The following is a 57671-nucleotide window of genomic DNA, read 5'->3' on the forward strand; positions in this document are numbered from 1 at the left end:
CCTTTACCAAGTAATTTATCTGCACCGCCACTATCAATAATTGTTCTGGAATCCGTTTGAGAACTTACAGCAAATGCGATTCTCGATGGTATGTTATTTTTGATCAGACCGGTAATCACATCTACCGACGGGCGTTGTGTTGCAATAATCAAATGTATTCCTGCAGCACGTGCCATTTGAGTAATACGTTGTATTGCATTTTCCACTTCTTTACCTGCAACCATCATCAAATCAGCTAATTCATCTACTATGACTACAATATAAGGTAGTTTAGATTGTTTTTCGTCTAATTCTTCATTTTGTTTTCTAATCGCTTCGTTATAACCTTCAATATTTCTTGTAGAAGAATGCTGAAATAAATCATACCGTCTTTCCATTTCTGCTACTATTTTTTCTAAAGCTTGTGAAGCTTTATGAGGGTTAGTCACAACCGGTATGAGTAAGTGAGGAATGCCATTATATATGTTTAATTCCACCATTTTTGGATCAATTAACATCAGTTTAACCTCGTGTGGTTTAGCATTCAACAGAATGCTTGTGATGATACCATTAATACAAACGGATTTCCCGCTTCCTGTAGAACCTGCTACAAGTAAATGGGGCATTTTATTTAGCTCAACTGTAATAGGATCTCCTGAAATATCTCTACCTAACCCCACCTCTAATTTATTAGAAGCAGGGAATTTTTCATCTAAAACTTCTTTAAGTGAGACAAGCGATATCTTATCATTTGGAACTTCAATCCCTACCGCAGAACGACCTGGAATTGGAGCTTCTATACGTATATCTTTGGCAGCTAAAGCCAAAGCAATATCGCTGTGCAAATTGACAATTTTACTCACTTTAACCCCCTGTGCAGGTTGTATTTCGTATTGCGTAACTGCAGGACCTATTTTGATTTGTGTGACTTTAGCATCTACACCAAAGTTTTTCAAAGTATTCTCTAGCAGTTGACCTTTCTTTTGTACTTCTGCTTTAGATGTTGTTTTTTGTTTAGCTGGTTGTTTTAACAAAGTTAATGGTGGAATCTTATAGGCTTCATTTTCAACTTCCCCTGCTTCAGATATAGAGTTTGAAGCGTCTTCGTCAAGCTGTGATTCTTCTTGATCTGATTCAATTGATGATGGCTTGGTTACGCTTTGACTTTGATGATCAATAGGCTTTTGAGCCACGTGATTATCTTGGTCGTACACACGCTTTATGCTCTTATTTTTTTGTGCTTGGTCTTGTTGTGTAGACTTATTTTCATTATCACTATGCCCATATATCGGAATGACTTGTTGTTCAGACGTAGCATTACTGATTTCAGGTAAATCACTCACATCTTTCACAGTATTTTGTGCTTGCATCTGTTTTTCTTGCTCAGCTTGTTTTTCTGCTTTTTTCTCAGCTTTAATACGTGCTTTAGCATCTTTTTTAATTTTATTTTCTTTACGGCGCTCTTTAAGCTGTTCAGAAGCATCTTGACTTTTAACTTTCATTTTTTCAAATGCCACTTTAGATACGTCCCTATGTCTATTTTTTGTTAATAAAATAAAACTAGAAACCATTAATAATAAAGTAACTATCATAACTCCAACAATAGAAATCAATGGTACAAGCAACGTTAATAAATAATGTCCTAGTAAGCCCCCGCCAAAATTAGGAAATATAGTTTGTTTATAAGCATTATAAACATAAGACAAAACTGGCTCTCTAAGTGATTGCGCTTTATGGCTAAAATAATACACTACTTGCGTAACAAGTAATAAGGCTATTTGCAAAACAAATGCACCTGTTGTCCGACGCGTTTTGGGCAACGCCTTGTAGTAAGTGATAAATACTGTAGCAATTAATATTAATATATATGTCAGATATCTACTTGTACCAAACAAATAATTAAAGAAACTATCTATCATTGTACCTATAATACCTAATTGGAAAATACCAAGAATGATAGCGATAAAAACTACAATTGCTATAATATATCTTAAAGGACTTTCGCCCTGTTTCTTTTTATTGTTTGTTGATTTTTTTCTAGTATTCGATGTTTTTTTCTTTGCTGTTGATCTCTTTTTGGTTTGTGCCAACATTCACACCTTCTTTTCAAATCTAATTTATATTTGTTTATAATTAAATCATTTTATGTATTGTAATCATAGAAACCAGACAGCAAACTCATTTTCAATAAAATTGATTTGTCCCTCTGGTAGTAATATCCAAGGAAAGCGCACACAAAATCGGGAACTTTTGCATAAAAACTATTAAACTTCATAGACAGATTAATAAACTAAAATACATGTATCCTGGGATTTTAAAGTATTTAACGCCCCTACATTTTCGCTTTAGCTATTTTTATTGGAACGAAATCACGCAGTCATTTTTAGAAACATATGATTACTGTTCTCTCATTTCATTACATACTTATAATAACATAAAAGAGGTAAGACATTATTCGCTCTAAGTCTATTTAAAGGTTGTATGTACATTATATCTAGATATAACATACATATAATCTACTTTTAAATATTTTTCCTTAAGCGTTTGTCTAAACCTCTTTGTTTTAGAATAGAAATTATTAAATTTCAGATATTACTGGGATAATCATTGGACGGCGTTTTGTATTTTCAAAAAGCAACTTGCTGATTTGGTCACGCATACTTTGTTTGATTTCTGACCATTCAATTCGTTTTTCTTGTAGGCCCAATTCAACAATTTCACGCACTTTCTCTTCTGCTTCACTTAATAAAGCTTCACTTTCTCTAACATAGACAAAGCCTCGCGACTGAATTTCAGGTCCAGCAGCTATTCGACGATTTTTTGGATCTAAAGTTACAACTGCAATAAAGATGCCATCTTCTGCAAGTAAATGACGATCGCGTAATACAATATTACCTACATCACCTACGCCAATACCATCAATAAGCACATTCCCAGAGTTTACTTTTTCATTTAAAATCATTTCTTCCCCATCATAATTAACGACATCACCTTTTTCAACTAGGAATATTTTTTCAGGTTGCACACCTGCTTCATTAGCCAACTTAGCGTGCGCAATTTGCATTTTAAATTCTCCATTTACTGGGATGAAGTACTCTGGCTTCATGATATTTATCATCATTTTTAATTCTTCCATACACCCGTGACTAGAGGTATGGATTTTCTTGCTATTTGGAATGATTTCTGCGCCTGCTCTGACAAGTTCATTTAATGTATTACCTACAATAACTTCCATGTTAGCAGATGCAGTAATTGCTAAGAAGACGGAATCTCCCTCTTCTATATTCATGATTTTGTGTTTCTTTTGCGCCATTTGACTTAAAGCTTCAACTGGTTCTCCTTGCATACCGGTAGCGATAATAATAACTTCATTTTTAGGATAATTATCAACTTCATTAATTGGTATAAGTAAATCTTTAGATATATCGAAATAACCTAATTTTCTAGCAATATTAAATGAACTTTCTAATGAACGTCCTAAGAATGATACTTTTCTATTAAGTCTTTGTGCAATGTTTAAAACTTGTTGAATACGAATAAAGTTAGAAGCATAACATGAAACAATTAATCTACCTCTGACTTTTGTAAATGCATCATACATATGTGATTCAATCACGTTTTCTGGTGTATTATAGCCTGGTTTCTCAGCTTCTGTTGAGTCACTAATCAAAGCAAATACGCCATCTTCACCTATCTCCGTCATTTTTTTCAAATCAGGTGCATAATGTCCTTGTAAACTTTGGTCAAATTTAAATTCCCCTGTGTATACAATTGCACCATATGATGTGTGTATACAAATGCCTAGGCTATCTGGGATGCTGTGTGTTGTATTAAAGAACGTGACATTCACGCCTTTAAAACGCATGATAGATTCATTATTAACTGTATAATATCTCACTTTTTTATTAATGTTACGGGCTTTCATATTTTCTTTAATTAATGCGATTGTTAACTTAGAACCATAAACTGGTGCGTCAACTTGTTCAAGCACATAAGTTACAGCCCCTATAGCATGCTCGTGCCCGTGCGTAAGAAAAATGCCTTTTAATCTATCCTTGTTTTCTATTACGTATTGAATATCAGGAATGACAATATCGACGCCCAGCATTTCATCTTCTGGGAACATCAATCCTGCATCTAACATAAACATTTCGTCGTCTACTTCAACGATATACATATTTTTCGCAATCTCTCCAACTCCTCCGAGCGGGATAATGCGAATATTTTTATTTTTTTTCTTAATTAAACTCAAAATGTTACCTCCTATTTAAATTACCCGTCCATATGTAAACTCATAGTTTATTATAAGTTAAAATAGGCCTTATGTACACTATTAAAGTAGCTACCCTATTTATCATAAATGATACAGGTTATTCGCTTTTATGATTGGGAAAGTAACTCACAATAACGCTAGATAGATTGGATTCAGTTTTTATGTAAATGATTTAGTATTTAAAACGGAATTGCATTGATAAAAAACACAACTGTAACTCATAAATAGTGGGAAATAAAAAAAGAAACCAGTTTTTCTGATTGGAACATTTTTACAATAGAATCTCGAAAATTCTATTGTAAGAAGTTCTCATCATTTTACTAGTCTCTACGCATACATGCTATTTAGATAACAATGCTTTATGTGAGGCATTTACTCTACCTTGTTTATCAATTTCTGTAACTTTAATTTTAAATGTGTCTCCTACTTTCAACACATCTTCTACTTTATTGATACGTTCATTCGCAATTTGAGAAATGTGTACAAGCGCATCTTTACCTGGGAATAGTTCAACGAAAGCACCATACTTTTCAATACGTTTTACTTTGCCATCGTATACTTCTCCCACTTCTGCTTCACGCGTAATTTCTTCAATGATACTGCGCGCTTTTTCAATTGCTTCTTTATCAACTGCACCAATAAATATTGTACCGTCTTGTTCAATATCTAATTTAACACCAGTTTCGTCAATAATTTCATTGATTTTTTTACCGCCAGGTCCAATAACATCTCTAATTTTTTCCGGTTTGATTGTCATTGTTACAACTTTTGGTGCGAAAGCACTTAATTCGCTACGTGGTGTATCAATCGTTTGAAGCATGTGATCTAATATATCTAGGCGACCTGCTCTAGCTTGCTCTAGCGCTTCTTTGATAATTTCTTTAGTTAACCCGTCAATTTTAATATCCATTTGAATAGCAGTAATACCTTCAGATGTACCTGCTACTTTAAAGTCCATATCGCCAAGCGCATCTTCCATACCTTGGATATCAGTCAATATAGTATAACTATCGTCTCGTGTAACTAATCCCATAGCGATACCAGCAACTGGTGCTTTAATTGGCACACCTGCATCCATTAACGCTAATGTTGAACCACAGATAGAAGCTTGAGAAGATGAACCATTTGATTCTAATACTTCACTTACAATTCTTACTGTATATGGAAAATCTTTAACATCTGGAATAATATGGCTTAACGCACGTTCTCCTAGTGCACCATGTCCAATTTCACGACGACCTGGTGAACGAACTGGACCTGTCTCGCCAACTGAGTAATTAGGGAAATTGTAGTGATGCATAAAGCGTTTTTGCTCTTCTTCACCAAGTCCATCTAGGATTTGGTATTCACTCATTGAACCTAAAGTTAATACTGAAAGGGCTTGAGTTTGTCCTCTTGTAAACAACCCAGAACCATGTGTTCTTGGCAAAATACCAACTTCTGATTCTAAAGGCCGAATTTCGTCCGTTTTACGACCATCAGGTCTAATTTTCTCTTCTGCTATTAGACGTCTAACTTCTTCTTTAACTAAGTCATCTAAAATACTATAAACTTCTTTGATTAAATCTTCATTTTCGTCATCATTTTCATCAACGAATACTGCTGCAACTTTTTCCTTAAGTGCATCTAAATTGATATCACGTTGTTGTTTATCAAAAGTTAACACTGCATCTTTTAATCCATATGATGTTGTTAAATTCTTAACTTTTTCAACAAGTGTTTCGTCTTTTTCAACTGGAACAAACGCTTTTTTCTCTGGTTGAATATGATCAATAATTTCTTCTTGGAAGCTAACTAAACGCTGAATTTCTTGATGTCCAAAAAAGATAGCTTCAAGCATTTCATCTTCTGTGATTTCACTCGCACCAGCTTCTACCATATTTACAGCATCTTTATGACCTGCAACCTCTAAGTCAAGACGAGACACTTCTTTTTGTGCAACTGTAGGGTTAATCACGTATTCGCCATCAACGTAACCTACATTCACACCTGCAATGGGCCCTTGGAAAGGAATATCAGAAACACTCAATGCCATTGATGAACCTATCATCGCTGCCATCTCAGGAGAACAATCTGGATCAGCGCTTAATACTGTATTCATAATTTGGACGTCATATCTATAACCTTTTGGGAAAAGCGGTCTGATTGGTCTATCAATCAAACGTGCTGTTAATGTAGCTTCGTCACTTGGACGTCCTTCACGTTTTTTAAAGCCACCTGGTATTTTACCTGCAGCATACATTTTTTCTTCATAGTTAACCATTAATGGGAAAAAGTCACCATCACGAGGTTCTTTTGAGGCGACAGCAGTTGATAACACGACTGTTTCACCATATCTAACAAGTACCGCACCGTTTGCTTGTTTTGCAAGCTGTCCCGTTTCAATCGTTAAAGATCTATTTGCCCATTCAGTTTTAAAAACTTTTTTCTCTTGAGACATTATGAATCTCCTCTCATTTATCTATTAGTCCTATCATATCATTTATCAATCATTATTTATATTAGTATATAACTTATTATATAGTTTCAAATATCAAATTATAAAAAAGGGAAAGACCCCAAAGGTTCTTTCCCCATTCATATACGTCTAAAGATTAACGACGAATACCTAATGATTTAATTAATTCACGGTAACGTTGAATATCTTTGCTACGTAAGTAGTTTAATAAGTGTCTACGACGACCTACCATTTTTAATAGTCCACGACGTGAATGGTGGTCTTTCGTATGTTCACGTAAGTGAGTGTTTAATGCAGTAATTTCTGCAGTTAACACAGCGATTTGTACTTCTGGAGAACCAGTGTCCGCTTCGTGTGTACGATATGCTTTAATTAATTCATTTTTACGTTCTTGTGAAATTGCCATAGTCAATTTCCTCCTTTTTATTTTTATGCGCCTTTATCTGAGCAGACCGTCGGAGTCTCGAACTGCCAAGGTAAAGGTGCCTTCAATGTGCGAAACACATTAGACTTAAATATTATATGATATTTCGTCGCCAAAATCAACAGAAAGTAAGTATTTCGCCTTTTCTTTATCTTTATTCATTTGTTCTACTAAAGGGTCAATACCATCAAATTTAACTTCTGGTCTTAAATAATGATGCCAATAAACAATGACGCGCTCACCATAAATATTTTCATGAAAATCAAACAAGTTAACTTCTATGACCACTTGAGCCTTAGAAGGGTCATGGAATGTTGGTTTCACACCAACATTTGCGACGCCACGATAAATTATTTCTTCAGCGCCTATTTTCATACTTACGGCATAGACGCCGTTTTTAGGTAACACGTAATCTCCACTGGGTTGTACATTTGCAGTTGGGAAACCAATTGTACGTCCGCGTTTCTCACCTTGTACAACTGTTCCTTTGATAAGATAGCGATAACCTAACTCATCATTTGCTTTTTGTAATTCTCCGCTTTTCAGCGCTTTTCTAATTTCAGTAGTAGATATTTTTTCTGATTTAATTTCTTGTTTACTCACGATAGTTGTATTAAATTCGGACATTTCACTTAATATGAGCATGTTACCTTTACCAAATTTACCAAAGGTGAAATCAAATCCTGCTATCACTTCTTTAACATGATTATTAATAATATAGTCTTGAATAAACTCTTCTGCGCTGACGTTTGCAAATTTAGAAGAAAAATTAATGACGATACAATAATCAATACCATAAGATTCTAAAATTTCTATTTTATCTTGAATAGGTGTTAAATAATCCGTTCGTTTAAGTTTAGGATTTAACACCACTGACGGATGGGGATCAAAAGTCATTACTGCTTTTTTTAAATCCGATTCTTGTGCTTTTTTTTCTAAAGTATCAAATACCTCTGCATGGCCTTTGTGCATGCCATCAAAGAAGCCAAAAGCCATTGCAACATCTTCTGAAATATATTGATCTTCTTGAATTGGATGAGTTACTTCAATTACTTTCATGCGTATTTCTCCTTTAGTTAAATACCTTCTTGGGTTTAATTTCATATGGTTTATCTGGATGTGGTGTATAAATGGCTAACGCCTTATTATCTTTCATGTCAAACATCACAACCACCGTATCAATTGGTTGCTCAAATTCATTTATATTAAATTTTTGACCGTTTAGAATCTGAAATTTTTGTTTTTCATTTGAAATGTCAATTCTTTTCAGACCTTTCAATCCATATTCTATAGGAAAAAGGCATGCTTGTAATGTTTCATGCTCATGTAGTGACTTGATGTCGTCGACCGCCAAACTATCCTTAATATCAAAACCACCACTTTGTGTTCTAGTTAATTGAGACATGTGCGCCGGTAAGCCGAGTGCTTTCCCTATATCTGTTGCCAACGTTCTAATATAAGTTCCTTTTCCACATTCCACGTGGATATCAAATTGACAACCATGGTTTGTAAAACGTAAGTCAGATACCCGTTGAATATTATAAATTTTAACTTCTCTAGATGGTCTTTCTACTGTTTCATTATTTCTTGCATATTCATAAAGTTTTTTTCCCTTTACTTTTACTGAAGAATACATGGGCGGAATTTGAGTAATAATTCCTTTAAATTGATCTAAAGTATAATCCACTTGTTCAGATGACACCGCATTTTCCTTGATTATCTCTTTTTCTAAAATGTCACCAGTTTGGTCTTCTGTAGTGGTGCTGTACCCTAAATAGACAGTTGCAGCATAGTTTTTGCCCATTTCCATAATGTAGTCACTCACCTTAGTAGCTGACCCTATACAAATTGGCAACACGCCTGATACTTCTGGATCTAACGTACCAGTATGTCCTACTTTTTTTGTCTTCAAAATTTTTCTCAATTTAAATACAATATCGTGACTTGTTAAACCACGATCTTTGTAAACTGGCAATATACCATTATACATGCTTACGCCACCTTTAAACGTTCTTTTATATCATTCCTTATTTATATTAACACGTATTAACAAATAAATGGCCATAAAAAAGCTGAAACAACAACCTTAAAGGTTTCCTGTTTCAGCTTGCTTATATTAATCATTTTTGTGTAAATCTTGTATCATTCTTTCAATTTTATTTCCGTAATCGATTGATTCATCATACTCAAATTTGATTTCTGGAACAATTCTTAATCTCATTCTTGAACCAATTTCAGATTTTATAAAACCTTTTGCTTTTTCTAAACCTTTAAACGTATCTTCAATTTGTTTGTCATTTCCAAGTACAGTTAAATAAATTGTTGCAATAGATAAATCATTTGTTAATTGCACATCAGTAATGGTTAGAAAACCAATTCTTGGGTCTTTCACTTTATTGTTAACGATATCCATAACTTCTTGTTTCATTTGTTCGCCAACGCGTTCAGCTCTCATATTCATAAATTTCACCTCACATATATCATACTACATGTATACTTCCCTTACTAACAGATTATATGACAGTTTATTTCATACCGTCAAACAAATTTCATTCAATTTTTTATTCATGAAAAATGACATAATGCCATAATTCCCTGTTCTATCCAAATATTTTATTTAATACATTTGTATAAGTGGCTAAAACAAAAACATATTTTTACTATTTTGTTAATCATAATCATTAAAGTATTCTAAAAACAGAATATTGCGATCTGAATCCATTGTATGACACATTAACTTAGGCTAGTTTTATAAAATGACAAAGCGTTTATACCTCTCCCTGTAATTTAAGAATATGATATCAATTTATGCTTTATTTAAACTATATACTGTTAATGGTGTCAGTAATTTTAACATATTTCTTTATTACCTATCGGTTATTATATTTTATAACAACAGTTAGGCACAATTTATATTGCCAAACTGTATTTTAATGAAACATTATTACATTTTCAAGACAATACATATTTCTAAATCGCTAATCAAGCACGTTATTTAAATTTTAAAATTTCTAAAATAATTATAATTATTTTTTATTCACTTAAAATTTTACACGTTATAGAAATGAAACATGTTATAATTTAAGCTAATTAGATATTTGACTGTCTATTAAATTAGTTAGGAGCGTGTATATTTGGATAAACCAGAGAGATTGCTTTATATTTATACTCGTTTGTTAAATGGAAAGAAATTGAGTAAAGAAGAACTAGCACAAAGCCTTAACGTTAACATTAGGTCAATACAAAGAGATTTCAGTGATATAAATAATTTTTTATACGAAGATCAAGAATGGGAAGGATTAAATGGCAGAATCGTTTACGAAAACAATATAGGTCGGCACCGTCTTAGAATTGACCGTTTTAAGTTTAAAAATCACAGAATCCTCAACTTACTGTTTAGAATGAAAAGTTTCACCCCTAATATTCATGAAGATACATATAATTTGATATTAGGATTAAATGCACATTCTAATTTAGCAGAAAAGCTACTGTCTAACACTTTATTAAATCAATTTCATATTAATCGTGAATTAACTGAATCAACCTTAATTTTGAAAATTCAACTCGCTATTGAAAATAATCAAATGATTTCAATCAACGATATAAATCACCAGACATTTAAAGTTATCCCAATCTATACACGATACTTCAATAAACGTTTTTGGGTTACTTATTTATACAATGGCAACATCCACATCCATGATTTAACTTCCATCAATCACGTTTACCAGCATGATGAATCTTTTGATAATAGCGTTTTTATGAAAACCCCAACTGTCACTATAAACATTCACAATTCAATTTGGTCTGAAATAAAATCACAATTTATAATTATGACGGCAAATATAGACGACAATTATGTTAACGCTGAACTTATTATTTCAAAAAAAGAATGCTTTACCCTTGCACTTGAATTTCCTCAATTAATTACCTTATTAAAACCTTCGCAATATGTTGAAGACTTTAAAATTAAATTAAAATCGTTATTTAAAAACTATGATATCTAAAATAGCAAAAGGATGATTTTCATTTTTAAAAAACGAAAATCACCTTTTTCAAGTTGTACAAACTAATATTTAATCAATGAAGCAGTTCAGCTGGACGCTGAATCGCTTTTAGCTTTTGTATAAAATCAGAATTCCCTTGATCACGTTCTATTTTTTGTTGCTTATTCCAATTATAGTAATCCGTTTTACTCAATGTTTCTTTTTTTCTTAGCCGAGTAATATGTTCTTTATAACTTAACACATTGCAGACAGTAATATGCCTATTCTGTTTAGAAGAAAGTACGAATAAATTTTCTACAAGGTATTGATACAATTCGCTATCTGCGAAATTTTTAAATATGGATATAAACAATTCTTCTTCACTAACAATATAAATTCTTGGTTTTTCATCATTAATAATTTTTAACATAAGTCCAAAATTCATTTCTTGTGAGGGTAAATAATGGTTGAATGTTAAAAAATCTTTAGGTAATCCTGCTGTATGCCCTGTTTGATATGGGAAGAAATTCATTACCATTACTCTGTTAGGATTAATCCTAAATTGCTTTAGGATTGATCCATTGCTATATAAATATTTTTCAAACCAACAATGCCTATCCAAGTAGGGGAGAAATATTTTTTGACCATTCATTTTTAATTTACCTTGAATATCACTTAACACTCTGTTGCGATAACGTAATACTACTTCTACTGGTAAGTTCGGATCATTAATTTTAAAATCGTTTTCTGCTTGTTTTTTCAATATAACAATATCTGCTGATTCAGGATTACCAAAGTAAGGTCTAGCTATTGCAGGACTTATTTCTGCATTTTCTTGAACCACGCGTTGTCTGTTTTTATTAATTTTAACTTTTCCATTTGCGTAATCAACCATTTTTTTAAATCTTGGTATCTCACTGAAATTATCCCCAAAATGTTTTTTTAAATATGCTAAATCTTGTGGGTGCAAGAAAGCAGTTGTGTCATTATTTTTTACCATTTTATTTAAGGTATCTAAATCATAAATAGAGTTATATTGAGCCATGTATTCCTGCCAAAATTCATTGATTTCTTTTAAATATTCACTCATAACTTATAACCTCCTATTTATCTTAATTTTAATTAAGTATATAGACAACTAGTGTCTATGTTAAAGGTATTAAGCAATCTCACTATATTTTTTACACTCATTTACAATCATAAAAAGACGGGATTTAAATTTTAATTTTTGAACATTAAATTAGTGATTTGAGAAAATATTGAGTTAATCTCATTTTCAAAAACTGTATTATTAGCATATTATACCTCTTACCCACAAGATAACATATTCAACATAAAAAGACCGTAAGCTAATATAAATTTTTAGCTCACGGTAATTAATCATTTTATAATGAAACTTGTCTTAATTGATATAGCGTGTTTTTGTTTAATAATTATCTTTTGATTTCAACCATTTCAAAGGCTTCAATAATGTCGCCTTCTTTTAAGTCATTATATTTCTCAATTGTAATACCACATTCATAGCCTTGTACTACTTCTTTAGCATCATCTTTGTAACGTTTTAATGTGTCAAGTTCGCCTTCAAATTGCACAATGCCATCACGAATAACACGTACGCCAGCGTTCCTAGTAATTTTACCATCTGTAACATAACTACCAGCAATGGTACCAACTTTTGATACTTTAAATGTTTGACGTACTTCCGCTTGTCCAATGATTTGCTCTTCGTATTCTGGGTCTAACAAGCCTTTCATTGCAGCTTCAATTTCTTCAATTACACTGTAAATTACACGATGTAATCTCATATCTACCCCTTCAGCTTCTGCTGCACGTTTTGCTCCAGAGTCAGGTCTCACATTAAAGCCGATGATAATACCGTTTGAAGCATTTGCTAATGTCACATCTGATTCGTTAATCGCACCAACTGCTGTGTGTATAATACGAACGTTTACGCCCTCTACTTCAATTTTCATTAAGGACGCTGCAAGTGCTTCTACTGAACCTTGAACATCACCTTTAATAATTACGTTTAAATCTTTCATTTCACCCTGTTTCATTTGCTCGAATAGGTTATCTAATGACACGCTCTTACTTTCTTGACGTTGTTGTAATACATTAGCTTCATGACGTGCTTCACCGATACGTCTTGCTTGTTTTTCGTCTTTAAATACAACAAAACGATCGCCTGCTTGAGGCACATCATGAATGCCTGTTATTTCAACCGGTGTAGAAGGGTTTGCTGATTTAATACGTTGCCCTAAATCGTTAACCATTGCACGGATTCTACCGTGAGTGTTACCAACAACTAATGCATCACCGACATGTAATGTACCATTTTGAACTAAAAGTGATGCAGAAGGTCCACGTGATTTATCTAATTCAGCTTCAATCACTGTTCCTACTGCTTTCTTACTTGGGTTAGCTTTTAATTCTTGCATTTCAGAAGTCAATACAATCATTTCTAGTAAATCTTCAATACCTTCACCACTTAATGCAGATAGTGGAACGAAAATTGTATCGCCGCCCCAATCTTCAGGTATTAAACCATACTCTGTTAATTCTTGCATAACACGGTCTGGGTTAGCAGTTGGTTTATCAACCTTATTAACCGCTACTATAGTTGGCACATTAGCTTCTTTAGCATGGTTAATGGCTTCGATTGTTTGTGGCATAACGCCGTCATCCGCCGCTACTACTAAAATTGTGATGTCTGTTACTTGTGCACCACGCGCACGCATCGTTGTAAAAGCTGCGTGTCCTGGTGTATCCAGGAATGTGATTTTCTTGCCATCATTTTCGATTTGATATGCACCAATGTGTTGAGTGATACCACCAGCTTCTGCTGCTGTTACCTTTGTATGACGAATAGAATCTAATAATGTTGTTTTACCGTGGTCAACGTGACCCATAATTGTAACAACTGCAGGTCTTTCTACTGCATCTTCGTCTTCTGTTTCGTCATCAAAGTAAATCGATAAATCTTCTTCATCGATTACAACTTCTTTTTCAATCTCTACGCCATAATCACCAGCGATTAATTCCAAAGTTTCATCATCTAATGATTGGTTAATATTTGCCATTATGCCTAATAAGAATAATTTTTTAATAATTTCTGATGAATCTACATTTATTTTTTCTGCAAGTTCTCCAACAGTTATACCTTCTTGATAAGTAATTTGTGAAGGTATTTCTTTTGGTTCTTCTTGTTTAGTTTGCTTATTCTTTTTATTATTTTTGTTGTTTTTATTATTCTTTTTATTGTTTTTATTATTTTGCTTTTGGTTATTACTAGTGTTGTCTTTTTTATTAGGTTTATTATTTGTCGTTTTTTGTTGGCTTTGACCTTGTTGTTGTGATTTCTCTGATTGTTTAGCTTGTTCAGGTTTATATACTTTATCTAATGCCTTAATTTGGTCGTCTTCTAACGTTTGCATGTGGCTCGTTACCTCAACGTCCATTTTCTTTAATTCATCTATAATATCTCTACTTTTTAATTTTAAATCTTTGGCGTATTCGTAAATTCTTTTTTTACTCATATAGTCACTCCTTACGATATTCATCAATCATTGACACTAGCTTTTTAGCAAAGCCTTGATCAGTGATTCCAATGTTTACTCGTTCTGCTTTACCTAAAGCTTGTCCTAATTCAGCTCTTGTTCCAAATATACGAAATGATATATGGTAACTTTCACATTTGTTCTGAAACATTTTTATTGTGTTTTCAGAAGCATCAGTTGCAATAATTACGAGCTTTAGTCTGTTTTTCTTTAAGTCATTTAAAATGACTGACTCACCTGTTTTAACTTTTCCAGCACGCATTGCTAAACCTAAAAAATTTACGATTTTCTCTAAGGTCATTTAGGTATCTCTTCACGATAAATAAGACGTATAATTTCTTTATACACTGGGTCTAATGTTTCAGCATCAACTTTAAAGTATTTTTCTAAAACACCTTGTTTTTGTGCTTCTTCTACTAATTTAACATCTTTTGATACATAAGCACCACGCCCTTGTTGTTTTCCAGTAGCATCAGCAAAAATTTTGCCTTCTTTATTAATAACAACTCGTATCATATCTTTTTTAGGATGCATTTCATTTGAAAGTATACATTTACGCATTGGAATCTTTTTCTTTTTCATAAAGCTCACTCCAAATTATTTTTCAGTGTCTTCTTCAGAAATTACATCAGCATCATCTTTTACTTCTGTTTCTGATTCAGCTGTTGTATCGAATGCTTCTGGATCAGCATTGTATGTTTTTAAATCATTATCTTCAGTTTCATCAGTGTTTTCGTTTTCCGCTATTTCTTCTGATTCCTCTGATGGATAAACACCTGCAGCTCTAGCGTCTGTTTCTGATTTAATATCAATTTTCCAACCAGTTAATTTAGCAGCTAAGCGCGCATTTTGGCCACGTTTGCCAATCGCTAATGATAACTGATAATCTGGCACAACTACAACAGTTGATTGATTTGCTTCATCAACAATAACTTGTAAAACTTGAGATGGACTTAACGCATTTTTCACGAATACTTTTGGATCTTCGTTCCATTGAACGATATCAATTTTTTCGCCACCGAGTTCTTCTACAACCGCTTCAACACGAGAACCTTTAGCACCTACACACGCGCCCACAGCATCTATATCTGGGTTGTCAGAATGTACGCTGATTTTAGAACGATCGCCAGCCTCACGGGCAACAGATTTAACAATTACTGTGCCATCAAAAATTTCCGGGACTTCTTGTTCAAATAAGCGTTTTAATAATCCTGGATGACTGCGTGAAACATAAATTTGCGGCCCTTTTGTTGTTTGTTCTACTTTATTTACATATACTCTGATTCTTTCGTTAGGGATGTAACTATCATTAGGGCTTCTTTCAGCTTCAGACAATACTGCCTCTGTACGTCCTAAATTTACATAAACATAACGATGGTCAACTCTATCTATTAACCCATTAACAATATCGTCTTCTTTATCGATAAATTCATCGTATAATATTTCGCGCTCAGCGTCACGTAAACGTTGCATTACAGCTTGTTTAGCAGCTTGTGCACCTACGCGACCAAAATCATTAGGCGTTACATCTTCTTCATAAACATCGCCCACTTCATAAGCTGGATTTTTAACTAAAGCTGTGCTTAAGTCAATTTCTTCTCTATTATCCATCACTTCTTCTACAACTTGTTTACGCGCGATAACATGGAAAGTACCTTCATCCATGTTTAATTCTACACGAACGCTTCTTGCACTATCGTAATTTTTTTTATAAGCAGTAATTAGTGCTGCTTCAATTGCATCAATTAAAACTTCTCTTGGAATCTTTTTTTCTTTTTCTAAATATTCTGTAGCTAATAATAATTCATTACTTGACACGGCTTATCATCCTCCTCATCACATTAAAGCATTACAGCATGACGTGCTTTAGCGATTTTATTTCTTGGAATTTCAACTTGCTTTGTTTTTGACTTTTCTTTAACTTCCATAGTAATCGTTTCACTTGTTACCTCTTTTAAAATACCTAACCACTCTTTCCCACCTTCAATTGGCGCATATAAAGAAACAAAAACGGGTTTTGAAACGGCATTTTGGAAATCTTTTTCTTTTTTTATAGGTCTTTCGGCACCTGGAGAAGCCACATCTAAGTAATACATTTCCTGAATAGGATCTTCTGCATCCATCATTTCACTGATTTTTTCAGATGCTAAGGCGCAATCATTTAAATCGACGCCACCTTCTTTATCAATAGATACTCTCAAGAAGCGATCCTTACCTTCTTTTGTGTATTCGACTTCTACTAATTCAAAATTTAAGTCGTCAAGGACGGGTTGAATGATTGATTCAACTTGCTCAGTTACTTTACTCATACTGACCTCCTTTTTTGGCAAATAGAAAAGAGCGGGTATAACGCCCACTCTTCCTGCCTGAGTCTAATTTTTTAAGCAACATTATTATACCATATGTTTATTTTCTATACAAACAACTATATCTTTTCACATATGGGATGATAGCTAAACATCACACGGCTTTCCTTTAAACTTGCATTTAATACTTAAATACCATTTATTACTTGCACTGTTACATATCAAATATAGATAATTGTGCTTTATCTGGTAAGTTTGGTAATGAACCTAGTTCATCTAAATATTCAATAACTTTTTGTGATAAACCAGCTTTTTTATTCAAATCTTCCTTAGATAAAAATGGACCTTCTTCACGTGCTTCAACAATTCTTTTCGCAACGTTTTCACCTAATCCAGGCACAGATATAAATGGTGGGATCAAACTATCATCTTCAATTATAAAATCAAACGCTTTACTTTTTTCTAAGCTGATTGGCTGCATACGGTAACCACGTTGAGCCATTTCATTCATGATTTCTAGTACAGTTAAAGTATCTTTTTCTTTTTTAGCTAAATCCATATAACGTGAATACATATCATTTACAGTGTTTCTGATGCCGTCTTTATCTTTAATCATTGATAATAAATCAAAATCAGATGCACGAACTGTAAAATAGCTAGCATAATAATAAAGTGGATAGTGCACTTTGAAATAAGCGATACGTACTGCCATTAGTACGTAAGCTGCAGCATGGGCTTTAGGGAACATGTATTTAATTTTTCTACATGAATCTAAATACCAATCTGGCACTTCATTGTCTACCATTGCTTCTACCATATCATCGGTAAGGCCTCTACCTTTACGAACAAACTCCATAGTCTTAAATGCTAATGAAGGCTCCAAGCCATTATACATTAAATAAACCATAATATCGTCACGACAACAAATTACACTCGATAAGTCACAAGTACCTGAACGAATTAAATCTTGCGCATTACCTAGCCACACATCTGTACCATGTGACAAACCAGAAATCCTAACTAATTCTGAAAAAGTCGTCGGTTTCGTATCTTCCAACATTTGTCGCACAAACCCTGTACCAAACTCAGGCACGCCAAAAGTGCCTGTTTTACATAAAATTTGTTCTGAGGTCACGCCTAATGGTTCTGGAGAACTAAAGATACCCATTGTTTCTTTATCATCAACAGGGATTGTTTTAGGATCGATACCAGATAAATCTTGTAACATACGAATCATCGTTGGGTCATCGTGACCTAAAATATCAAGTTTTAGGACATTATCATGTATTGAGTGGAAGTCAAAATGTGTTGTCATCCACGCAGATGATTGATCATCTGCTGGAAATTGAACGGGTGTAAAGTCGTAAATATCCATATAGTCTGGAACAACGATAATGCCCCCTGGATGCTGTCCAGTCGTACGTTTGACACCAGTACACCCTTTAACTAATCTATCTACTTCGGCTCCTCTTTTATGAATACCTTGGTCGTTTAAAAAGCCTTTTACAAAACCAAATGCTGTTTTTTCTGCCACTGTGCCTATCGTACCAGCACGGAACACTTTATCTTCACCAAACAATACTTTTGTATAGTTATGCGCTTCAGGTTGATATTCACCACTAAAGTTTAAGTCAATATCAGGTACTTTATCACCTTTGAAACCTAAGAATGTTTCGAATGGGATGTCTTGTCCTTCTTTAATTAAATCACAACCACATGTTCCACACTTTTTATCTGGTAAATCAAAACCAGAACCGACCGAACCGTCATTGAAAAATTCACTTTGTTTACACTGTGGGCAAATATAGTGAGGCGGTAGTGGGTTAACTTCAGTAATTTCAGTCATCGTCGCTACAAAGCTTGAACCGACTGAACCACGGGAACCTACTAAATAACCATCGTCTAATGATTTTTTCACAAGTCTTTGTGATATTAAATAAATCACAGAGAAGCCATTCCCGATAATACTTTCTAATTCTTTTTCTAATCGGTCGATGACAATTTGAGGCAAGTCTTCACCGTATAAAGCTCTGGCGTTTGAATAACTCATCTCTCGAATTTCATCGTTGGCACCTTCCATACGTGGTGTATACAATTCATCTTTGATTGGCACAACACGTTCGATGCGGTCAGCTAATTCATTTGTATTTTTAATGACTAATTCATATGCTTTTTCTTCACCTAAGAAATGTAATTCATCTAACATTTCATCTGTGGTTCTAAAATGCGCCTCAGGTAATGTACTACGATTTAAAGGGTTACCAGGCTGGGATGCGATTAAAATTTTACGTGCAATAGCATCATGCTCATTTAAATAATGTGCATTACCCGTAGCAATCACCGGAATATTATTTGCGTCACCAGCTTGGATTAAACGGTCATATATTTCATGCAATGTTTTATTATCTCTAACCAGTTCTCTATCTATTAAGTCTTGGTACAATGCTGGTGGCTGAACTTCAATAAAATCATAATATTTAGCTATTCTCTCAACTTGTGACTGATCTTTTTGCATAACTGCGGTGAAAACTTCTCCTTCATCACATGCTGAGCCAACAAGAATACCTTCACGATACTCATCTAAAAGTGAACGTGGAATTCTTGGCGTTCTATAATAATATTTAACGAGCGATGCACTCACTATTTTAAATAAATTCTTGAGTCCCTGTTGGTTTTGAACGATAAGTGTTACATGGTTAGGGCGAGCTCGTTTATATGCATCTTCATTAGATAAAGAGGTGTTGATATCTTGATGATTAGAAACTTCTGCTTCTTCTAATTGTTTTAGCATTTTAATAAAAATGTAAGCTGTAGCTTCTGTATCATAAATCGCTCTATGGTGTTGTGTTAATTCTACACCATATTTTTTAGCTAAGAAGTTTAGGCCATGTTTACCATACTCTGTATTGATCGTTCTTGATAATTCCAACGTATCAATCACACCGTTAGTTGAGGCGCCTAGATCAGCTTTTTCATAACCTGTGTCGATAAAGCCCATATCAAATGAAGCATTATGGGCTACAAAGATGGCATCTCCAACCCATTCTTTAAATTCTGTGAGTACTGTTTCAATTTCAGGAGCATCTACTAACATATCATCAGAAATATGCGTTAAATTTTTAATTGTTTCAGATAATCGTTCATGTGGATTACTGAAACGTTCAAATTTATCAATGATTTCTCCCTCTTTCACTTTAACAGCTGCAAGTTCAATAATTTTATCGTATTGGTTAGATAAACCTGTTGTCTCAACGTCAAACACAACATATGTTGCAGTTTTTAAGTCTATATCCTGTGGCTTATAAGCGATAGGTACACCATCATCTACCAACATACCTTCCATGCCATAAATCATTTTAATACCATTTTTTTCTGCAGCAGCATGCGCATCTGGAAATGCTTGTACAACGTTATGATCAGTAACTGCTATAGCTTTATGACCCCATTTTGCAGCTTGATCTACATATGCACTTATATTAGGTATGCCGTCCATCTGGCTCATCGAAGAATGTAAATGGAATTCAACACGTTTTTCTTCAGCTTTATCTTGTTTAACTGCTTTCTTGATTTCTTCAATATCAGACATCATCATTACTAAGTCACGCACAAAAGAATCTTCTTCTATTCGACCTTGAGCGCGAACCCATTTACCTACACTTAAAGCTTTAAAATGCGCTAAATCGTCTTTGTTTTTTCTAGTAAACATTTTTAGCACTAAAGAATCTGTATAGTCTGTAACTTTCAACTCTACAATATGGCGTCCACTTTTTAGTTCTTTTAAGTTGATATCAAAGATAACACCTTCTACTGCAACTTTAAATTCTTCTTCTATGATGGATTCAATAGGTTTTACATTTTCTATTTGAATTGGTTTTCCAATTTGACATTTAGCGACAGTGCTTTCGTTATTATCTTGTTGTTTTGCTTTTTCAGCTTTCATTTTTTCTAATTTCTCTGTAGCTTCACGTGCGCTTTGCTCATCTTCTTGTTGAATATGAGCTTCGAGTGATGCTAAATCGTCACCGTTAGATGCATTATCTGTTTCAAATAATATTCTACTAATAGCAAATCCACATTGTTGAAAGGCTTTAATCAAACTGCCATTACAAGCTTTGTCAAAGTGATCACGTTCTATATCATTTTGACACATAACTTTGATGACATCTCCTGACATAATCAAACGTTTTTGTTTAAGTTGCCCTTTTACTTTTGGTGATAATTTAGTTTGATCAATACAGTGGCTAAAGTATTTCATTGCATATTCATCTTGATTCGCCTTATTCGTTATCGTGAAATTGCAATCTACTTTAGCTATTGTTTTAAATTCTTCAGTGATTGCATGTTTGAATAATAGATAATCTTCTATAGATAAAAAGTATGGAAATGTTATCTGAAATACCCAAGTTCGGTCGGTCGTTTTAACATCTACACGTGTTAATTCACTTTGTTCTAAAATTTCTGGGTCCAAATGGTCTGCAATTTTTATTTGGTCAGCTAGGATTTTAAATTTTTCCTGATTTGTCATTGACAAGACGATAACCACCTTACTAATAATTACACTACGTTTCCTGTTTTTAATATTCACTTTAAATATCAGCAAATATCGGCGTATGTATTTTTTACATTCTCTATAATATAACGGAAAAGATTGGATTTCTAATACTTAAACTTAAACTATATACCATTATAATAAATAATAACAAATGGGAGCGAGATTGAAATCAAAATTTCTAAATTGATTTCGTATTCCCGCCCCCCTGATTCGTTAGCCGTGTTCACAAATTTTTTGGCCAAAATTAACTTTAAATCAGTCAGTAATCACGTCATATTTTCATATATTTTTAATACATGAACGCCACGCCAGATATACTGGATGAATCATTGTTAGTTGTTTATTTATATGTCTATTTAGTGTAGTAACTTTTCCAATAAACATCATATATCTTTGTATTATAAATTCTTATATAATTCATTGACATAATGACTTAAATTATCTATTTGGACATCTTCACTTTCACCTGAATCCCGACGCTTAACTTCAACGACACCTTCAGCTGCGTTTTTACCGACAACTACTCGAATTGGTAAACCAATTAAATCTGCATCATTAAACTTAACACCTGCACGTTCTTTTCGGTCATCATAAAGCACATCACAATTCTCTTTTAATTGTGCGTACAATTGATCGCCTAATTCACGTTGCTCCTCTTTTTTAGGGTTGATTGTAATCAAATGTAAATCAAAAGGTGTCACAGATTTTGGCCAGATTATTCCATTGTCATCGTTATTTTGCTCTACAATAGCACTTAGCGTTCTAGAAATACCTACGCCATAACACCCCATTAATAATGGTTTGGCCTTGCCTTGGTTATCTAAAAATGTAGCGTTCATTGCTTCGGAATATTTAGTGCCAAGTTTAAATACTTGCCCAACTTCTATGCCTTCTGCAAAGTTAGCAACACCAGATCCGTCTGCTAGCTGTTCACCTTCTAAAATAAATCTAAAATCACCATAAGCATCTATTTCAAAATCGCGACCAACATTAGCGTTTAATAAATGGTAACCATCCTCATTTGCACCTACAACCATGTTATTTAAATCTTTTATAAAATGATCTGCATAGATTTTGATATCCTTGTCAAAAACTGGTCCAAGTGAACCTGGTGAAGCACCTAATAGATTTTTTATTTCATCTTCAGTAGCTAATTGAATATGATCTGTTTCAAAATATGCTTTTAATTTAACGTCATTAATTTCATGATGACCACGAACGAGTATCATAATAAATTCACCATCAACATTAAATACCATAGACTTGATAATCTCATCCAATGGTTTGTTTAAAAATGTGGCTAATTCTTGCGCAGTATGAACTTGAGGCGTTTCTATTTTTGTTAATTCAGCAATTTCAACATGTTTCTCATTTGGATGATAAATGACTTCTGCTTTTTCAATATTAGCAGCATAGTCACTATTTTCGCTGTATACGATTGTATCTTCACCAATTTCACTTAATGCCATAAACTCGTGCGTATGGCTGCCACCAATTGCTCCAGAATCAGCAACCACCGGACGAGCGTTGATACCAACACGTTTAAATATACGCACGTAAGCATTGTACATATCTTGATATGTTTCATCTAACGATGTCTCATCTGCATGAAATGAATAAGCGTCTTTCATGATAAATTCACGACCACGAAGTAAACCAAAACGTGGACGTTTTTCATCTCTATATTTAGATTGTATTTGGAATAATGTAAGTGGTAATTGTTTATATGATTTAAGTTCATCTCTTACAACAGAAGTCACAAGCTCTTCATGTGTTGGTCCAAGCGCGAATTCACGGCCATGACGATCTTGCAAACGCATTAATTCTGGGCCATATGCATCCCAACGACCTGATTCTTCCCATAGCTCTGCTTTTTGTAATGCTGGCATTAAAATTTCAACAGCATCGATGCGTTCCATTTCTTCTCTTACAATCGTTTCAATATGATTTAAAACCTTTGTAGCAAGTGGTAAATAACTATAAATTCCACTTGTGCTTTGTTTAATCAAACCTGCTTTTAACAGAAGTCGATGACTTAAAGCTTCAGCAGCAGCTGGTACTTCTTTCATCGTTGGTATAAATACTTTAGATTGTTTCATTTAAATGCTCTCCTTTTATAAGAAATAACGTTGAATATCATTCCATGTAACTAATACCATAACAATTAATACAAATACTGCACCTATAGCAATAATCGTAGTTTCAGCTTTTTTGTTAAGTGGTTTTCTGAAAATAGCTTCATAAATAACAAATAAGATACGACCGCCATCCAGTGCTGGAATTGGTAATAAGTTCATTAAACCTAAATTCACACTTAGTAATGCAGTCCAAGAAATTAAATTAATAATACCAGTCTTAACTACAGAGTCGACAGTGTGATAAATTCCAACTGGTCCATTGAGCATGTCGAAAGAGAATTGACCCGTAAAAATACTCGCAATCATACTTAAAATCGCAGTAAATATCAATTTTCCTGCTTCTAACGAACGCTCTACGCCCGACACAATCGGTTTAAATAACGTGTGTTCAGTTGTTGCAGTATAACCTAATAAATATTTGGTTTCTGAATGTGTTTTGGTAAGTTTTTGTTCTACCTTTTTAGGTTTCACTTGTAATGTTTCTGTTTTACCATCACGTTCTACTTTTATTTGCGTATTGTTGTTTTTTATCTGTGATACTGCATTATCAATATCAGATTTACTATCGATAGAATGATGATCGATTTTTACAATCTTGTCTCCCGATTGCAAACCTGCTTGAGCTGCTGGCGTATCTTTGGCTACTTCGTCAACTGTATTCGTTGGCGTTCCTTGGTAATAAGCCAAGCCAATAAATAATACTAATGTAAGCAAGAAATTAAACAACGGACCCGCAAATAACGTCAAGAATTTTTGATAAGGTTTTTTGTGTGTAAATTGACGATTTCTTGGCGCAATTTGAATTAAGCTACCATTTTCTACAAAATAAGCTTTATTCGCTATATGGTAACGATGTCTTTCTTGATCATATGCCGTTACACCTTCAATAAATAAATCTTCTTTAAAATCACATTGTTTTACTTCAATTGCTTCGATTTGTTGAAATTTATGTTGGTCGTCTAGAATGATATGTGTAATCTCATCTTTATCATTTAGCTTTATTTTAACATGCATGCCCGGTTGAACGGGAGGTTCTTCCAATCCATCTCCTGCCATTCGTACGTAACCCCCAACAGGCAGCAAACGGATGGTATATAGCGTTTCATTTTTCCTGAAACTAAAAATTTTAGGCCCCATCCCAATTGCAAATTCTGGGCACATGATGCCAGCTCTTTTAGCAAAAAACATATGACCGTATTCATGAACTGTTACAAGAATACCGAAGACGATTATAAAAGAAATGATTGTCACTAGAAAACTCAAATTGATACACCTCATATTTTCCGAAAAATTGTTCCATTATTTGTAATTTATTATAATCTATAGAGCGATATATTACTTTTGATTATAAAATTATAACATAACAGTACTAACTGATACACATAACTTGAAACAGTATTAAGAAAATAATACTGCTTTTGTGACATAAATACTTTATATTATCTTTGTTTGTGAAAAGGAGTTAAAAAATCAAATCACTGATAATATAATCAGTATTTAATTTATTAACTCCTTGATTTTACGATTATACAATTTTAAAAGCACATCTTTTCTTGTAAAATCACTTAAATTAAGAAAATGTTTAAAAGTGGTAACACAAACATAAAACTATCGAAACGATCTAATATACCACCATGACCGGGTAAAATTCGGCCAGAATCTTTCACGCCAAAATGGCGTTTAAAACCTGATTCTACTAAATCGCCTAACTGGCCAAACATGCTCAATACAACAGTACATAATAATAATAACCAAACCGTAATACCAAAATCCACAAAAATCATCATAATAAGTGGAACAATTAAACTACAAATAATGCCTCCTATAAAACCTTCAATGGTTTTATTAGGACTGATTACAGGCCATAATTTATGTTTGCCCATTAATCTACCGAAAATATAAGCACCAGTATCTGTAGACCAAACGATTAAGAAAGCTAATAGTATGTAATGTAATCCTTCAGATCTCGTTTCATAAAGATACATAAAGCCTATACCTACATAAGCGATAGACATAAGACAAAATGCGGCATCCATAAAGCTAAATCTATTCTTAGAAAGCACTGTATAACTTAATAAAATAAAACTCATTGCTATTAAAGATTTTAATTGAAAATCATTTACCCATGCTCCAGCTTCGTGTGGCAACATAATAATTAAAATACCTAATGCACTTATAATTCCTGGAATGGACAAAAACTTAATCATATTCATATTCAGCAATTCTTTAAGGCCAATAAACGCTAACAAATATGAAAACAACATTAAAATAAGGCCACCCTTTAACAATACAGGAAGAAAAACAATAAGTGCTATGATTGCTGTTAAAGTTCTAACTTTCATACTATTCTCCTAACCATTTATAATCCGCCAAAGCGTCTTTGCCGAGATTGATAAATTTTAATACAGTTTATTAATTCTTCTTTATCAAAATCTGGCCAAAATTTTTCATTGAAAATAAATTCACTGTAAGATACTTGCCAGATAAGAAAGTTACTAATTCGTTGTTCTCCTGAAGTTCTTATTAAAAGGTCTGGATCAGGATAACTATGTGTCATCAAATACTCGTTAATCATCTGTTCGGTTATTTGATCACTGGATGACCCCTCTGAAGATAATTTCTCATAAATTGATTTTACACTGTGAACAATTTCAGCACGTCCACCGTAATTAATTGCAAAAATTAATTTTAAACCAGTATTGGTTTTAGTCTTTTCTTTCGCTTTATCTATGGCCTCAAGCGTTGCTTTTGGCAATTCTTTTAAAAAACCAATTGTTTCAACTTTGACATTGTTTTCGATTAATTCTGGTAAAAACGTTTTTAAAAAGTTAACCGGTAAGTTCATGATATAATTGACTTCATTCTTAGGTCTCGTCCAATTTTCTGTTGAAAACGCGTAAAGTGTTAAGTACTTAATACCTAAATCACTAGCTTCTTTAGTTATTTTTTTAATTGTTTGCATACCTTGGTAATGGCCTTTGATTCTAGGCAATTTCCTTTGTTTAGCCCATCGACCATTACCATCCATAATGATAGCAACATGGTTAGGTACATTATGTAAATCTATTTCACTATTAGATTCTATAGGCTGGTTTTTTTTCTTCTTGTTTAACTTTTTAAACATGGTATTTCCTCCGAGCGTTATCATCTCTGCTTATTATTAATAGGTTTTAAATGCAATTATCTACCATTTTATCATACTAGATAAGCGCAATGAATAAACAAATAAAAAAACTGTACCAAAGTCTGATTTGATACAGTTCAGATAAATTTATAATATGCTTCTTTTCAAATCTCAAGTATTAAAAAGTTTATGCCTACTGTTGATTTGAAGTCATATCATCATTACCATGTTTATACTGACATAATATCTTGTTCTTTTTCTTCTAATAATTTATCAATGTCTTTTATAGAATCGTCAGTTATTTTTTGAACTTCATTAGTTTGAGTTCTTAAGTCATCTTCAGTGATGTCACCGTTTTTTTCTTGCTTTTTAAGCTCATCATTTGAATCACGGCGCACATTCCTAACTGCAACTTTAGAATCTTCACCAATTTTTTTAACTTCTTTTACAAGTTCTTTACGGCGTTCTTCTGTTAAGGCAGGTATACTTATACGAATAATTTCGCCATCGTTGGATGGGTTGACGCCTAAGTTTGCTGCATTAATTGCTTTTTCAATATTACCAACAGATGATTTGTCATATGGAGAAATGACTAAAAGACGTGCTTCTGGCACACTGATACTAGCAAGTTGTTGAACTGGCGTAGGTGCACCATAATAATCTACTGTAACGCCATTTAGCAAGTTTGAATTTGCTCTACCCGCACTGATATTTGCTAGTTCTCTAGATAAACTGTCAATCGATTTTTTCATTTTTGTTTTCGTGTCATTAATTATGTCACTCATTTTCATACACCTCTAAATTATTTTGTAATTAATGTTCCTATTTTTTCACCCATAACAGCACGTTTAATATTACCTTCTTCTGTTATAGAAAATACATTTAATGGAATATTGTTATCCATACAGAACGAAGATGCTGTCGAGTCCATGACTTGTAAACCTTCTTGAAGCATTTGAATATGCGTTAAGTGTTCATATTTTACTGCGTTTTCGTCTACTTTAGGGTCTGCAGAATAAACGCCATCAACATTATTTTTACCCATTAAGATAACATCTGCTTCCACTTCAGCAGCACGTAAAGCAGCAGTAGTGTCAGTAGAGAAATATGGATTCCCTATTCCAGCTGCAAAAATGACAACCCGTTTTTTCTCTAGGTGTCTGATTGCGCGTCGACGAATGTATGGTTCTGCAACTTGTTTCATTTCGATGGATGTTAAAACACGTGTATCACAATCTAATTGCTCTAGGCTATCTTGTAGCGCTAAAGCATTCATAACAGTAGCCAACATGCCCATATAATCTGCAGTACCACGGTCCATACCGAGGTCACTACCCGTTTTACCTCTCCAAATATTACCTCCACCAACAATAACTGCAATCTCACAATCCATTTTTGCAACTTCAGCTACTTGTTGAGCAACACTTTTAATAATAATCGGGTTAATTCCAAATCCATCATCGCCTGCGAGCGCTTCACCACTTAATTTTAAAACGACACGTTTATATTTAGAAGTTTGAGCCATTGTCTTATCCTCTCTATTGTAAAAATATGTATTTGATACAAGTAAAGAAGACACAGTAGGCCTTCCAATATAAAAGTAAATCTTTCATACGGCGCACAAAAGGTGTCTTCTTTCTTGTTCAAACTATGAAAAATTATTTCATTTGTCCTTTTACTTCGTCAGCAAAGTTTTCTTCACGTTTTTCCATACCTTCGCCTACTTCATAACGTACGAAGTCAACTAGTTTTCCACCTTTTGATTTCAAGAAAGCTTCAACTGTTTGGTCAGGATCTTTAACAAAGTTTTGGTCAACTGCACAAATTTCTTGTAAATATTTACGTAAACGGCCTTCAACCATTTTTTCAACAATTTTTTCTGGTTTACCTTCGTTTAATGCTTGTTGTTTTAAAACTTCTTTTTCATGAGCGATTTCATCTTCGTTAACTTGTTCTGATGAAACGTATTTAGGATTGATTGCAGCAATATGCATTGCAACATCTTTAGCAGCATCGCCATCCGTTGTACCTTCAACAACTGTTAACACACCGATACGGCCGCCCATGTGTAAATAAGAACCAAATGCATCATTGTCAGATTTTGTTCTCACAGCAAAACGACGGATACTTAATTTTTCACCGATTGTAGAGATTGCTTCTTTCATACGTTGGTCAACACTTTTACCGTCAGCTAATTCTGTTTCCAATAAAGCATCTACAGTTTCAACTTTAGTATCTAAAATTTGGATAGCAATTTCTTTGACTAACTCTTGGAAACCTTCGTTACGTGCTACGAAGTCAGTTTCAGAATTAATTTCTACAATTGCTGCTTCATTACCTCTTTCTTCAACGTGTACTAAACCTTCTGCCGCAATACGGTCAGCTTTTTTAGCTGCTTTTGCAATACCTTTTTCCCGTAGGAAATCAATTGCTTTATCGATGTCACCGTCAGTTTCTGTTAACGCTTTTTTACAGTCCATCATGCCAGCGCCAGTTTTTTCACGTAATTCTTTTACAAGTTTAGCTGAAATTGCCATTTCGTATTCCTCCATTATTTAATAAATTTTATTATATTTATTTTAAAAAAAGGTGATAAGCTTAAATATCTTATCACCCATTTTACATTATTCTTAGTTTGATTCAACAGAAGTGTTTTCTTCAGTTGTTTCTGCTTCAGTAGCTTCTTCTTTTGATTCATTCAAATCAATATTTTGTTCTGCAGCTACTTCTTCATTTGATACACCTTGTTGACCTTCTAAGATTGCATCTGCCATTTTACCAGTTAATAATTTAACGGCACGGATAGCATCATCGTTTGCAGGGATAACATAATCGATTTCATCTGGATCACAGTTAGTATCCACAATACCAACGATTGGGATGTGTAATTTACGTGCTTCAGCAATTGCGTTGCGCTCTTTACGAGGGTCAACTACAAATAATGCTTGAGGCATAGATTTCATATCACGAATTCCGCCTAAGAATTTAATTAAACGGTCATATTCTTTTCTAAGTTCTACAACTTCTTTTTTAGGTAATACTTCGAATAAGCCATCTTCTTCCATTTTTTCAATTTCAGAAATACGATTAATACGTTTTGAAATTGTTTTATAGTTAGTTAAAATTCCACCTAACCATCTTTGGTTAACGTAGAATTGACCTGCACGTTCTGCTTCAGCTTTAACTGATTCTTGTGCTTGTTTTTTCGTACCAACGAATAAAACTTTTCCGCCATCTTCTGAAATTTGTTTCATGAAGTTGTACGCTTCTTCAACTTTTTTCACTGTTTTTTGTAAGTCGATAATATAGATACCATTTCTTTCAGTGAAAATGTATCTTTTCATTTTTGGGTTCCAACGGCGTGTTTGGTGACCGAAGTGAACGCCTGCTTCTAGTAATTGTTTCATTGAAATTACTGCCATAATTAAAATCCTCCTACTGGTTTTTTACCTCCACAAAAAGCTCATATAAACACGATAATTTAATATCGCACCCTTTATACTTCTGCTTTTCGTGTGCGTATTGGCTTTATAGCCGTGAATAAATATATCATACCTATACGTATAAAGCAATAGTTCAGTTTACAATTTCTCATTAATAAGTGGCTGAGCGGTTAGTTTATGTCTCAGCCACTTATTATGTTATGAATGAATGTCAAATAGGCCTGATATGATGCTTACTCAACTCTTTGGGGGTAATTTTTAAAGACATCCTTTCTCGAAAAACTGACCCAAAAATGTCTCTTATACATAAACTTGGTTCATATCGCCTTTCAAGGAGCAAATTCAACATAAGCTTTATCCCGAGCGCTCGCTTTGTGATGAATTATTTAATTCTTTCTAATTCATCTAAGAATTTTTCTTTTTTAACTTTAATGAATGTTCCTTTCATGCCTAATGAACGGGATTCAATAACGCCTGCACTTTCTAATTTACGCAAAGCATTTACAATAACAGAACGTGTAATCCCTACTCTGTCTGCTACTTTTGAAGCAATCAATAAACCTTCTTTACCGCCTAATTCTTCAAAAATGTGTTCAATTGCTTCGCTTTCTGAATAGGATAGTGAATTAATCGCCATATTTATTGCTGCTTTATCTCGCGCTTCTTGCTCAACTTCATTGTGTTTTTCACGTAATATTTCCATACCGATAACTGTAGCAGCGTATTCACCTAACACTAAGTCATTTTCAGAAAAATCATCTTGTACACGCCCAAGCACTAATGTCCCCAATCTTTCTCCACCACCTAATATTGGAAAGATTGTTGATTTACTATCTTTAAACACGTCTTTATTTTCAGGTGGGAATACTGATAAATCACTTTCTATGCCAATGTTAGATTGCGTTTCTTTTACATCCATCAATTTATCTGTATATTCAACAGGTATATGTCGGTTTTCTAACATTTGAATAATACGTTCATTTTTTAGAAGTTCATTTAAACTTGATCCTAAAATTTTCCCTTTTCTTGATACGATAAAAACATTCGTTACCGTTACGCTACTTATCGTTTGTGCTACGTCTTTAAAATCTACAGCAATACCTTTATGTTTTTGCAAAAGTGTATTTAATTCTCTAGTTTTCGATAATAAGCTCATATTCCTACTCCTTTTTATTTATATTATAAAATAAACGCACTTAAATCTTTGTTCGTTGAAATTGATTTCAACTTATCATCAACGTATTGAGGCGTGATATCAACTACTGCATGTGGCATACTTGGTGCTTCAAATGATAAATCTTCTAACATTTTTTCAAGTATTGTATGCAACCTACGTGCACCAATATTATCAGTATCTTGGTTAACTTGGAATGCAATTTCTGCTAAACGTTTAATTGCATCTTCTGTGAAATTAACCGTAACCTGTTCAGTTTGGAGCAATGCTTCATACTGTTTAACCAGTGATAGTTTAGGCTCTGTAAGGATTCTTACAAAGTCTTCTACAGAAAGACTTTCTAATTCAACACGAATTGGGAAACGGCCCTGTAATTCTGGAATTAAATCACTTGGTTTTGAGACATGGAAAGCCCCTGCACCAATGAATAGCATATGTTCAGTATTAACAGTACCATATTTAGTTTGGACCATGCTACCTTCAAGTATAGGTAAAATGTCTCTCTGTACACCTTGACGCGAAACATCTTGGCCTGAACTTTGATTATTAGTTGCGACTTTATCTATTTCGTCAATAAAGATAATTCCCATTTGTTCAGCTAATTCGATTGCTTCTTGGTTAGCAGTTTCTTGGTCGATAAGTTCATCCGCATATTCATCTGTCAATATATTACGTGCTGTTTTAACTGGAACTTCTCTTTCAACTTTTTTCTTAGGCATTAATTGGTTCATCATATCTTGCATTTGTTGATTTTGATTTGTTCCTAGCATACCTAAAGCGCCAGGGTCTTGTTCAACTTTTAATCTAACTTTCTCTTCTTCAAGCTCGCCATTTAATAATTGTTGTTTAATCTCAGAACGTTTTGTCTTGATTTCTTCAGTTGGAGTTTCTTCTTCTTCTTCATTATTTTGACCGAAATTGGGTATTGCTCCGCCAAAAAGAGATTCTAATGGATTACTACCATTGCTATTATTAGCCTTTTTCTTCATACTGGGAACTAAAAGTTTTACTAATTTTTCATTTGCTTTGGTTCTTGCTTCGTCTTTAACTAAAGCTTTTTTCTGATCTTTAACTAATCTGATAGCGATGTCAACTAAATCTCGAACCATGCTTTCCACATCACGGCCGACGTATCCTACTTCTGTAAACTTCGTGGCTTCAACTTTAATAAAAGGTGCGCCAACAACTTTAGCCATTCGTCTCGCAATCTCTGTTTTACCTACACCCGTTGGACCAATCATCAATATATTTTTAGGTGCAATTTCTTGTTTTGCTTCGTCTGACAATAAGCTTCGTCTATATCGATTTCTTAATGCTACTGCCACTTTGCGTTTTGCATCATCTTGACCGACAATGTATTCGTTAAGTTTTGAAACGATATCTTTTGGCGTTAATTTAATACCATTCGACTCCATAGAAAAAAATACCTCCGTAACTATGAATTTCTCATTTTAAATTCCGTTATTTATTATACAATAATATTGTTGTTTACGCTCTTTTCTGCTTTATCACTTTTTACTTCAAAAATATTTTATTTAAAGTTCTTCCACGACAATTTGGTCATTAGTAAATACACATATGTCTGACGCAACTTTTAAACTTTCATAAGCCATTTCGCGTGCACTTAAATCAGTCGCGTGACGTTTTAATGCTCTACCAGCACTCAATGCGTAGTTACCGCCTGAACCAATTGCAATTAAATCATCATCTGGCGCAATAACTTCTCCAGTTCCACTAACAACAAGTATGGATTCTTTATCCATAACAATAAGCATCGCTTCTAGTTGTCTTAATTGCTTGTCGCCTCTCCATTCTTGTGCTAATTCAACTGCAGCTCTTTCTAAATTGCCGTTAAATTGTTGTAATTTTGTTTCGAATTTTTCAAATAATGTAAACGCGTCTGCAACACTACCTGCAAAGCCGGCTAATACTTTATCATTATATAAACGTCGCACTTTTCTAGCAGTTTGTTTCATAATTACTTGTTCTCCAAGTGTAACTTGACCATCACCAGCCATTGCTGAATGACCGTTATGTTGGACTGCAAAGATGGTCGTAGCATGAATAGATGTACTCATATACTAATTCTCCTTTTTTGCACGAGGATGTGCATTTAAATATACTTTTTTCAACTGTTCATTAGTAACATGTGTATAACGACTTGTAGTCGATAAATTAACATGACCTAATAATGATTGCACGGTACGTAAATCCGCGCCTTGATTGAGCATATGTGTTGCAAATGTGTGTCTTAATTTATGTGGATGTATATCAGTCACGCCTGCTGTCCGTTTCACTACATCGTTCAACACATAACGAACGCCACGCTCAGTAATTGGCGCACCGTTCATATTGACTAGCAAATAATCGTTCTCATTCCCTTTTTTCGGGCTAAATGATTCTAAATAATGTTCAATACTTTGCTTACAAAACTCTCCAAATGGGATAAAACGTTCTTTGCCACCTTTACCTAAAACCTTAACACCTGGCAAGTTCATATCCAAATCTTGTTCTTTTATATTAACTAACTCTGAAACTCTAATGCCAGTTGCATATAAAAGTTCCAAAATCACACGATCTCTCAAACCTTTTTTTAGGTCTTTTTCTACTGTATGAAATAATGCTTCCATTTCTTCTTCATAGAAAAAATGTGGTAAATATTGTTCTTTCTTAGGATGTACTAATTGTATAAATGGATTTATGACGTTTTCGTCTTGAACCATCCAGTATTCGTAAAAACTTCTCAGCGTAGAAATTTTACGAGAAACTGATGTTCTTTTCAAGTTTTTTGAATATAAATAACTCAAGTAGTTTCTGGCATCTTTATATTCAAATGTTTTTAAGCTTAAATATTCTTGGTTTAAAAAGTCATTAAATTGCTCTAAATCATCATAGTATGATTTCAAAGTATGCTCTGAAAATTGACGTTCTACTTTAAGCATGTATAGATATGCTTGCTGGATTTCTTCCAATAAAAACCCCTCCATCAACATAAATTGTAGCATATCGATAGAGGGAACTGCGAAACATAACTATTAAATTGAGGAAAACTTTCTTAATTTTCTGAAACAACATAGATTAGTTATAAATTCTACAATGTTTGTTTATAATTATCTAAATATGTTAATGCTCTGTGAGCAAGTTGTTCATAACGGGCTTTTTTATCTTTAATTTTTTCGTCTAAAGATGGTAATAAACCAAAATTAGCATTCATTGGCTGGAAGTTTTTTTCGTTTTTCGCATGTGAAATATAATAAGCCATGCTGCCTAGCATCGTTTCTCTAGGAAAAATAACTTTCCCTTTATTTTCGATTTTATGAGCGACATTGATACCAGCGATTAAACCACTTGCAGCACTTTCTACGTAGCCTTCTACGCCAGTCATTTGACCAGCGAAATGAAGTTTTTCTCTTCCTTTTAATTCATAAGTTTCAGTTAAAACGTCTGGAGAATTGATAAAAGTATTTCTATGCATGACACCATATCTAACAATTTCAACATTTTCTAAGCCTGGGATTAGTTTGAGCACTTCTTTTTGAGCACCCCACTTCAAATGCGTTTGGAAACCTACTAAGTTATACAATGTTCCTGCTGCATCATCTTGCCGTAACTGCACAATTGCATACGGAAGTTCTCCAGTTCTAGGATTTTCCAACCCTACTGGTTTCATAGGTCCGAATAACAATGTTTTGCGCCCACGTGCTGCCATAACTTCAAAAGGCACACACCCTTCAAAATATTTTTCTTTTTCGAACTCATTTACTGGCGCTACTTCAGCTTCTAGCAATGCATCGTAGAATCGATTAAATTCATCTTCAGTCATTGGACAATTCAAATAAGCAGCTTCACCTTTATCATAACGAGATTTTAAATAAACTTTATCCATATCAATACTATCTTTTTCAACTATAGGCGCTGCTGCATCATAAAAGTATAATTGGTCTTTACCAGTAACTTCTACAATTTCAGTCGCTAGTTGGTTAGTTGTTAATGGTCCAGTTGCAATAATAGTATAACCCTCTGGTATACTGTTTATTTCTTCATTGATTACAGTTATGTTAGGATGCTTTTTTAATGTGTCAGTAATGTAACCAGCAAAATCGTGTCGATCAACAGCTAACGCACCACCGGCTGGAACACGTGCTTTATCAGCTGCAGTAATGATGAGTGAACCCATGCGCCTCATTTCTTCTTTCAATACACCAACAGCATTAGTCAATGCGTTACCACGTAATGAATTAGAGCAGACTAGTTCGGCAAATTTATCTGTATGATGTGCTGGCGTTTGCTTCACCGGTCTCATTTCAATTAAATTCACCTTTATACCTCTTTGAGCTAATTGGTATGCCGCTTCTGAACCAGCTAGACCAGCCCCTATAACATTGACAATTTGAGACATTTATTTTCCCCCTATACACAAAAATAGCAACTACGATTTTTTATTATAATATTAATAACATACATCTATGTTATAAAATATGAATCGTAAGTTGCTAATAACTATTAAAAAATGAAATTGTTACACTTTTCTAATAATCAATTTATATATAATTGTTATTTTTGCTCTTCTTCTTTGTAATCACAATTTGAGCAAATAACCTGACTTTTACGCCCTTGTTTTTTTTCAACTAAGTAATGCTTACATTTTGGACAGTCACGGCCGATTGGTTTATCCCAAGTTACAAAGTCACATTCTGGATATTTAGAGCATCCGTAAAAAATACGATTCTTTTTAGATTTTCGTTCAACAACGTCGCCTTCTTTACATTTTGGGCATGTTACTCCGATTGTTTTAACGATAGCTTTTGTATTTCTACAATCAGGGAAATTGGAACATGCCATAAATTTTCCATATCGACCCATTTTTATAACCATAGGTGCACCACAAACTTCACAATCTTCACCGGCAGGTTCATCTTTAATTTCAATTTTTTCCATTTCTTCTTCTGCACGCTCTACATCTTGCTTAAAGCTGCTATAAAAATCAGAAATAACTTTCTTCCAAGCAATTTCTCCTTCGGCCACTTTATCTAATAGCGTTTCCATATTAACTGTAAAGTCTACATCGATAATTTCAGGGAAATATTCTTTAACTTGCTCATGTACAATTTCACCTAACTCAGTTGGTACAAAGCGTTTGCTTTCATTCTTAACATAATTTCTTTTTTGAATTGTATCAATAGTTGGTGCATAAGTAGATGGGCGACCGATTTTCATTTCTTCTAACGTTTTTACGAGTCTTGCTTCCGTATAACGTGGTGGGGGTTGAGTAAAATGTTGTGAAGGTTCAATTTGAGTTGCAGTTACCATTTCACCTTCATCGATATTAGGTAATTTATTTTCTTTACCTTCATCACTGTCATCTTTTGTCTCAACGTATAAAGTCATAAATCCTTTGAATTTAATTGTTTGGCCATTTGCACGGAATTTTAAATCGTTCTGTGTTAAATCTAATGCTACTGTGTCTAAAATAGCTGGAGCCATTTGACTTGCAACGAATCGCTCCCAAATAAGTTTATATAGTCTATGTTGATCTCTAGTCAAGTAACTTTTCATTTCATTAGGTGTACGTAAAGTACTTGATGGTCTAATAGCTTCGTGAGCATCTTGATCTCCTTGACCTTTGGCCTTGCGATTCGAAGTATAATTATCACCATAAGTTTCTTTAATATAATCCTTTGCTTCATTCTTAGCTTGATCAGAAATTCTTGTAGAATCCGTACGCATATATGTGATTAAACCAACCGTACCTTGTTTCTTCAAGTCAATACCTTCATACAGTTGTTGTGCAAGCATCATTGTTTTACGCGCTTTAAAGTTTAATTTTCTCGCCGCTTCTTGTTGCAGCGTCGAGGTCGTAAAAGGATTAGCAGGATAACGCGTCTTTTCTTTTTTAGTTACTTTCGTTACTTCAAATTGATCTCCATCTAACTGGGACGTTATTGTTTCAACATCGTTTTTGTTTGTTAATTTGTATGGTTTATTTTTGTAATGAAGGAATTTAGCATTGAATTTTGATTTTTTGTATCTAAATTCGCCCTCAATTTTCCAATATTCTTCTGGTTTGAAATTTCTAATTTCATTTTCTCTATCTATCACTAATCTCAAAGCGACTGATTGTACGCGACCAGCAGAAAGACCTTTTTTTACTTTTTTCCATAAAACAGGAGAAATATTATATCCAACTAAACGGTCTAATATTCTTCTTGCTTGTTGAGCATCAACAAGTTCCATCTCAATGCCTCTTGGATGTTTAAAACTTTCTTTCACAGCATCCTTTGTTATTTCATTAAATACTACTCTATTTTCAGTTGAATCTTCTAAGTCTAATATGTTTGCCAAATGCCAAGCAATTGCCTCACCTTCACGGTCAGGGTCACTTGCTAAGAATATTTTTTTAGCTTTCTTAGCATGTTTTTTTAATTCTTTAACAACAGGACCTTTGCCGCGTATAGTAATATATTTGGGTTCATAGTCATTTTCTACATCTACGCCCATTTGGCTTCTCGGCAAATCTCTTACATGCCCCATAGATGCGATAACTTTATATTTTTTACCTAAATATTTTTCAATGGTTTTAGCTTTTGCAGGCGATTCAACTATGACTAAATTTTCTGCCAAAGTAGTTACCCCCTTGCATTTCTAATTACAAAGATAAATGATAAACGGTCTATTTTGTTTTTGTCAATGTTTTTAATTTTAAATTTATTTAATCACAGGAATAATTAGGTTTAAAATTAAGAAAAGTCATCGTTTATTCACATGTTATCACTGGCTGTAAATTTGAGCTTTAACGCATGCAAATAACCACAGAGAATTAATGATAATCTTCTATGATATCTTTTGCAGATATTACGATTTTGGCGCCTTCTTGCGCACTAATTAAATTACCCATTGTCATTTTATTAAATATTGACCCTGGTAAAACATACACTTCTCTATTTTGATCTAATGCACAATTTGTTGTTATAGATGTTCCACTATTGATTGTCGATTCTGTAATTAAAACACCTTTTGATAGACCACTAATAATTCTATTTCTTTCTGGAAAGTGATGTTTGAGTGGTTTTTGATATGGTAAGTATTCGCTAACGACTAATCCTTTTTGCTCCAGTTGCTTTCTGATAACGTATGTTGTCTTAGGATAATGGTTTAAGTGTCCAAATCCTAAAACTGCTATTGCAGGCATATGGTGCGCTAAAGCGTGTTGATGTGCTAATTTATCCGCGCCTTCTGCCAAGCCAGAAACAATTGTTAAATTTCTCTTTTTAAATGAAGGAAAAAGAATCCTTAAGGCCTCGTTTGTATAACTTGTAGCTTGCCTAGAACCAACAACCGCAAGACTTTGTGCATTTTGTGCCAATGATAGGTTTCCTTTATAAAAAAGTATAAGTGGAGGCTCAAATATTTCACGGAGTAAATTTGGATACGCAGTGTTTTTGATTCCGATGAATTTTACTTTCCACCTATCTAATTGTAATAAAATAGATTCGATATCATGCTTAATAAAATTATCATATATACTCATTTTTTTCGTTGATTTAATTTTAGTTAAATACAATTTCAACTTATACTGCTGTTCTCTCTTATTGTAAGAGCCAAAATCACATTCATAATTAAATAATTGATGTATTTGTCTCGTTGTCATTCCTGCAAAGCGTAACTTTAAGTATAGATGATTAATGTCCATTTATCGCTCTCCTTTATAACCTTATTATAAAGTAAAACGGCATAAAAACGGGTTACAAATTAGATTCATTTAAACAAGAAATGTAATCTATTTTTAAGAAGTAATTTTATAATTAATCAAAACCATAACCCAAATGCCCAAATCAATCAATAAAATAGACCTATCCAAAATTAATTTCAGCTACAACGCATGCTGAATTATTTTTGGATAGGCCTATGTATTTTTTACACGTGAAAACAGGGTGAACAACCCCACTTAAAATAGCACAAACTCCAACATATGTTGGAATTTGTGCTGGTTTTAATTTGATGCATTCATTATTACTGTTTGACAGTAAGTAACTGTTCATATATGCCTACTTCTTTAGCAGCTTCGATTAATGTTGTGCCAATTTCAGATGGTGTATCTGCAGTTTTCACACCACAACTATTAAGCGTTTTGATTTTCTCTTCTGCAGTTCCTTTACCGCCTGAGACAATAGCACCTGCGTGGCCCATACGTTTTCCTGGAGGTGCAGTTTGACCACCTACGAAACCTACAACTGGTTTGTCCATATTATCTTTAATCCATTCAGCAGCTTCTTCTTCTGCTGTGCCACCAATTTCACCAATCATTACAACTGCTTTTGTTTCATCGTCTTCATTAAATTGCTTTAATACATCAATAAAATTCGTACCATTGACCGGGTCTCCGCCAATACCCACTGCTGTTGTTTGACCAATGCCTTCTTCTGTCAATTGGTGTACTGCTTCATAAGTCAATGTACCTGAGCGTGAAACTACGCCCACATGACCTTTTTTATGAATATAACCTGGCATGATACCAATTTTACATTCATCAGCAGTAATAACACCTGGACAGTTCGGCCCAATAACACGTGTTTTCTTACCTTCTGAATAACGTTTCACCTTAACCATATCAATTACTGGAATATGTTCAGTAATACAAATCGCTAAGTCTAATTCAGCTTCTATACATTCTAAAATAGCATCTGCTGCAAATGGCGCAGGTACATAGATTACCGAAACCGTTGCACCAGTTTCTTGTTTAGCTTCTTCAACTGTATTAAAAACAGGCACGCCTTCTACTACCTGTCCGCCTTTACCTGGAGTTACCCCTGCAACAATTTGTGTACCATATTCAAGCATTTGTTTTGTATGGAAAAGTGCAGTAGATCCTGTGATACCTTGTACAATTACTTTTGTATTTTTATCTATCATTACGCTCATCTTAGCGTTCCCATCCTTTCCTTACGCTTCTTTTACAAGTTTTACGATTTTTTGTGCGCCTTCTGCCATTGTTGCAGCTGGTTCAATTGCTAATCCAGATTCTTTAAGGATTTCTTTACCTCTTTCAACATTTGTACCTTCTAAACGTACAACAAGTGGTAGTGTAAGTTCTACTTCTTTAACTGCAGCAACAATGCCTTCTGCGATAATGTCACATTTCATTATGCCGCCGAAGATATTTACAAAGATACCTTTTACATTTTTATCTCCTAAGATGATTTTAAATGCTTCAGTAACTTTTTCTTTAGTTGCGCCGCCCCCTACGTCAAGGAAGTTCGCTGGGTTTCCACCAAAGTGGTTGATTGTATCCATCGTTGCCATTGCTAAACCAGCACCATTTACCATACAACCAATGTCACCATCTAAAGCAATGTATGATAAATCATACTTAGAAGCTTCAATTTCTTTTGGATCTTCTTCTTCTAAATCGCGTAATTCTTGGATATCTTTATGTTTGAATAATGCATTATCATCAAAATTAAGTTTTGCGTCTAACGCAAGTACTTGACCATCACCAGTTGTCACTAGTGGGTTAATTTCTACAATAGAACAATCTTTTTCTATAAATACATTATAAAGTGATACTAAAAATTTAGCTGCTTTATTGATGGATTCTTTAGGAATATTAATGTTGAAAGCAATTCTTCTTGCTTGATAAGGCGCTAAACCAACAACTGGATCAATCGTTTCTTTAAAGATTTTTTCAGGTGTCTCAGCAGCAACTTTTTCAATTTCAGTACCGCCTTCTTCTGAAGCCATCAATGTTACTCTGTCAGTTGCACGGTCAATTACAAATCCAACATAATATTCTTTTTGAATATCGCAGCCTTCTTCTATGTAAAGGCGTTTAATTTCTTTACCTTCTGGACCCGTTTGATGTGTCACTAAGGTTTTACCTAACAATTCCTTTGCATATGTTTCCACTTCAGAAAGTGATTTTGCAATTTTAACACCGCCTGCATTACCTCTACCCCCAGCGTGTATTTGTGCTTTTACAACATATACATTTGAATCTAATTCTTTTGCTTTTTCCACTGCTTCATCTGCAGTGAATGCTACGCGTCCTTCTGGGACAGCAACGCCCATTGAACGAAATATTGCTTTACCTTGATACTCGTGGATATTCATTCTCCATCCTCCTGTTTCTTAGGTTAAGTTCACCTTTAATTATAGGAAATGAAAGCGCTATTGTAAACTCATTTAAACTACTTATTTCAATTCTTTTAATTTTATGATTATTTATAAAGTGATTTAATTGGTTCAAAAGTTTTTCGGTGTTCATTTAAAATCCCATACTGCTTAATTCCATCTAAATGTTGTTGTGTTCCATATCCAACGTTTTTTTCAAAACCATATCCGGGGCTTTTTTGAGCAAGTTTAATCATGTAACGATCTCTATTCTCTTTAGCTAAAACACTTGCTGCAGCTATCGATACACTTTTAGCATCTCCTTTAATTAATGATGTCTGCGGTATATCAGTCTCTAATGTCATTGCATCAATAAGAAGATGCGTCGGTTTTACTGGTAGCCCGTCAATCGCCCGATTCATTGCTAATTTTGTAGCTTCATAAATATTAATTTGATCAATTTCTTCAACAGATGCATAACCAAAAGCATACGCGTACAAATCTTCTAGTAATTGACTTTCCAACATTTTACGTTTTTTTGATGAAAGTTGTTTTGAATCATTAAGACCGGTAAACTGATGACCGCTATTTAAAATAACGGCACATGCTACAACTGGCCCAGCAAGTGGTCCTCTACCAACTTCATCAATACCGCAAACAAAAGCATTGTTATCTTTTTCTAATATTTGTGTTTCATAATAAGACATTGCTTCATATTGCTTTACCAATTGTTGGGCTTTGTCTAATTGTTTAAGTCGAGTCGCTATCGCTTTTTGAACTCCTATACGTTTGTCCATAAAATATGCTTGTTGTTGAATTGCTTTAATAGACTGAAGTTGAGTTAAATGTGCTTTAATTTCTTTTATTGTCTGTTTCATATTCTAAGGTTACACATCCATTTCTTTAATTACATCAAATGTGTAAGTGCCAATTTTAGCGTTTCTAACTTCATGAATAATTAAATCAATTACCGCTTCGTAATCCACTTCGTTCCCACTACGTAATAATCCCCTACGACGTCCGATAGCATCGAACCATTCAATGTTTTCCGCTTCTATAGCAACATCAACTTTATAGTGGTTTTTAAGCCCTTCATAGTCGTGTTCCTTTAAGAATTCTAAACCATAGATGGCAACTTCATCTAAATGAACAATACTATCTTTAATTGCACCCGTAATACTTAATTTTTTTCCTACTAATTGGTCTTCAAATTTAGGCCATAAAATCCCCGGCGTATCTAACAACTGAAGTGAATTACCGATTTTAATCCATTGTTGTTGCTTTGTTACTCCAGGTGTATTACCTGTTTTAGCAATAGATTTATGCGCTAATTTATTAATTAATGTAGACTTGCCTACATTTGGGATGCCGACAATCATAGCTCTAATTGCACGTGGTTTTAAACCCTTTTTCTTTTCACGTTCAAATTTTTCTTGTGTCGCTTTAATAGCAGCTTGCTCTACTAATTTCAAACCTTTACCATGCTTAGCGTCGATTGCAACTGGGTAATACCCTTTACACTTGAAATATGATTCCCATTTTTCTAATTCTTTTAAATTTGCCATATCTTTTTTATTTAAGATCACAACTCTTGGTTTTTGCTGTATGACTTCATCAATCATTGGATTACGTGAACTATAAGGAATACGAGCATCTACAAGTTCAAATACAACATCTACTTTTTTTAATTGTTCAGCAACTTCGCGTTTTGCTTTTGCCATGTGGCCTGGATACCATTGGATTACCATTTGCTTCACCTTTCTTATACTGTATTTTCAATATTTTAAAATTTATTCCTCTATTATTTGACCTTAAAATGATAACATGTTGCTCGATTAAAGATAAATAAAAATTTTGCTTTACTTTACGATGATAATCACTATTTTACAGTATTTTTTTGTTGTAAGCTCTAATTAATTAAATCATTGTATCATTAGTACTGAATTTACATCTTCAACGCGTTGTAATGATTTAAATATATTTTTAAAATCACTATTATTTAATATAGATAAAATAATAGTAATTTTTATCAATCATTCAAAAAAATGGTTACAATAGAATTAAATTGACTTAAATTACAGGAGATTATTCATGAAAAGGATACTTATTTACATAATACTAAGCTTTATATTAGCAATCATTGGTCATGGATATGTTATTTACAGATTTATTAGTGATGGTATTTTATTTACTGGTCCTAATGATGGTATGGAGCAAATGGTACCTATTCAAATGTATTTATATGATAAATGGAGTCAAGGACAATGGTTTTACGCAACTGATTTCGGTTTAGGTGGAGATTTTTTCACTGACTTAAGTTATTATTTTTCAACAAATATCTTGTTTATATTAAACGTTTTATTTATCTTTGCGGTGGATTTATGCTTTCATTTAAATACACAAGATGTGATGTTTTGGATGACAAACGCAATTGTTATCTCAATCATTAAATCTAGTTTAGCTATGTTAGCAACATTTGGTTTTGTACGAAGAATAACTAATAATACAATTATTTCCTTACTGACTTCATACATTTTTGTCATATCACCTATTTATTTTAGGTTTACTGTATATTGGCCCTTTTTTAGTGATATTTTTATATTATTGCCTCTATTATTATGGTCTATTGAATTATATTTACAAAAAGGAAAAAAGGGTATATTTATTTTGATAGTAACCTTATCCTTAATTAATAATTTTTATTTTGCTTATTATCAATTAGTAGTAGGTTTAATTTACTTTATAGCTAGATTGATTTTTAAACATAGACACGACATAATCCCTAGATTCAAAGCCATATATACATTATCTACGGCTGCGCTATTGTCTCTTGGATGTAGCCTTTTCTTTTTTTATCATGGGATACAAGCTTATTTAAATAATAGACGTATACCTTTTGATGGAAACGTAGACGCCTTTGAACCATTTAATCAAAATACCAACTTGTTTTACGATAATTATTTAATTGTCATTTTATATATAGTGATACAAGCTTTGTTATCATTTAAGCTTTATAAACATTTTTATTTTAAACTTTTTGCTATTTTTATGATTATGTCCATAGGTGCTCATTTTTTACCATTTGTCGACCAGTTATTTAACGGGTTTTCTGCGCCTCAAAAAAGATGGCATTATTTAATTGCTTTTAATGCTGCAATGCTCATGGGGTTATACGCAAAATATTTTAGTACATTAACTATCAAAAACTACATATTTTCTTCAATAGTAAGTTTAGGTTTTGTTTTTGTCAGTGCATGGGTCTATGATACATATGTATCCTGGCTATGGTTTACACCGATTGTCAGTTTAGTTGGTTTATTAGTATTATGCGTCAAAGCGTCCATTTATCGTAATAAATTATCTTATTTTTACTATATTGCCATAATGATTCTTGCAACATTAGTAGCGGATGTTTTTATACGAAATCAAATTTATTTTGAAGATCACGTTGAACGTGCAAATAATGATTATGTTAATGCAAGTCTTTTTAATACGCCATTACAACATCAATTAGTATCTCAAATGAACTATTCTAAATCAGAAGACGAACGTATCGATTGGCGTGTTAATGAACAAGATAATACACCAATGTACCAATTTTTTAAAGGTACAAGTATATACTCAAGTATTTTTGACCATAACATTTTAGATTATTATTATGACGCGTTAAAAATCAATTTACAATCTGAATCTGTAAGCAGATATCAATCTACTAATGGTAGACAAAATATTAATAGTTTATTTTCAATTAAATATTTAATGTTAAAAGATTATCAAGATAACGTGCCTGCGTATTTTAAAAAAGTTGAAAGTAAAGGACAATACCAAATTTATGAAAATACTTTAAATTTACCTTCAGTCAAAGTAACCAACCATTTATATGATGCTCAAAAATTAAAGACGCCTATTGATAGAGAACATGCAATGTTAGATGGTGTCATTATCAATGATAAAGGGAAATCATACACTGATAATGCCAATAATCTTAAAAATAGTACTGATATATCATCCAAAAATATAGATTTTAGGGATAATAACCAGATTTATCTGCCTCAATCAAATGGCAGCATACAAATACACGTACCTAGTGATTTAAGAGAACGCTATACAGACTTTTATTTAACTTTGAAAATCAGACGCGGTCAACCCGATAGTAATTACACGATTAATATTAATAATTATGCCAATCAGCGTTTATATAATAATTCAACGTATAAAACTGGGGTCGAAACTCAATTATATAGGACGCAACCAGATGAAAATGGTAATATTAATATTACGCTTAGCCCAAATGGAAACTATCATTTTAAAATTCTAAGCCTTCATGGTGAAAACTATAATAAGCTTAAACGTGCGTTTAAGTTACAACAAAACAACCACTATAAAGATATTAAAAATGGCGTTAAGATGACATTAGCGCCGCATCAAAAAGGCATCGCGACGGTTAATATACCTTTTCGTGACAGTATGATAGCTTATGTAGATCATAAAAAGGTAAAACCTATAAAAGTCAATTATATGATGACAGGTATCCCTGTTTCAGAAAATGATAGCAACATAGTTATTAAATACCGCCCTAAATATTGGTTTACAATGATTACAATTTCAGCTATATGTATCGTAATAAGTGTTTTTTGGTGTTTAATCAAAAAATTTAAATTTAAATAAAGGAGTTTGTCTGAGATGAGGTATGACCATGTTTCATAGACTTTGGTCTCACAAATTAACAAGATTTTTATGTATTTTTTTAATGGGAATAGCAGTAGCATTATTAACTTTCACACCGCATATTTACCACTATTTGACTCAGGGTATTGTCTTTAGCGGTAATGGCGATGGCTTTAGACAAATGATGCCTTTTCAAATGTATCTGTACGAACATGTTAGTCAATTCAAAAGTTTTTATGATCATTCTTTTGGTTTAGGTGGAGACTACATCAAAGATTTATCTTATTATTATGCGACCTCACCATTTGTGATGATAAACTTTTTATTTGTCTGGCTTACCGAGTCCGTATTTAACAGTAACCCTAGTAATATTACATATTGGGCAAGTAACCAATTAATTGTCGCTTTCTGTAAAGGCGTCGTTACTTTTATCCTAGCCTTTTATTTATTTAATTATATAAGACTTAAATATTACACATCTTTTTTAGGTGCAATGTTATACGCCGCATCAACAACCCTGGTTTATTTTAATTTTACTTGGTCGTATTATGGTGATTTATTTATATTTCTTCCACTATCCATATTAGCGATTGAAAGGTTCTATAAAGAAAAGAAAATAGGCTTGTTTATTTTTGCGATTGCCTTAACACTTTTTTCAAATTTTTACTTCAGTTATTATGAAGCTATCGTTATCTTTGCTTACTTTTTATATAGGTGTATATTCCCGCATGCTAAGGACATCGTTTCTAGAAAGCAACAACTATGGATGATTCCAACAGCCGTTTTATTGAGCACTTTAATTGGCATCTGGGGCTTTTATACAGGCGTTTCTTCTTTTTTAAATAATGATAGGGTGAGTAATCCTCATTTTGATTATGGCCTTATCACAGACTTTGCACGGCAAAAACATTTTTTTACAAATGGATTTTATATTACTGTTTCAATTATAGCAGTGGTTGCATTATTATCTTTTAAACTATACAAACATTACTATTATAGATTATTTGCGATTGCAACTTGGATCATGCTTCTGGGATCATTAACCCCGCTTTTCGATAGTATGTTCAACGGCTTTTCAACGCCAGAACGTCGTTGGGTTTATATTTTTGCACTTACCACAGCAGGCCTAATTGCATTATTTATTCAACATCTTTCGGAATTAACATTAAAATCATATATTTTAGCCTGTAGTCCTGTGTTGGTTATCATGTTGGTGATGCAATTCATCGTTAAAGAACAAGAAATGTCATGGATGCTGATATGTTTTATCCTAATGATACTTATTAGCGTTTTGCTTTATAAAAAATCTTTATTCAAATCAAAATGGCCGTATGTTGCCATTATATCGTTATTCATTATTCAACAAAGTTTTATTTTAGCAAATAATTATGTTAATAATATTCAAAAATACGAATCAACTATTTCTTCAATGCATGACTCAAAATATAAAAGCCCAGCGTTAGCAAAAAAAATAGAATCTATCAAAAAAGGTCATGATAATCCTCTCAGTAGAATTGATTATATGTCACAATATGGGTTGAATTCACCCATGCTTTATCATTTCAACGGTATCGCATTGTACTCTAGTATTTTTGATGGAGATATTTTAAATTATTATGATAAAACGTTACAAATCAATATGCATACAGATAAAAATAGTACATATCGCTTACTTTCCAATAGAGCGAACTTAATGGCACTTTGGGACGTAAATGACCGTATTCGTCGTCCAAAAGACATGAATATGCCTTATGGTTTCTCTAAACAAGATATTATCAAGCATTCTGATGAAGCATCATTTCTTCATTCAGTTAATAAAATCGACTATCCTAGTGCACATATAACTAAAAAAGTGTTTAACAAAAACGATCTCGACTCTCCTTTAGATAGAGAACAAGCTATGTTACAAGGTGTGGTATTTGAAAACAATAACAAAGCCACTATTAACCAAAATTTTACGCCAAACAAAAATTTATTAAACCAAGCTTCATCTAAATTGATTAACGCGCAGTATATCCAAAACAACAAACTAAATGTAACCAAAGACCAAGGTGGCATCAAATATCAACTACCCTCCTCTATAGCAAATCAATATAAGGATTTATATGTAGAAATGGATGTTGAATTGCTAACACCAGATAAAGCACATGATGTGGGCGTGAATGAGTACAATCAACAGCGAAACAAATTAACATATAAATACCGACGTTTCGTTACTCCCATTACAATGCGTGTTAAATCAACTGAGGATTTAAATATCAAATTATCTAAAGGTACTTATCGATTTAATATTAAAGGCATTTACGGTGAAAATTACAATACTTTAAACCAAGCACGTAAACAATTAAATTCTGTGAAAGTTTCACAAAACGCAAGCGGTTATAAGGTTGAAAAAAATAAAAATGACGAAGGTTATCTCGTATTACCAATGGCTTATAGAGATGGCATGAAGGCATATACAGATAATGGAAAAGATTTACCTGTTAAGCAAGGAAATGGAATTATGACTGTGATTCCAGTAGAACAGGGACATGAGACGATCAATCTTAAATATACGCCCCCTCATACATGGAAATTGATTATTATAAGTATTATTGGCATCATCTTAAGTTTCATATTTACAAAATGGCTTAACCCTCAAAAACAAAATAATTAATATAAAAAAGAAGCGATTCCTTTTAGGAATCGCTTCTTTTTTATAACTTTTATACTGATTAACGAATTTCTTTAATTCTAGCAGCTTTACCACGTAATTCACGTAAGTAGTATAATTTAGCACGACGTACTTTACCGCGACGTTTAACTTCGATTTTTTCAATTTTTGGAGTGTGTAATGGGAATGTACGTTCCACACCAACACCTGAAGAAATCTTACGTACTGTGAAAGTTTCTGAAATGCCTCCACCACGACGTTTGATAACTACACCTTCGAATACTTGGATACGTTCGCGTGTACCTTCAATAATACGTACGTGAACTCTTAAAGTGTCACCTGGACGGAATGAAGGTAAGTCTGTGCGTAATTGTGATTGTGTTACTGCTTCAATTAATTTGTGATTGCTCATTATTTTTTCTCTCCTTCAACCTATGTTCTTGCCTAGACAAATATATAGCAGCGGATCATAGTGATTTTCGTGTGTCGCACACTTAAATTATGTTAGCACATTGTCATTCATTTTTCAATTGCTTTTTATATCTTTCTATAATATCTTTATCTTTGTCTGTAAGTGGGTAATCTGCTAATAAATCTGGACGCTTTTCCCAAGTACGTATAATTTTTTGTTCATGACGCCATTGATCAATATTGGCGTGATTGCCTGATAATAATACTTCCGGAACATCCAAGTTTTTGTATAAACGCGGTCTTGTATATTGTGGAAATTCTAATAGGCCATCTTGAAACGAATCGTCTTCATGGGACTGTTGATTTCCTAAAACACCTGGTATTAATCTGACTATAGCGTCAGTCATTACCATTGCTGGTAGTTCCCCACCTGTTAATACATAATCTCCCATAGAAATTTCATCTGTCACAAGATGCTCACGTATACGCTCATCATACCCCTCATAATGTCCACAAATAAAAACTAAATGCTCTGCTTGACTCAGTTCTTGCGCAATTGCTTGGTTAAATGGCCGCCCTTGCGGACACATTAATATCACACGTGTGCTTTCTGTTTTTTCAATACTATTCATGGCATTAAAGATAGGTTCAGGTTTCATTACCATGCCTTGACCACCGCCAAACGGATAGTCGTCTACTTGATTATGTTTATTTTCAGCAAAATTTCTAAAATCTACAGTATTAACTTGTAACATCTCTTTATCTTGCGCTCTTTTTAAAATTGAGTGATTTAATACGCCTTCAAACATTTGCGGAAACAATGTTAAATAATCAATTTTCATTATTCTAACAACCCTTCCATAGGCGTAATGTCGATGCGTCTACCTTCCACATCTATACGTTTAACAACATCTTCTATATAAGGAATAAGGTATTCTTTATCGCCTTTGACGACCCACACGTCGTTAGCACCTGTCTCAAAGATTTCTATTACTCTACCAATTGGCGTTTCTTTATCATCGAACACAGTACACCCGATGATATCTGAATAATAATACTCATGTTCGCCTAATTCGATTTCTTCATGGTCACGTTCTTGTAAAAGTGTTTCACCTTTTAAATATTCAATATCATTAATGTTGTTGATACCTTCAAAAGTAAGCATATGTAATCCTTTATGCATACGATAAGACGCGATTTTTAATTCTAATGCCGTTCCATTTTGACGTTCTATCATGACAGATTCACCAGGTTGAAAGCGTATATCAGTAAAATCTGAATGGGATTTCACTTTTACTTCGCCTTTTATACCATGTGTGTTAATAATTTTACCAATTTCAACTTTCATATATGTTCCTCCGATAATATCCGTGTATCAATTATTTTGATAATTGATTTCATCTTTACTATAACTTAAATTATTATAACATGAAATATTTGTATTATTATAAATCATTATAGTTGCTATGATATTAAAATATCGTTTCTACATCGTCAATATGCTTTTTAGACTATTTCAGTGTGAAAATGAAACAGAATAGCAATCCGATTTTTTCTAAAGTTTCATGATACTATCCTGGAAATTAACTAGAAGGCATCACTTGGGTTAGACAGATTACATGAACTAAAGCACATGGATAAGTAGTGCTTTATCAAATACTGCCAATATAATATTTAAGGCTGAGACACTTTTTCATGCCCCAGCCTTTACAAATTTTATATTTGTGAATAATAACGACTATTTTTGATCGTCAAATTTTTTCAAGATACCTTCTCTTGATAAAATGTTGTGTACAGTGTCTGTTGGTTTAGCACCGTTTTTTAACCATTTTAATGCTAATGCTTCATCAATTTTAACTTCTGGAGCATTCACATTATTTGGGTTATATGTTCCAATTTGTTCGATGTTACGACCATCACGTGGCGCACGAGCATCTGCTGCTACGATACGATAGAATGGATTTCTTTTTGAACCTAAACGTGTTAAACGTAATTTAACTGCCATTTATATTCTCTCCTTTAATTTTCATAGTTTTTATTTTCTACAAGAAATAATAATAACAGTAATTAACTACTTTGTAAAGCGTTTCTTCTTTACCAATATATATTTTTCTAATCATAGTATCCCTACACTTAAACTTTACCGGGTTGAAACAATATTGACATCAGGCTTGAAAAGATATACATTGAAAACAAATGAAATCATGCACGCACTAGGGGTGTTTTTTAAACTGAGATGAGATTTACTCAAACCCTTTGAACCTGATCTAGCCAAGACTAGCGAAGGAAAGTGTTAGAAAATAACGATGATATTTTAATATCTATAATCTTTCATCTATATCTTTTTAATACACAACTTCCCTAGTGAAGATTGTGTATTTTTTATTTAATATATTATTTTAGGAGTGAAATAATGCGTAAAACAATTCTAGTAACTGGTAGCAGTAGGGGGTTGGGCGCAACGATTGCAAAAACTTTAGCTGCTCAAGGCCACAATGTGATTATCAATTATGTTCAGAACGAAACTTTGGCAAAGCAATTGGTAAATGAAATCGGAAATGACCTTGCGCTTGCAATACAAGCAGATATCACTGACAGAGCACAAGTTGATCAGTTAATTGCGACAGCATCCACTCACTTTGGAAAAATAGATGCGGTTGTGAACAATGCACTAGTAGGGTTTAAGTTTGACCCTACCTCTCAAAAATCGTTTAAAGATTTATCTTGGACGGATTACCAACAACAAATTGATGGTACATTAAAAGGCGCTTTTAATGTCACGCAAAGTGTTATTCAACAATTTATCCAAAACAAATCAGGAACCATCCTATCAATTGGAACAAATTTATATCAAAACCCGGTCGTCCCCTATCATGAATACACGACAGCCAAGGCAGGCTTAATCGGTTTCACAAGAAATATCGCTGCCGAATTAGGTCAATATGGCATCAATGCTAATGTAGTTTCTGGCGGCTTATTAAAATCTACAGACGCCAGTGCAGTAACATCAGATGCAGTATTTGATTTAATTGCACAGACTACCCCATTACGTAAAGTTACATCTCCACAAGACGTTGCAAATATGGTTGCTTATTTAGTTACAGACCAGGCCAAAGGTATAACTGGTCAAAACTTTACCATTGACGGTGGCTTAACAATGAATTAAAAATAATTGAGGAATGGAGGTCGAAGTAATCAATGACACATACACGACATCTCAATATTGGTGTTTGAATTTATGGCTGTGGTCATCATCAAGCTGCTTGGCGTATGCCTGAGTCTAGCATTGGACGCATTAGTGATATAACATATTATCAATCATTAGGCCAAATAGCAGAACAAGGAGTATTTGATGATGTGTTTTTGCAGATAACCAACCTTTCCCAGCTCAATCTGATAGTGATATGCCAGCATTTTGGTTTGATCCTTTAATGAATTTAGCAGCAATATCACAAGTTACTCAAAATATCGGATTAGTTGCTACTATTTCGAGTACTTTTTCTAATCCGTTTACCATCGCAAGACAATTATTAAGCCTTGATTATATGAGTCATGGACGCGCAGGTTGGAGTTTAGCCACATTTATGTCAGATTTAGAAGCGACTAATCACGGTATGTCCAGACTACCTGACCATCATGAGCGTTATAAAAAAGCAGATGAATTTGTATTCGTAACAAACCAATTATTAGAATCTTGCCATGTTTCAGATTTTTTGGGTAACAAGGAAAAAATATTTTAGTAAATAGTGATGGTATTAACGCTATAAATTATGAAGGACACTATTTCAATGTACAAGGCCCCTTTAACTACGCCGAATAGCCCACAAGGTAAACCTGTCGCAATGCAAGCTCGCGCTTCAGATTCTGGCATTGCTTTAGCTACTAAATATGCAGATGCTGTTTACGCTGTAGCATGGAATGCGAAACAGGCTACGATTTCAGAAAGAAGTTAAATTGTAAATTAACACAAGAAGAAATAGATTTAATTGGTACTCATTTAGATAAAGAAATCGAAGATTTAAATCATTACATTGAACATGAAAAATCTACTCGGTTAAGAAAGCAAACACGTCAAAAGCGAACTGAAATCAAAAGATATAAAAAGAAATTCGCTGCTTAGTCAGAACGAAAGTATAAATATAAAACACAAAAAGCCATACTCCAAGATAGAAATAGTTATTCTAAGACAGACCATGATGCGACTTTCATGAGAATGAAAGAAGACCATATGAAAAATGGACAACTTAAGCCAGGATATCATTTACAAATAGCGACAAATTCTCAATTTGTTTTATCATATGATGTGTATCAAAATCCGACAGACACAAGAACAATGATTCCTCTTTTAACTTTAATTAAAGAGACCTACGGTCATTTACCTGAATATATTGTAGCTGATGCTGGTTATGGTAGTGAACCTAATTATATGGCAATTATAGATGAATTTAATCGAACACCGCTCATAACTTATGGCATGTTTATTAAAGATAAAACTAACAAATATAAAAGTGACATTTTTAATACTCACAATTGGGAATATGGTGAAATCAATGATGAATTTATTTGCCCGAATCATAAAAGACTTGGTTTTAAAAGATATGCCTATCGCCATGATAAATATGGGTTTAGGAGAGATTTTAAATTATATGAATGCGATGATTGTTCAGAATGTCCACTGAAGAACGATTGTATGAAATCAAATTCACAATCGAATAAAAAATAATGAGAAATTATAACTGGGAATATTTCAAAGCCCAGATCAATCAAAAGCTTTCGGAACCAGAAACAAAAGAAATCTACAATCAAAGAAAAATGGATGTAGAACCTGTTTTTGGATTTATGAAGGCTATTTTGGGTTTCACTCGAATGTCGGTTAGAGGCATAAATAAAGTCAAAAGAGAACTGGGCTTTGTATTAATGGCACTTAATATAAGAAAAGTAGTAGCTCAACGAGCTAACTATAATCAAAACAATAATGAAAAAGGCAATTTCTATATTATTTCAATAGAAATTGCCTTCTCTCTTGTCCAAGAACTTTATGTCCCGGCCTCAAATTTTTCTTTTAAGCGTAGGTATTGATATTCCATACGTATTCGTTTAATCCATTTGGTTGGTCTTTTAAGCAAACATTAAAATGGCAAGTTCATACCGTTAAGCATATTTTCCATTTGTTTACGTTTACCTTTTTTGCCTTTACCGCCACCAGAAAATTGTTTCATCATTTTCTTCATCTCATTAAATTGTTTCATTAGTCTATTGACTTCTTGGACAGTTCGACCAGAACCTTTAGCAATACGTTTTTTACGGGATACATTCAATGTTTCTGGATTGTTACGCTCATTCGGTGTCATAGATTGAATAATCGCTTTGATATGGTCAATTTGTTTTTCATCCATATTTAAATTGTTAACACCTTTCATCTTGTTCATACCAGGAATCATTTTCATAACATCATCTAACGGGCCAAGATTTTTCACTTGATCTAATTGTCCTAAGAAATCTTCTAATGTAAATGACGACGTACGCATTTTCTTTTCTAAATCTTTGGCTTTGTCTTCATCCACATCTTGCTGTGCTTTTTCAATTAAGCTTAACACATCACCCATACCTAATATACGTGATGCCATACGTTCTGGATGGAAGGGTTCTAAGCCATCTAATTTTTCACTCATACCAACAAATTTAATTGGTTTTTGTGTTACCGCTCTAATTGATAATGCAGCACCACCACGTGTATCGCCATCTAATTTAGTCAACGTAACACCTGAAACCTCTAACTGTTCATCAAAAGATTGAGCGACATTAACTGCATCTTGACCAGTCATAGCATCCACAACAAGCATAATCTCATCTGGTTGTGTAATCTCTTTAACATCACTTAATTCTTCCATCAATGCTTCATCCACATGTAAACGACCTGCAGTATCAATAATCACAAAGTCTAAATGTGCTTCTTTAGCATGTTTAATTGCATTTTCTACTATTTGTTGCGGTTTTACTTGATCTCCTTCGCTATAGACAGGAATATCAATTTGTTTACCTACAGTCTGTAACTGATCAATCGCAGCTGGACGGTAAATATCTGCTGCTACTAATAAAGGTTTTTTGTTATATTTTTTACGCATTAATAATGCTAATTTACCAGCGGTCGTTGTTTTACCTGCACCTTGTAAACCAACCATCATCACTACTGTTGGTGGTTTATTAGCCATCTGAATTGTAGCATTTTCGCCACCCATCAGTTGTGTTAATTCTTCTTGTACAATCTTAATAACTTGTTGCCCAGGTGTTAATGATTTCATTACATCTGAACCTAAAGCTCGTTCTGATACGGTTTTGACAAAATCTTTTACAACTTTAAAGTTAACATCGGCTTCAAGTAATGCCAGTCTGACTTCTCGCATCATCAATTTAATATCTGCTTCTGTCACTTTTCCTTTGCCTCGGATTTTTTGCATCGTCCCTTGAAGACGATCGGACAGTCCTTCAAATGCCATATCAATACCCTCCTTTATGTGTTCTATTATTCTAAATCTTCAAGTGATTGAAGATACTGTTTTATTTTTTCTGGATCATTAACGTATTGTTTCATTTGTTCATATATATTTTGACGTTTTTCAAAGTTTTGATAAAGGCCTAATTTAGCTTCATAATCTTCTACTAAATCACCAGTTCTTCTTATGTTATCATACACTGCTTGACGGCTCACATCAAATGTATCAGCAATCTCGCTTAAAGAATAATCTTGTAAATAAAATAGTTCTAGGTAATTACGTTGCTTATCCGTTAATAGTGCTTGATAAAAATCAAACAAATAATTCATACGTATTGTTTTAATTAAATCATTTTGGCTCATCTGTATGCCCTTCATTCTGTTCATTACTATTATCTGAATGATTCTCAGATTTATCTGAACTATCAACATTTTGTTCGATCATATCAGCAAATAATCCATATACATAACTTTCGGGGTTAAATGGTTGTAAATCATCTAATTTTTCACCTAAACCAACATACTTAACTGGTATTTTAAGTTCATTACGTATCGCTAATACAATACCACCTTTTGCAGTACCGTCTAATTTAGTCAACACAATACCAGTTACATTGGTAACTTCTTTGAATGATTTAGCTTGAGATAATGCATTTTGTCCAGTGGTTGCGTCTAAGCAAAGTAAAACTTCATGTGGTGCCTCAGGTACTGCTCGACCTATGACACGTTTGACTTTTTCTAATTCATTCATTAAATTAGATTTATTTTGTAAACGACCTGCAGTATCACAAATGAGAATATCCACACCTTTACTTTTAGCTGCATTAATTGCATCATACATAACAGCTGCTGGGTCGGAACCTTCTTTTTGGCTCATTACTTCGACACCAACACGATCTCCCCAAATTTTGAGTTGTTCGATTGCTCCTGCTCTGAATGTATCACCAGCTGCAAGCATTACTTTTTTACCTTCAGCTTGGTAACGATGCGCTAATTTACCTATCGTTGTTGTTTTCCCAACACCATTAACGCCTACCATTAAAATAACATTTAATCCTTCGTTTTCAATGTTCATAATCTCTGAATGTTCATCATCTTGGTGATATATTTCAACGATTTTTTCCACAATAACTTCTCGTAAATCTTCTGTTTCAGAAATATTACGACGTTGCGCCTCTGTACGTAACTCTTCAACAAGTTCCATTACTGTATTAAACCCAACATCTGCAGTAATTAACATTTCTTCTAACGCTTCAAAAAAATCTTCATCTACTTTACGGTATCGTGCAATTAAATTATTTAATTGTTCTTGGAAATTCTCACGTGATTTTTCTAAACCAGCTCTAAATTTTGCTCCTAATTGTTGTGCTTCAATTTCTTCAAAATCTTCAATTGAGATTAAGCCGTCGTCATCAAAATCTGCTTCTTTTAATTTCTTGGGTTTTTTGTTTTTTTCTTGTGGTTCCTCTGATACTTGAGATTGTTCTACATCTAATTCGGATTGTTGCGCTTCGTTTAGCTCGTCCTGATTATGTTTTTCTGTAGAAGATGTAAATTTATCCTTTAATCGTTTGAAAAAGCTCATACTTGTTCCTCCTTCATGACCTCATCAATAGTGTTTAAATTGACACTTACTAATTTTGATACGCCTGATTCCTGCATCGTTACACCATATAAGCAATCAGAGAACTCCATCGTGCCTTTACGGTGCGTTATAACAATAAACTGAGTTTGACTCGACAATTCTTTTAAATATTGTGCATAACGTATCACATTGGCCTCATCTAACGCAGCTTCAACCTCATCTAAAATAACAAATGGCGCAGACCTTACCTTTAAAATTGCAAATAGCAAAGCAATCGCACTTAAAGCACGCTCACCGCCACTTAATAGCGATAAGTTTTGTAATTTTTTACCAGGAGGTT

The 57671-nt window shown here is 33.5% G+C and carries 44 protein-coding genes, 4 pseudogenes and 1 riboswitch (2 of these 49 only partly in view); of the genes and pseudogenes, 6 read left to right on the forward strand and 42 right to left on the reverse strand.

Going from position 1 to position 57671, the window contains the following annotated elements:
• The 8 genes and pseudogenes from KA900_RS14970 to rbfA all read right to left on the reverse strand — a co-directional run.
• Positions 1-1079 (reverse strand): annotated as a pseudogene (locus KA900_RS14970) (DNA translocase FtsK); its annotated part reaches 376 nt to the left of the window's first position; the annotation flags it as partial.
• Positions 1080-1183: 104 nt separating this feature from the next.
• Positions 1184-2072: pseudogene (locus tag KA900_RS14975) on the reverse strand (cell envelope integrity TolA family protein); the annotation flags it as partial.
• A gap of 485 nt (positions 2073-2557) precedes the next feature.
• Positions 2558-4231, reverse strand: a complete 1674-nt coding sequence (rnjB, locus tag KA900_RS02995) for a ribonuclease J2 (RefSeq protein WP_096810051.1) — start codon at positions 4229-4231, stop codon at positions 2558-2560.
• Between the two features lie 361 nt (positions 4232-4592).
• Positions 4593-6692, reverse strand: a complete 2100-nt coding sequence (pnp, locus tag KA900_RS03000) for a polyribonucleotide nucleotidyltransferase (RefSeq protein ID WP_096810052.1) — start codon at positions 6690-6692, stop codon at positions 4593-4595.
• Between the two features lie 154 nt (positions 6693-6846).
• Positions 6847-7116, reverse strand: a complete 270-nt coding sequence (rpsO, locus tag KA900_RS03005) for a 30S ribosomal protein S15 (protein ID WP_096810053.1) — start codon at positions 7114-7116, stop codon at positions 6847-6849.
• 105 nt (positions 7117-7221) lie between these two features.
• Positions 7222-8193, reverse strand: a complete 972-nt coding sequence (locus KA900_RS03010) for a bifunctional riboflavin kinase/FAD synthetase (RefSeq protein ID WP_103373590.1) — start codon at positions 8191-8193, stop codon at positions 7222-7224.
• Positions 8194-8206: 13 nt separating this feature from the next.
• Complete coding sequence (gene truB / locus KA900_RS03015) at positions 8207-9124, reverse strand: tRNA pseudouridine(55) synthase TruB (protein WP_207606202.1); 918 nt, start codon at positions 9122-9124, stop codon at positions 8207-8209.
• 126 nt (positions 9125-9250) lie between these two features.
• Entirely contained in the window at positions 9251-9595 is a 345-nt protein-coding gene (gene rbfA, locus KA900_RS03020) for a 30S ribosome-binding factor RbfA (RefSeq protein WP_096810056.1), read from the reverse strand.
• Between the two features lie 673 nt (positions 9596-10268).
• On the opposite strand from rbfA, the gene KA900_RS03025 reads away from it, so the two are divergent.
• On the forward strand, positions 10269-11141 hold the full coding sequence (locus KA900_RS03025) for an HTH domain-containing protein (protein WP_107644043.1): 873 nt from the start codon (positions 10269-10271) through the stop codon (positions 11139-11141).
• Between the two features lie 73 nt (positions 11142-11214).
• On the opposite strand, the gene KA900_RS03030 is transcribed toward KA900_RS03025, so the two are convergent.
• The 26 genes from KA900_RS03030 to ylqF all read right to left on the reverse strand — a co-directional run bounded on the left by KA900_RS03030 (position 11215) and on the right by ylqF (position 43269).
• Positions 11215-12210: a hypothetical protein gene (locus KA900_RS03030; protein ID WP_210139294.1), complete on the reverse strand. Its 996-nt coding sequence runs from the start codon at positions 12208-12210 to the stop codon at positions 11215-11217.
• 343 nt (positions 12211-12553) lie between these two features.
• Positions 12554-14656 (reverse strand): translation initiation factor IF-2, encoded by a 2103-nt coding sequence (gene infB / locus KA900_RS03035; RefSeq protein ID WP_210139295.1) that lies wholly within the window; start codon positions 14654-14656, stop codon positions 12554-12556.
• A 4-nt stretch (positions 14657-14660) separates the two neighbouring features.
• Positions 14661-14978 (reverse strand): L7Ae/L30e/S12e/Gadd45 family ribosomal protein, encoded by a 318-nt coding sequence (locus tag KA900_RS03040; RefSeq protein WP_096810062.1) that lies wholly within the window; start codon positions 14976-14978, stop codon positions 14661-14663.
• Positions 14975-15259, reverse strand: a complete 285-nt coding sequence (gene rnpM / locus KA900_RS03045) for an RNase P modulator RnpM (protein WP_096810063.1) — start codon at positions 15257-15259, stop codon at positions 14975-14977. The genes KA900_RS03040 and rnpM overlap by 4 nt, the downstream gene beginning before the upstream one ends.
• 15 nt (positions 15260-15274) lie before the next feature.
• The gene (gene nusA, locus KA900_RS03050) at positions 15275-16495 is read right to left on the reverse strand and encodes a transcription termination factor NusA (protein WP_096810065.1); all 1221 of its coding nucleotides are present in this window, start codon (positions 16493-16495) and stop codon (positions 15275-15277) included.
• Positions 16496-16518: 23 nt separating this feature from the next.
• The gene (rimP, locus tag KA900_RS03055) at positions 16519-16986 is read right to left on the reverse strand and encodes a ribosome maturation factor RimP (protein WP_096810067.1); all 468 of its coding nucleotides are present in this window, start codon (positions 16984-16986) and stop codon (positions 16519-16521) included.
• A 211-nt stretch (positions 16987-17197) separates the two neighbouring features.
• Positions 17198-21508 carry a PolC-type DNA polymerase III gene (locus KA900_RS03060; protein WP_103372851.1) on the reverse strand — a complete coding sequence of 1437 codons (4311 nt, stop codon included), beginning with the start codon at positions 21506-21508 and terminating at the stop codon, positions 17198-17200.
• A gap of 425 nt (positions 21509-21933) precedes the next feature.
• Positions 21934-23634 (reverse strand): proline--tRNA ligase, encoded by a 1701-nt coding sequence (locus tag KA900_RS03065; RefSeq protein WP_210139296.1) that lies wholly within the window; start codon positions 23632-23634, stop codon positions 21934-21936.
• 15 nt (positions 23635-23649) lie between these two features.
• Positions 23650-24936, reverse strand: a complete 1287-nt coding sequence (gene rseP, locus KA900_RS03070) for an RIP metalloprotease RseP (protein WP_115342205.1) — start codon at positions 24934-24936, stop codon at positions 23650-23652.
• A gap of 302 nt (positions 24937-25238) precedes the next feature.
• Positions 25239-26015 carry a phosphatidate cytidylyltransferase gene (locus KA900_RS03075; protein WP_096810073.1) on the reverse strand — a complete coding sequence of 259 codons (777 nt, stop codon included), beginning with the start codon at positions 26013-26015 and terminating at the stop codon, positions 25239-25241.
• A gap of 17 nt (positions 26016-26032) precedes the next feature.
• Positions 26033-26797 (reverse strand): isoprenyl transferase, encoded by a 765-nt coding sequence (locus tag KA900_RS03080; protein ID WP_096810076.1) that lies wholly within the window; start codon positions 26795-26797, stop codon positions 26033-26035.
• Between the two features lie 230 nt (positions 26798-27027).
• Positions 27028-27582, reverse strand: a complete 555-nt coding sequence (gene frr, locus KA900_RS03085; RefSeq protein ID WP_096810078.1) for a ribosome recycling factor — start codon at positions 27580-27582, stop codon at positions 27028-27030.
• 17 nt (positions 27583-27599) lie between these two features.
• Positions 27600-28322, reverse strand: a complete 723-nt coding sequence (pyrH, locus tag KA900_RS03090) for a UMP kinase (RefSeq protein WP_096810080.1) — start codon at positions 28320-28322, stop codon at positions 27600-27602.
• A gap of 133 nt (positions 28323-28455) precedes the next feature.
• Entirely contained in the window at positions 28456-29334 is an 879-nt protein-coding gene (tsf, locus tag KA900_RS03095; protein ID WP_096810082.1) for a translation elongation factor Ts, read from the reverse strand.
• A gap of 93 nt (positions 29335-29427) precedes the next feature.
• Entirely contained in the window at positions 29428-30219 is a 792-nt protein-coding gene (gene rpsB / locus KA900_RS03100; RefSeq protein ID WP_096810084.1) for a 30S ribosomal protein S2, read from the reverse strand.
• Between the two features lie 403 nt (positions 30220-30622).
• Entirely contained in the window at positions 30623-31396 is a 774-nt protein-coding gene (codY, locus tag KA900_RS03105; RefSeq protein ID WP_096810087.1) for a GTP-sensing pleiotropic transcriptional regulator CodY, read from the reverse strand.
• Positions 31397-31419: 23 nt separating this feature from the next.
• Positions 31420-32829 carry an ATP-dependent protease ATPase subunit HslU gene (gene hslU, locus KA900_RS03110; RefSeq protein WP_096810089.1) on the reverse strand — a complete coding sequence of 470 codons (1410 nt, stop codon included), beginning with the start codon at positions 32827-32829 and terminating at the stop codon, positions 31420-31422.
• Positions 32830-32949: 120 nt separating this feature from the next.
• A complete protein-coding gene (gene hslV / locus KA900_RS03115) occupies positions 32950-33492 on the reverse strand; it encodes an ATP-dependent protease subunit HslV (RefSeq protein ID WP_210139297.1) in 543 nt (180 codons plus the stop codon).
• A 3-nt stretch (positions 33493-33495) separates the two neighbouring features.
• The gene (xerC, locus tag KA900_RS03120; protein WP_210139298.1) at positions 33496-34386 is read right to left on the reverse strand and encodes a tyrosine recombinase XerC; all 891 of its coding nucleotides are present in this window, start codon (positions 34384-34386) and stop codon (positions 33496-33498) included.
• 119 nt (positions 34387-34505) lie between these two features.
• Complete coding sequence (gene trmFO / locus KA900_RS03125) at positions 34506-35813, reverse strand: FADH(2)-oxidizing methylenetetrahydrofolate--tRNA-(uracil(54)-C(5))-methyltransferase TrmFO (protein WP_096810094.1); 1308 nt, start codon at positions 35811-35813, stop codon at positions 34506-34508.
• Positions 35814-35968: 155 nt separating this feature from the next.
• Positions 35969-38035 (reverse strand): type I DNA topoisomerase, encoded by a 2067-nt coding sequence (gene topA / locus KA900_RS03130; protein ID WP_115342207.1) that lies wholly within the window; start codon positions 38033-38035, stop codon positions 35969-35971.
• Between the two features lie 196 nt (positions 38036-38231).
• Positions 38232-39104 (reverse strand): DNA-processing protein DprA, encoded by an 873-nt coding sequence (gene dprA / locus KA900_RS03135; protein WP_115342208.1) that lies wholly within the window; start codon positions 39102-39104, stop codon positions 38232-38234.
• A gap of 320 nt (positions 39105-39424) precedes the next feature.
• Positions 39425-40333, reverse strand: a complete 909-nt coding sequence (gene sucD, locus KA900_RS03140) for a succinate--CoA ligase subunit alpha (protein ID WP_096810099.1) — start codon at positions 40331-40333, stop codon at positions 39425-39427.
• Positions 40334-40354: 21 nt separating this feature from the next.
• Positions 40355-41521, reverse strand: coding sequence for an ADP-forming succinate--CoA ligase subunit beta (gene sucC, locus KA900_RS03145; protein WP_096810101.1), 1167 nt, complete (start codon positions 41519-41521; stop codon positions 40355-40357).
• Positions 41522-41628: 107 nt separating this feature from the next.
• Positions 41629-42399, reverse strand: coding sequence for a ribonuclease HII (locus KA900_RS03150; protein ID WP_096810103.1), 771 nt, complete (start codon positions 42397-42399; stop codon positions 41629-41631).
• A gap of 9 nt (positions 42400-42408) precedes the next feature.
• Positions 42409-43269 carry a ribosome biogenesis GTPase YlqF gene (gene ylqF / locus KA900_RS03155; RefSeq protein ID WP_096810105.1) on the reverse strand — a complete coding sequence of 287 codons (861 nt, stop codon included), beginning with the start codon at positions 43267-43269 and terminating at the stop codon, positions 42409-42411.
• A 343-nt stretch (positions 43270-43612) separates the two neighbouring features.
• On the opposite strand from ylqF, the gene KA900_RS03160 reads away from it, so the two are divergent.
• On the forward strand, positions 43613-46189 hold the full coding sequence (locus KA900_RS03160; protein ID WP_115342210.1) for a YfhO family protein: 2577 nt from the start codon (positions 43613-43615) through the stop codon (positions 46187-46189).
• A 28-nt stretch (positions 46190-46217) separates the two neighbouring features.
• Positions 46218-48845: a YfhO family protein gene (locus tag KA900_RS03165; protein WP_210139299.1), complete on the forward strand. Its 2628-nt coding sequence runs from the start codon at positions 46218-46220 to the stop codon at positions 48843-48845.
• A 58-nt stretch (positions 48846-48903) separates the two neighbouring features.
• Here KA900_RS03165 and rplS read toward each other — a convergent pair whose 3' ends face one another.
• The 4 genes from rplS to rpsP all read right to left on the reverse strand — a co-directional run bounded on the left by rplS (position 48904) and on the right by rpsP (position 51258).
• Positions 48904-49254 (reverse strand): 50S ribosomal protein L19, encoded by a 351-nt coding sequence (gene rplS, locus KA900_RS03170; protein WP_019468465.1) that lies wholly within the window; start codon positions 49252-49254, stop codon positions 48904-48906.
• A gap of 103 nt (positions 49255-49357) precedes the next feature.
• Positions 49358-50095: a tRNA (guanosine(37)-N1)-methyltransferase TrmD gene (gene trmD, locus KA900_RS03175; RefSeq protein WP_210139300.1), complete on the reverse strand. Its 738-nt coding sequence runs from the start codon at positions 50093-50095 to the stop codon at positions 49358-49360.
• Positions 50095-50601, reverse strand: coding sequence for a ribosome maturation factor RimM (gene rimM, locus KA900_RS03180; RefSeq protein ID WP_096810112.1), 507 nt, complete (start codon positions 50599-50601; stop codon positions 50095-50097). The genes trmD and rimM overlap by 1 nt, the downstream gene beginning before the upstream one ends.
• 390 nt (positions 50602-50991) lie before the next feature.
• A complete protein-coding gene (gene rpsP, locus KA900_RS03185; protein WP_096810115.1) occupies positions 50992-51258 on the reverse strand; it encodes a 30S ribosomal protein S16 in 267 nt (88 codons plus the stop codon).
• A 200-nt stretch (positions 51259-51458) separates the two neighbouring features.
• Positions 51459-51559: riboswitch (TPP riboswitch) on the forward strand.
• Between the two features lie 107 nt (positions 51560-51666).
• Here rpsP and KA900_RS03190 point away from each other — a divergent pair.
• The 3 genes and pseudogenes from KA900_RS03190 to KA900_RS03200 all read left to right on the forward strand — a co-directional run.
• Positions 51667-52419, forward strand: a complete 753-nt coding sequence (locus tag KA900_RS03190; protein ID WP_096810116.1) for a 3-oxoacyl-ACP reductase — start codon at positions 51667-51669, stop codon at positions 52417-52419.
• 68 nt (positions 52420-52487) lie between these two features.
• Positions 52488-53217 (forward strand): annotated as a pseudogene (locus KA900_RS03195) (LLM class flavin-dependent oxidoreductase); the annotation flags it as partial.
• A pseudogene (locus KA900_RS03200) lies at positions 53215-54332 on the forward strand (transposase); the annotation flags it as partial. The pseudogenes KA900_RS03195 and KA900_RS03200, both read left to right, overlap by 3 nt.
• 50 nt (positions 54333-54382) lie before the next feature.
• Here the strand turns inward: KA900_RS03200 and ffh are convergent.
• The 4 genes in view from ffh to smc are tightly spaced (at most 26 nt apart) and all read right to left on the reverse strand, a layout consistent with a single transcriptional unit that may run on beyond the window.
• Positions 54383-55750 carry a signal recognition particle protein gene (ffh, locus tag KA900_RS03205; protein WP_096810117.1) on the reverse strand — a complete coding sequence of 456 codons (1368 nt, stop codon included), beginning with the start codon at positions 55748-55750 and terminating at the stop codon, positions 54383-54385.
• Between the two features lie 26 nt (positions 55751-55776).
• Positions 55777-56109 carry a putative DNA-binding protein gene (locus KA900_RS03210; protein WP_096810118.1) on the reverse strand — a complete coding sequence of 111 codons (333 nt, stop codon included), beginning with the start codon at positions 56107-56109 and terminating at the stop codon, positions 55777-55779.
• On the reverse strand, positions 56096-57331 hold the full coding sequence (gene ftsY / locus KA900_RS03215) for a signal recognition particle-docking protein FtsY (RefSeq protein WP_115342212.1): 1236 nt from the start codon (positions 57329-57331) through the stop codon (positions 56096-56098). The genes KA900_RS03210 and ftsY overlap by 14 nt, the downstream gene beginning before the upstream one ends.
• Positions 57328-57671: the 3' portion of a chromosome segregation protein SMC gene (gene smc / locus KA900_RS03220; RefSeq protein WP_103373754.1), read on the reverse strand. Its footprint extends 3226 nt past the window's final position; only the last 344 of its 3570 coding nucleotides appear in the window; its start codon lies beyond the right edge, outside the window; the stop codon is at positions 57328-57330. Before smc ends, ftsY begins: the two co-directional genes overlap by 4 nt.

It is taken from the genome of Staphylococcus sp. GDY8P120P (assembly GCF_017892065.1).
GTDB lineage: Bacteria > Bacillota > Bacilli > Staphylococcales > Staphylococcaceae > Staphylococcus > Staphylococcus nepalensis.

What these genes read in the sequence shown, in the direction of transcription:
- pnp (WP_096810052.1), bottom strand. Translation starts at nt 6,692, where the DNA reads ATGTCTCAAGAGAAAAAAGTTTTTAAAACTGAATGGGCAAATAGATCT.
- rpsO (WP_096810053.1), bottom strand. Translation starts at nt 7,116, where the DNA reads ATGGCAATTTCACAAGAACGTAAAAATGAATTAATTAAAGCATATCGT.
- KA900_RS03010 (WP_103373590.1), bottom strand. Translation starts at nt 8,193, where the DNA reads ATGAAAGTAATTGAAGTAACTCATCCAATTCAAGAAGATCAATATATT.
- truB (WP_207606202.1), bottom strand. Translation starts at nt 9,124, where the DNA reads ATGTATAATGGTATATTGCCAGTTTACAAAGATCGTGGTTTAACAAGT.
- rbfA (WP_096810056.1), bottom strand. Translation starts at nt 9,595, where the DNA reads ATGAATATGAGAGCTGAACGCGTTGGCGAACAAATGAAACAAGAAGTT.
- KA900_RS03030 (WP_210139294.1), bottom strand. Translation starts at nt 12,210, where the DNA reads ATGAGTGAATATTTAAAAGAAATCAATGAATTTTGGCAGGAATACATG.
- infB (WP_210139295.1), bottom strand. Translation starts at nt 14,656, where the DNA reads ATGAGTAAAAAAAGAATTTACGAATACGCCAAAGATTTAAAATTAAAA.
- KA900_RS03040 (WP_096810062.1), bottom strand. Translation starts at nt 14,978, where the DNA reads ATGACCTTAGAGAAAATCGTAAATTTTTTAGGTTTAGCAATGCGTGCT.
- rnpM (WP_096810063.1), bottom strand. Translation starts at nt 15,259, where the DNA reads ATGAAAAAGAAAAAGATTCCAATGCGTAAATGTATACTTTCAAATGAA.
- rimP (WP_096810067.1), bottom strand. Translation starts at nt 16,986, where the DNA reads ATGAGTAAAGTAACTGAGCAAGTTGAATCAATCATTCAACCCGTCCTT.
- KA900_RS03060 (WP_103372851.1), bottom strand. Translation starts at nt 21,508, where the DNA reads ATGACAAATCAGGAAAAATTTAAAATCCTAGCTGACCAAATAAAAATT.
- KA900_RS03065 (WP_210139296.1), bottom strand. Translation starts at nt 23,634, where the DNA reads ATGAAACAATCTAAAGTATTTATACCAACGATGAAAGAAGTACCAGCT.
- KA900_RS03075 (WP_096810073.1), bottom strand. Translation starts at nt 26,015, where the DNA reads ATGAAAGTTAGAACTTTAACAGCAATCATAGCACTTATTGTTTTTCTT.
- KA900_RS03080 (WP_096810076.1), bottom strand. Translation starts at nt 26,797, where the DNA reads ATGTTTAAAAAGTTAAACAAGAAGAAAAAAAACCAGCCTATAGAATCT.
- frr (WP_096810078.1), bottom strand. Translation starts at nt 27,582, where the DNA reads ATGAGTGACATAATTAATGACACGAAAACAAAAATGAAAAAATCGATT.
- pyrH (WP_096810080.1), bottom strand. Translation starts at nt 28,322, where the DNA reads ATGGCTCAAACTTCTAAATATAAACGTGTCGTTTTAAAATTAAGTGGT.
- tsf (WP_096810082.1), bottom strand. Translation starts at nt 29,334, where the DNA reads ATGGCAATTTCAGCTAAACTTGTAAAAGAATTACGTGAAAAAACTGGC.
- rpsB (WP_096810084.1), bottom strand. Translation starts at nt 30,219, where the DNA reads ATGGCAGTAATTTCAATGAAACAATTACTAGAAGCAGGCGTTCACTTC.
- codY (WP_096810087.1), bottom strand. Translation starts at nt 31,396, where the DNA reads ATGAGCTTATTATCGAAAACTAGAGAATTAAATACACTTTTGCAAAAA.
- hslU (WP_096810089.1), bottom strand. Translation starts at nt 32,829, where the DNA reads ATGGAGTCGAATGGTATTAAATTAACGCCAAAAGATATCGTTTCAAAA.
- hslV (WP_210139297.1), bottom strand. Translation starts at nt 33,492, where the DNA reads ATGAGTACATCTATTCATGCTACGACCATCTTTGCAGTCCAACATAAC.
- trmFO (WP_096810094.1), bottom strand. Translation starts at nt 35,813, where the DNA reads ATGTCTCAAATTGTCAATGTTATAGGGGCTGGTCTAGCTGGTTCAGAA.
- dprA (WP_115342208.1), bottom strand. Translation starts at nt 39,104, where the DNA reads ATGGACATTAATCATCTATACTTAAAGTTACGCTTTGCAGGAATGACA.
- sucD (WP_096810099.1), bottom strand. Translation starts at nt 40,333, where the DNA reads ATGAGCGTAATGATAGATAAAAATACAAAAGTAATTGTACAAGGTATC.
- sucC (WP_096810101.1), bottom strand. Translation starts at nt 41,521, where the DNA reads ATGAATATCCACGAGTATCAAGGTAAAGCAATATTTCGTTCAATGGGC.
- KA900_RS03150 (WP_096810103.1), bottom strand. Translation starts at nt 42,399, where the DNA reads ATGAAACAGACAATAAAAGAAATTAAAGCACATTTAACTCAACTTCAG.
- ylqF (WP_096810105.1), bottom strand. Translation starts at nt 43,269, where the DNA reads ATGGTAATCCAATGGTATCCAGGCCACATGGCAAAAGCAAAACGCGAA.
- KA900_RS03160 (WP_115342210.1), top strand. Translation starts at nt 43,613, where the DNA reads ATGAAAAGGATACTTATTTACATAATACTAAGCTTTATATTAGCAATC.
- KA900_RS03165 (WP_210139299.1), top strand. Translation starts at nt 46,218, where the DNA reads ATGTTTCATAGACTTTGGTCTCACAAATTAACAAGATTTTTATGTATT.
- rplS (WP_019468465.1), bottom strand. Translation starts at nt 49,254, where the DNA reads ATGAGCAATCACAAATTAATTGAAGCAGTAACACAATCACAATTACGC.
- trmD (WP_210139300.1), bottom strand. Translation starts at nt 50,095, where the DNA reads ATGAAAATTGATTATTTAACATTGTTTCCGCAAATGTTTGAAGGCGTA.
- rimM (WP_096810112.1), bottom strand. Translation starts at nt 50,601, where the DNA reads ATGAAAGTTGAAATTGGTAAAATTATTAACACACATGGTATAAAAGGC.
- rpsP (WP_096810115.1), bottom strand. Translation starts at nt 51,258, where the DNA reads ATGGCAGTTAAATTACGTTTAACACGTTTAGGTTCAAAAAGAAATCCA.
- KA900_RS03190 (WP_096810116.1), top strand. Translation starts at nt 51,667, where the DNA reads ATGCGTAAAACAATTCTAGTAACTGGTAGCAGTAGGGGGTTGGGCGCA.
- ffh (WP_096810117.1), bottom strand. Translation starts at nt 55,750, where the DNA reads ATGGCATTTGAAGGACTGTCCGATCGTCTTCAAGGGACGATGCAAAAA.
- KA900_RS03210 (WP_096810118.1), bottom strand. Translation starts at nt 56,109, where the DNA reads ATGAGCCAAAATGATTTAATTAAAACAATACGTATGAATTATTTGTTT.
- ftsY (WP_115342212.1), bottom strand. Translation starts at nt 57,331, where the DNA reads ATGAGCTTTTTCAAACGATTAAAGGATAAATTTACATCTTCTACAGAA.